This is a genomic window from Streptomyces sp. NPDC048718 (assembly GCF_043198875.1).
Lineage (GTDB): Bacteria > Actinomycetota > Actinomycetes > Streptomycetales > Streptomycetaceae > Streptomyces.
In genome coordinates, this window is the sequence record NZ_JBICVG010000020.1 from 56,477 (window position 1) to 114,147 (window position 57,671).

Consider the following 57,671-nt stretch of genomic DNA (forward strand, 5'->3'; position numbering starts at 1 on the left):
GGCGGCGGTCCGGGGCCTGTCCTACCCGCTCATCGTCAAGCCCGCCGACTCCTCCGCGGGACGCGGTGTGGTGCGGGCCGCGGACGCGACGGAACTCGACGCCGCCTGGGACGGCGCGGCGCCGTTCACCAAGACCGGCTGCCTCCTCGCCGAGGAGGAGCTCATCGGCGAGGAGATCAGCGTCGAGACGGTCACGGTCGCCGGCCGTACCGCCGTCGTGGCCTGCACGGAGAAGTCGAGCACCCGCGGCGACGTGTTCGTCGAGCTGGGTCAGGCCGTACCGGCCCGCCTCGGCGGAGCCCTGGGCGGCCAGGTGCGCGAGATCGCCGCGGCCGCGCTGAAGGCCGTCGGCTACGACCACGGTGTCGCGCACACGGAGATGATCCTCACCGCCGACGGTCCCCGGATCATCGAGGTCAACCCCCGCCCCGCGGGCGACTGCATCCTGGACCTCGTCCGGCTCGCCGGCGGAGCGGACGTCTACGGCATCGCCGCCGATCTCGCCCTCGGCCGGCCCGTCGACCTGGACGCACTGGACCAGACCGTCTTCACCGGTGGCGCGGCGATCCGTTTCCTCACCGCGGAGCCCGGCGTGGTCCGGCGCGTCGACGGCGTCGCCGAGGTGTCCGCGCAGCTCGACCACGCCCGCGAGCGGGTCGTCCTGCTGACGCGCCCCGGCGACGTGGTCGAACCGGTCACCAGCAATCTGCACCGGCTCGGCTATGTCGTCGCGGTCGGCGACGACACGGCGCGGGCCGTCGAGCGGGCCGACCGGCTCGCCGCCCTGATCTCCTTCTCGACTTCCCCGGCCGGCCCCGACGAGTCGCCCGCCCGCCGTCTGCCCAGTTCGGAGTGCTGGACGTGACCACCAACGACACCAACGACACCAACACCGCCGACACCGGCAACACCGCCGGAGCCGGCACCACCACCGGCCCCGCCTCCCAGTCCCCCGATTCCTACTGGCTCGCGTCCGGCCCCGGCTGGACCGGCGGCGGCACCGAACTGCCCCGGCGCACCGGCGTCTGCGTGCTCGGCGCCGGCGTGATGGGCACCACCCTCGCCTACTGGCTCGCCCGGGCGGGCCTGCGTCCCCTGGTCCTCGAGCGCAACTCCGGCCCGGCCATGGGGTCGTCCGGCCGTAACGCCGGCCGCATGATCCAGGGCGGCAACGCGCAGCACGCCCTCGCCATCGAGAAGTACGGGCACGCCGAGGCGTTGGCCATCTACCGGGCCACCCTCGTCAACCAGGAACTGACGCACGAGGTCGTGGCCCGTGAGGGACTGCGGAGCACCCGGTTCCCCACCGCCAAGCTCGACCTCGCCGTCGCCGAGGACGAGGCCCGCGAACTCCGGCGGACCGCCGAGGCCCTGACCTCGGACGGCATCGCCGCCGAGTGGCTGGACCGCCGCGCCGCCCGCGAGGTGTTCGGGACCGACCTCTCGGACACCGTCCTCGGCGGTCTGTACCGGCCAAACCAGGACGCGGTCCACTCGGTCGCCTACGTACGCGGCATGGCGGACGCGGCGTCGCGCCACGGCGCGGAATTCGTCTGCGGCATCACGGTGGAGTCCGTGGAGCGGGCCGCGGACGGCTGGATCGTCACCACGGACGCGGGCCGCGTGCACGCGGATCAAGTCGTCGTCGCGCTGAACGCCTGGACGCCCCGGCTGCTGCCGGAACTCGCCCCGGTCATCACCCCGGTGCGCGGCCAGCTCGTCCAGACCGCACCGGTCTCCTTCCGCATCCCGCAGTGGGGTCTCGACCGAGGTCTCGTGTACGGCGGCCAGGCCCCGGACGGCTCGCTGCTCCTGGGCGGACTGCGCAACACGGTCCCCGGCCGCGACGAGGGCGTCGACGTACCGGAAGGCGGCAACACGCCCGCGTTCTCCCCCGAACTGGCCGAGCGGCTGGCCGGGGCCCTGCCCTCGCTGCTGCCAAAGACGGCGGGCGTGCCCATCGTCCGCGCGTGGAGCGGCGTCATGGCCTTCACCCCGGACCGCTGCCCCCTGGTCGGCGCCTGGCCGGGGGCCGAGGGCCTCTGGGTGATCGCGGCGTTCAACGGCCATGGCATGCCCTACTCGCAGGTCATGCCGGAACAACTGGCGGAGCGGATCCGCGGCGGCCGGGGCGACGGTATCCCGGCCGCGTTCGATCCCGCCCGCTTCCTCTGAGCGGGAGCCCTTCATGCCACAGTCATCCACGCTTTCCGCGCCCCACGAGTCCGAGACGAGGGACGGCGCGAGGAACACCGCCGACCTCGGCGGCGCACCCCTCCTGGTCCTCGGCGCCGGCCCCAAGGCCATCGCCCTGGCCGCGAAGTCGAGCGTGCTGCGCGCCGCGGGCTTCGACGTCCCCGAGGTCGTCGCCGTCGAGCGCGACCGCACCGCCGCCAACTGGCGCGAGGGACGCGGCTGGACCAACGGCCGGCAGCGGCTCGGCACCCTTCCCGAGAAGGACCTCGGGTTTCCGTACGACTGCGCGACCTGGGGCGACCTCGACGACCCCGTCATCGGCGAGATAGCCCACCGGATGTCCGGCTACAGCTGGAGCGGCTTCCTGCTGTCGAGGGGCGTCTACGCACGCTGGATCGACCGCGGCCGGCCCCAGCCGACCCACCGGGAGTGGGCCGACTACCTGGAGTGGGCCGCCGACCGGGCCGGGATGCGGACCGTCAACGGAGAGGTCCGGCGCGCCGAACTCGTCGACGGGGGCTGGCAGCTCACCGTCCACGAGGGTCCGGCGCGCAACCTGGTGCACGGCCGCGGCCTGCTGATCTCCGGCCCCGGGCCCACCTCGGGCACCGTGCCGGCCGACGGCGTCCGGGTGCTCGACACCGGGGGTTTCTGGCGGCTGGCCGTCACGGGTCTGCCCGACTGGGCCGAGCGCGTGGTCGTCGTCGGCGCGGGCGAGACCGCGGGCACGATCGTGCGGGAACTCGCCCTCGTCATGGACCGCGAAGTGACCGTCGTCGCTCCTCGCGCCACGCTGTACAGCCGTGGCGAGAGCCCCTTCGAGAACCGCTACTACAGCGACCCCACCGGCTGGGACGGCCTCTCCCAGGCGGACCGCCAGGAGTTCATCCGGCGCACCGACCGCGCGGTGTTCTCGCAGGAGGTGCAGCGCGATCTCGCGCTGACGTCCAAGATCTCCTGGATGCCGGGCCGGGTCGTCGGTACCCGCGGCGGCGACGACGGCGTGGCGGTGGAGGTCGCGTACGGGGGTCGCCAGCACATCCGGCACGCCGACCTGGTCGTCGACGCCACCGGGGGCAGCCCGCTGTGGTTCACCCGGATTCTCGGGCCCCGGGCGGAGCACGCGCTGCGCGCCGCGCTCGGCGGCGCCGCGACCCGTGACCGGGTGGAGCAGTCCATCGGGACCTCGCTCGCGGTCGACGGTCTGCCCGCGCCCCTGCATCTGCCGAATCTGGCGGGGCTCGCGCAGGGCCCGGGATTCCCCAACCTGAGCTCGCTGGGCCTGCTCTCCGACCGCGTGCTGGCCGGCTATCTGCCCCGGCACCACGTCGCGCCGGCGGCCGCCGCCCGGACCGGCGGCGACGTCACCCACCGAGCCGGCCGCCCCACCGACCCCACCGGCCCCGCCGCGTCCGCCGTGATCCGAGGAACCGCACACCGATGACCATGACCTCCACCACGCCGACGGCCCACGGCACGCCGCCGACCGACCCCGCGCGGGACGTCGATTTCATCCAACTGCTCTTCAGCGACGTCTCCGGACGTCTCAAGACCCTCGAAGTGCCCTCCGCCCGCTGGGCCGAGGTACGCGACACCGGCTGGACCCTCGACGGAGCGGTCCTGCTCGGCTACGGCGATCCCGACCACAGCGATCTGCGGCTGGTCCCCGACCCCTCGACCTTCGTCCGGCGCCCCTGGGCCACTCCCGCCGGGCGCACCGTCGGCATGGTCTTCTGCGATGTGGTGGACGGCGACGGACAGCCGTTCGCCGCCGACCCGCGCGCGGTGCTGCGGCGCGCCGTCGCCGCCTCCGAAGCCCGGGGGCAGCGGCCGGTCTTCGGCGTCGAGGCCGAGTTCTATCTGCTGCGCCCCACCGGGTCCAAGGCCGCGGGCGAGCCCGCCGACCGCGCCGGCTACTGGGACCTCGGCGCCGGCGAAGAGGCCGACGAGGTCTGCCGGGACATCAGCGAGGCGCTGAGCGAGATGGGCTTCACCGTCGACGGCCACCACCACGAGGTGTGTGCCGGGCAGCGTGAACTCGTCTTCCGCCACGGCGACGCGCTGACCACGGCGGACCGGCTCCTGCTGCTCAAGCACACGGCCCGGGTCATGGCCCGCCGCCGCGGGCTGTCCGCGGTCTTCATGCCGAAGCCGCTCGCCCATCTGTACGGCAACGCCCTGCACGTCCATGTGTCCTTGACGGACACCGGGACGGGCACGGAGACGGGCACCGGGACGGGCACGGGGACGGGGGCCGACGCCGGAACAAAGACCAAAACCGCCGCCGCCGAACTCGCCGCCCGGACCGACGGCGACCCGCTGTTCCACGACGCCGCGGACCCGCAGGGCATGTCCGCTCTCTTCCGCGCCTCGCTCGCCGGTGTCCTCGACCACGCGCCGGCGCTGACGGGCCTGGGCAACCCGACGGTGAACTCGTACAAGCGGCTCGTCCCCGCCTCCGGTACCCCCGTGCACATCAGCTGGGCCCGGCACAACCGCTCCACGGCGTTCAAGGTCGTGGGCGACAACCGCGCTCCGCGCTCCCTGCGCCTGGAGATGCGCAGCCCCGACCCGGCCGCCAACCCCTATCTGCTGTTCGCCGGTGTGCTCGCCGCGTTCGCCGACGGCCAGGACCGCGGGCTCGAACTGCCGGACGCCTGCGAGGAACCGGCCGACACGCTGCGCCCCGGCGATCTCGCGGCACGCGGCATCTCCCCGCTGCCCACGGATCTGCCCTCCTCGATGCGGGCCCTGGAGGAGGACGCCACCGTGCGCGACGCCCTGAGCGCGCTCACCACGCGCGCGTTCACCCACCAGGCCCGCGCCGACTGGTCCGCCTGGCACGGCGTCGTCACCTCGTGGGAGACGGAGCGGTACGCCGACTCCGTATGACCGTATGACCGTATGGCCGTATGACCGCACCCCGGCGTACGGCCGCGCACAGCCCCGCATCCGCACACCCCACACCGCACACCCCACACCGCAGAGGTACCCCATGCATGTCACCGTCGGGACGACAGAAGGCCCCGTCGCCGTTCCCTCCGCCGAGCACCGGTGGACCGTGCTGTTCTTCATCACCGAGCCGGGCATCGGCGAGGTCATCCCCGAGCTGGGGGGCTGCACGACCGGCCTGTGCTCGGCACGCGACGCGGCCGCCGCGTTCGCCCGTGCCGGTGTGCGGGTGCTGGGCGTCAGCGCCCACGCCCCCGGCCACCTCGCCGAGTTCGCCGAGACCCGCGCGCTGGGGTACCCGCTCGTCGGCGACGACACGCTGGCCCTCGGCCGGGCACTCGGCGTCCCCGAGGTACGGGCGGACGACCGCACCCTCTTCGCCCGGGCCGGGGTCGTCCTCGACCGCGCGGGCGAGGTGCGGGCGCTGATCCACCCGATCGCGGCGCCCGAGGACCACGCGGCGCTGGTGCTGGAGGCGGTGGCGCGGCTCGAAGCCGAGGCGGCGACGCCATTCGAGAACGACGAGGCGGGCCGTGGCTGACCGGGCCACCTCCCCGGGCGCCCCGGGCGGGCGGCTGCGCGCCCTGCTGCCCGCTCCCGGCGCGCCCCGGGCCCTCGCCCTGTCCACCTTCGTCGGACAGACCGGCAGCGGGCTCTTCCTGCCGGTGAGCGCGTTGTTCTTCACCCGCTCCGTGGGGCTCGCCCCGGCCCAGGTCGGTCTCGGACTCGCCATCGCCGGGATGATCGGACTGGCCGCGGCCGTGCCGATCGGCCGGGTCGCCGACCGGTTCGGCGCGCGCGGCACCTATACGGTCACCCTGCTCGGCCAGGCCGCCGCCACCGCCTCCTTCGCGCTCGTGCACTCCCTGTGGGCGTTCATCGTGGTCTCCACGGTCGCCTCCCTCGCGGAACGCGGGGGCAGCGCGGCACGGGGCGCCGTGATCGGGGGGGTCGGGGTCGGCGAGGCGCGGGTCCGGCTGCGGGCCATGCTCAAGTCGGTGACCAACGCCGGTCTGAGCATCGGCACGGCGCTCGCGGCCCTGGCCCTCGCCGCCGACACCCGCGCCGCCTATCTCGGGGTAGTCCTGCTCAACGCCGCGATGTACGTGGGCGCCGCGCTGCCCCTGCTGCGCGTCCCCGCCGTCCCCGCCGTCGCGGCCGCGAGCGCGGGGCCCGCGGCTCCGGCCGGCGGGCCGGCCTCTCCGCCGCGCCGCGCGGTGCTGCGTAACCGGCCCTACACCCTGGTCACGGCCCTGTGCGGGATCACGAGCATCCACTACGAGGTGCTGTCCATCGCCCTTCCCCTGTGGATCGCCGGGCACAGCGAAGCCCCCGCGTGGAGCATCTCCGCCGTCATCCTGGCCAACACCGTCCTGGTGGTGCTGCTCCAGGTCCCCTTCTCCCGGGGCACCGGCGAGGCGTCCACCGCCGCGCGCGCGGTCCGCCGGGCCGGCGGTGTACTGCTGATCGGCTGGGCCGTGATCGCGTCCGCCGTCTTCGCGGGATCCCCCGCACTGGCCTTCGCCCTGCTCGTCGTCGGCATGGTGCTGCACACCGCCGGTGAGCTGTGGCACTCGGCGGGCACCTACGGGCTCAGCTACGAACTCGCCCCCGCCGGATCGCACGGCGAGTACCAGGGCTTCTTCTCCCTCGGCCGCGGGGCCACCGCCGCCGTCGCGCCCCTGGTCGTCACCACCGTGTGTCTGGCCGACGGACCGAACTGGCGGCCCGTCAGCGGCTGGCTGCTGCTCGGCGTCCTCGTCGCCGCGCTGTCCTGGGCCGTCCCCGCCGCGACCCGCTGGGCCCAGGCGGCCGGCACCGCCGAGTCCGCCGTCACTCCGGAACCCGCCCCGGAACCCGCCCCGGCCACCGCCGCGGGCCCCGGCCCGGCCACCACCCCGGAACCCGCCTCCGTCCGTCTTTCCGTCCAGGAGTCAGCATGACCGCGTTCGCAGCGCCTCTCCCCGCCCCCGCCCCTGCCGAAGAGGACCAGCCGCCCCGTCCCGCGGACCCGCGCCCGGCCGTCCTCGTCCTGGGCGGCGGCACCCGGCTCCCCGCGGCCTTGCGCGAGCACGGCGTGTACGTCGTCTACGGCGGTACGACCGAGGAGTTCACCCCCGCCCACCACCGGGCCTGCGACGAGGCGTGGCTCCTCGCCGAGGGGGACGAGGAGAACTGGGTCCGCAGGGCCGTCGCCCTGCACCGGGAGGTCCCCTTCCGGCGCGTGGTCACCGTACGCGAGCGGTTCCTGACCGTCGCCGCGCGGATCGGGGACGCCCTGGGACTGGAGGGGAACCCGCTCGACACCGTTCTGGCGCTCAAGGACAAGTGCGCGATGCGGCAGCGGATCGACCGCCAGGGAGCCGCGGACGCGGTACGGGCCCGGGTGATGCACACGCCCGGAGAAGTCGACGCGTTCGTCACGCGTGTCGGTCTGCCCGTCGTGCTCAAGCCCCGTGACGGGGCCGGCAGCGAGGGCATCACGATCCTGCGGGACGCCGGTGACCTCGACTCGGCGCGCCACGCCGTCGCCGCCCAGCCGGGCGCGCTGCTGGCCGAAGAGTTCCTGGACGGACCGGAGTTCAGCGTCGAGACGTTCAGCCACGACGGGCACCACCGCCTCCTCGCCGTCACCGAGAAGTTCACCGGGGACGGCGCCGTCGAGGTCGGTCATGTCGTCCCCGCCCGCGTCGGCCCGGCCGCGTACACCCAGCTCGAAGACGCGACGCGCCGCTTCCTCGACGCGATGGGCCTCGTCGAGGGTCCCGCCCACACCGAGATCATCCTCACCTCGAACGGTCCGCGGATCGTCGAGTCCCACAACCGGCCGGGCGGCGACGGCATCGTCGACCTCGTCCGGCATGTCACCGGCCTCGACATCCGGGACCTCCTCGCGGCCCGGACCGCCGGCCTCCCGCTGCCGGGGCCGGCCGCCGACCGGGCGGGCGCCGCGGCGACCTGGTTCCTCACCGCGGACCCCGGCGTCGCCACCGAGGTCTCCGGCTGGGACTCCGCGTCAAGGCAGCCCGGCGTCGTGACCGTCGCACCCGGCGTCGAGCCCGGGCAGACCGTGACCCCGCTGCGCAGTTCCGACGACCGGTGCGGATCGGTCACCGCGGTGGCCGACACGGCCGACGAGGCCCTCGAACGGGCCCGCGCCGCCCTGTCGTTCGTCACCGTCCGCACCGAAGCGGCCCCCGCCCACCCGGAGAACCTCGACGGCGGAGAGCCCCGATGACCGCGCCCGCCCTCCCGTCTCCCGTCCGCGGCGCCCTCACCGGCCGCTACCTCGGCTCGGCCGCCGGCAGGTCGGCGCTCTGGCCCGAGAATCCCGATCAGCACCGGCTCCACGCGGTGCGCGAGGGTCTCGAAGACCGCTTCCTGACCCGGCCGTTCTTCCTGCAAAAGGAAGAAGTGGACCTTCTGGAAAGGGACTTGAACGGCGTCGTCGATCTGCTGTTCTCCCTGCCGGAGCGGCTCTTCGACGGCGACCCGCACGCCTTCGCCTCGGCTGTGGGGCTCCGGCCCGAGCAGGCCCGGATCGCGCTGCGTCCACCGGTGCGGGAGCCCGGCCGGATCGGCCGCGCGGACCTCTACCACGACGGCACCGGATTCCGGCTGCTCGAATTCAATCTCAGCAGCGCCCTCGGCGGCCTGGAGACCGCCGAACTCAACCGGCTGCTGCTCGAAGACCCGAAGCTGGCCGACTTCGCGACGGAGGAAGGCCTGGCCTTCCCCGACTCGCTCGGCGCCGTCGCACGGCTCATCCGGGAGACGGCCGACAACGCCGGGCACGACGGCGGCACCCTGCGCGTCGCCCTCATGGACTGGCACACCGGGTACCCCAAGACGGAACCGGAGATCCGCGTTCTGGCCCGGCTGCTGGGCGAGCACGGCATCGAGGCCGTCCCCTGCCACACCGGCCAGGTACGGGAGGCGGACGGGCGGATCCTCGCCGACGGCCGCCCCGTCGACCTCGTCTACCGCTTCTTCACCCTGGGCGAGCTGACCGCCGACAGCGCGTCGAGCGCCCGGGCCGACGAGCTCCTCGACGCGTTCACCCGCTGCGACGTGCCCGTGCTGTCCCCGCTGTCCACCTCCCTGTACAGCAACAAGCGGGCGCTGGCCATGCTGTGGGACGACCGCTGCCTGAGTACGTACGACGCCACCGAGCGGGCCCTGGTGGAGCGGCTCCTGCCCTGGACCCGCGAACTGCGCCCCGGCCCCGCGCTCGTCCGGGGGGAGCGGACGGACCTGATCGCGTACTGCGAGCGAAACCGGTCCCGCCTCGTCCTGAAGCCCTCGCACGGCCTCGGCGGAGTCGGCACCGTCCTCGGCCGCGGCGTGTCCGACGGCGAGTGGTCCGACGCCCTGAACCGGGCGAGCGAGGGACGGTACATCGTCCAGGAACTCGTCACCCCTCAGCCCGAGTACTGCCCGGACCCGGAGACGAACGGACTCTCGCCCTGGATCGTCAACTGGGGCGCGTTCCTCGTCGGACGCCGGTACGCCGGCGCCTTCCTGCGGGGACTGCCCGCCGACCGCGCCGACGTGATCTCCTACGACAACAAGGCCCACGCCGGCTGCGCCTTCCAGGCCACCGGCGCCTGAGCCACCGGCCCGCGCGGGGGACAGCGAAACCGGCCTGGAAGACCCGGCCGCCCCGGCCCGCACCCCGTGCGAGGGGGGCGGGCCGGGGCAGGCAAGGCTCGGCGTCGGCGGCTCGGCATCGGCCGCTCGGCGTCGACTGCTTCGTATCGGCTACTTGAGGTAGACCAGGCCGTCGGTGGTCACGGCCGGACGGCCGGAGGTGCCGACCACGACGATCTTCACGGTGTGCTTGGCGCTGGTGCTCCAGGTCTTGGTCCAGATCGCCTCGCGGTACTTGGCGGTGGACGCCTTCAGGTCGACGGTCGCCACCTTGGCGCCGTCGACGTAGACGTACGCCTGGCCGGAGTTGGTGGCGCGGGAGACGACCCAGGCCGCGGACCGGCCCGTGAAGGTCCAGCTCAGGCCGGCCTTGGCGGAGGAGCTGGAGTAGGACTTGCCGCCGAGGTAGCTGGTGGAGGACTTGACCGTCCAGGTGCCGGTCTTGGTGGCGGCGGTCTCCTGGAGGATCACCGGCGTGCCGGCGACGGACGCGGTGGCGGTGTTGCCCGCCTGGTCGTAGGCGGTCATGGACCAGGTGGTCGCCGCACCGGACTTGGCGGTGTGGGCGGCACTGGCGACGGTGGGACCGTAGGTCTTGGCCACCGGGGCGGTGAGCCGGACCTCCTTCAGCGCGGCGCCGTCGGTGGCCTTCCACGCGAGGGTGAGCGGGACCGCGGTGGTGTTCACGGTGCCGGTCCGCAGCGAGAGGGCGGGCTTCGTGGTGAAGGAGGGCGCGCCGGTCTCCGCGATCACGGTCGCGGCCGCCGTGGTGGTGGTCTTGCCGGACTGGTGGACCGCGCGGACGGCGACCTTGTGGGTGCCCAGGGCGAGCGTGGCCTTGGCGGAGGTCGCGGTGCCGGCCGTGGTGGCGGCGACCTTGCCGTCGACGAGCAGTTCGAACCGGGTGATCAGCGCGGCCGGGGTGGTGGCCGCCCAGTTCACGGTGACGGCGGCCTTGGTGTAGTACGTCGAGCCGGAGACGCCGGCCCCGGTGAGCGACTTGATCGCCAGGCCGGAGACGGGACCGGCGGCCAGGGTGCGGACGGTCGCGAGCTGGTTGTAGAAGGCGTCGCCCGGGCACTGGGTGTTGTAGCCGTCCCGGTGGCCGTGGATCACCGGGAAGGACATCTGCGCGCCCTTGGCCCAGGTCTTGCCGAAGTAGTTGATGCCGCTGTCACCGGCGGTGAGGGTGGCGGTGCCGGCCGGGTCCACGCCGTACTGGCCGAGCTTCCACGCGGCGACCCGGGCGACCGAGACCATCGCGGCCTGCGGCGGAGCGGCGTCGGTGTACGTGCCCAGCACGGAGATACCGGCGGTCTCGGCGTTGAAGCCGTAGGCGTGCGCGCCCTGCACCGGGCGGTCGACCCCGCCCTTGCGGCCCTCGTAGACCGTGCCGCACTTGTCGACGAGGAAGTTGTAGCCGATGTCCTTCCAGCCGAGCTGCTTGACGTGGTACGCGTAGATTCCGCGCACGACCTTCGGGGCGTCGGCGCAGGTGTAGTTGTTGGACTCGGCGGTGTGGTGGACGACGATCGCCTTCACCTTGCCGCCGGGCAGGTAGCCGGGCTCCTCGGGGCTGATCGACTCGTCCGCGCCCCAGCCGGCCCGGGAAGTGATCGGCGGGCGCGGCACGGTGGACGGCGGCGCGGGCGGCGTCGTCGTCGATGACGGAGTGGGCGTGGGGGTGGTGCTCGCGGTCGCCGTGGGCGAGACCGAGGCGGACGGCGACACGGACGCGGACGGTGTGCCGCTCGGCGACGCGGGCTCGCTCGGGGTCCCGGTCGGCGACGGCTCCTCGGTCGGCGCGTCGGGAGCGGGGACGGGGACGGGCGGCGCGTCGGGCGTGGTGGCGCCCTGCTCCGGTGCCGCGGGGTCCGGCGCGGCCGACGGCGGATCGGTCTGCTCGATCCGGAACCCGGCGGGCTCCATGGACGTCACGCTGCCCTTGCCCGGGTCGATCATGTCGAGGCGCAGCCCCGCGGGCAGTCCGGCCGCTGCCGAACGACCCGAATCGACCCGTACCTCGACCGCGTCGGACGGGCCGACCCAGGCCGGCTCGGTGCCGCCGCGCGCGGCCCCGCTGTCGCGCTCGCCGCTGTCGCCGTCCAGCCGCAGCCAGGGCGACCACCGTCCGGACTCCACGTTCCGGGTCCGGACCTCGACCGTGCCGCGCACCCGGGCGCCCGGATCGGTCCAGGTCACCCCCACCATGCTGAACGGCTTCGCCTCGTCCCGCTTCAGCGTCGCGCTGCGACGGTCGCCGCTCTCGCGCAGCGCGGCCGTCCGCGTATCGGCCTTCACCGGCCTGGGCTTGGCGTCGGTGACGCCGAGCCCGATTCCGTCGGTGCCGGCCGCTCCGCCGGTGGTGCCCGTCGTCCCCTGGAGGACCAGCACGCCGGATATCCCTGCCGCCACGGCGGCAGCCGCGCACCCCACCATGCGTCGCCGCTTCACGCAGCCCCACCCCTTCGACCTGTTCGTTCATGACCGCACGCGACAGCGAACCGAGGTCCCCACCCACGTCACAGCGCGTGCAGAGGGAAAAATACAGTCCCCTCGCGGCTCTCTTGGAAGGGGTGGGAGAGGGCCGTTGGAGAGGGCCGGGGGAGACAAGCGCGGCGGGTACGGACGGCCCTGGCCCGGGCGCACGAACCGGCAGTGGCCGGGGAGTCCCTGACGGAGCGACAGAACGGCGACCGCGTCGCCCCTGCCCCTTCCCGGATGCCATGCGGGCCGGACAAACAGAAGCGGGGGGGGGGGGGGGGGGGGGGGGGGGGGGGGGGGGCGGGGGGGGGGGGGGGGGGGGGGGGGGGGGCGGGCCCGGGGGGGGCGGGGGGGGCCGGGGGGCGCCGGCCCCCCCCGCCCCCCCCCCGGCGGCCCCCCCCCCCCCCCCCCCCCCCCCCCCCCCCCCCCCCCCCCCCCCCCCCCCCCCCCTTCTCGGGTGCGCTGTCAGGCGCGGGTGCGGATCAGTGCCCGTGGCAGCGGGCGCCCGATCCGGCCGTCATCAGCTGCAGCCGCTGGTCGAGCCGCAGCCCTCGCAGATGTAGCAGGAGCCGGCGCGCTGCATCTTCGTACCGCAGGAGAAGCAGAGCGGGGCATCTGCCTGGATGCCCAGCTGCATCTCCACCAGCTCGGCGCTGGTGTGCGCCTGCTTCGGGGCGGGCGCGACCGGGGCGGCCGGGGCGGCGGCCTTCGGGACGGCGACGATCGCCGGCTCCTGGGCGCGCGGGGCGGACTGGGCCAGGCCCTCGACGTCGAGCTCGTCCTCGGACTGCTCGTACGAACCGGTCTCGAGGTGGCGCTGACGCTCCTCGGCGGAGTGGATGCCGAGGGCGGAGCGGGTCTCGAACGGCAGGAAGTCGAGCGCCAGGCGGCGGAAGATGTAGTCGACGATCGACTGCGCCATCCGCACGTCCGGGTCGTCCGTCATGCCGGCCGGCTCGAAGCGCATGTTGGTGAACTTCGAGACGTACGTCTCCAGCGGCACGCCGTACTGCAGACCGACGGAGACCGCGATGGAGAAGGCGTCCATCATGCCGGCGAGGGTCGAACCCTGCTTGGACATCTTCAGGAAGACCTCGCCGAGACCGTCGTCCGGGTAGGAGTTGGCGGTCATGTAGCCCTCGGCGCCACCGACGGTGAAGGAGGTGGTGATCCCCGGGCGGCCCTTCGGCAGACGCTTGCGGACCGGACGGTACTCGACGACCTTCTCGACCGCCGTGCGGATGGTCTCCTCGGCCTTCGCCGTGACCTCGGCCTTCTCGTCCTCCTTCTTCTTGGCGGAGAGCGGCTGGCCGACCTTGCAGTTGTCGCGGTAGATCGCGAGCGCCTTGACGCCCAGCTTCCACGCCTCGTAGTAGATCTCCTCGACCTCCTCGACGGTCGCCGTCTCCGGCATGTTGACCGTCTTGGAGATGGCGCCGGAGATCCAGGGCTGGATGGCGGCCATCATGCGGACGTGGCCCATCGGGGAGATGGCGCGCTCGCCCATGGCGCAGTCGAAGACCTCGTAGTGCTCGGTCTTCAGGCCGGGGGCGTCGATCACGTTGCCGTGCTCGGCGATGTGGGCGACGATCGCCTCGACCTGCTCCTCGTGGTAACCGAGGCGGCGCAGAGCCTGCGGAACGGTGCCGTTGACGATCTGCATCGAGCCGCCGCCGACGAGCTTCTTGAACTTGACCAGTGCCAGGTCGGGCTCGACGCCGGTGGTGTCGCAGGACATCGCGAGACCGATGGTGCCGGTCGGGGCGAGCACGGAGGCCTGGGAGTTGCGGAAGCCGTTCTTCTCGCCGAGGCGCAGAACGTCCTGCCAGGCCTCGGTGGCGGCGGCCCACACCGCGGTGTCCATCGCGTCCATGCGGACGGCGGTGGCGTTGGCGTCGGCGTGCTGCTTCATGACGCGCTGGTGCGCCTCGGCGTTGCGGGCGTAGCCGTCGTAGGTACCGACGACGGCGGCCAGCTCGGCGGAGCGGCGGTAGGCGGTGCCGGTCATCAGGGAGGTGATGGACCCGGCGAGGACACGGCCGCCGTCGGAGTCGTACGCGTGGCCGGTGGCCATCAGCAGGGCGCCGAGGTTGGCGTAGCCGATGCCGAGCTGGCGGAAGGCGCGGGTGTTCTCGCCGATCTTCTGGGTCGGGAAGTCGGCGAAGCAGATGGAGATGTCCATGGCCGTGATGACCAGCTCGACGACCTTGGCGAAGCGCTCGGCATCGAACTTCTGCTCGCCCTTGCCGTCGTCCTGAAGGAACTTCATCAGGTTCAGCGAGGCGAGGTTGCAGGACGTGTTGTCCAGGTGCATGTACTCGCTGCACGGGTTCGACGCGGTGATCCGGCCGGACTCGGGGCAGGTGTGCCAGTTGTTGATCGTGTCGTCGTACTGGATGCCCGGGTCGGCACAGGCCCACGCGGCCTCGGCGATCTTGCGGAAGAGCGACTTGGCGTCGACCTCCTCGATGACCTCGCCGGTCATACGGGCACGCAGGCCGAACTTGCCACCCTTCTCGACCGCGGTCATGAACTCGTCGTTCACGCGGACCGAGTTGTTGGCGTTCTGGTACTGGACGGACGTGATGTCGTCGCCGCCCAGGTCCATGTCGAAGCCCGCGTCGCGCAGGACGCGGATCTTCTCCTCCTCGCTGACCTTCGTCTGGATGAAGTCCTCGATGTCGGGGTGATCGACGTCGAGCACGACCATCTTGGCGGCGCGGCGGGTGGCGCCACCGGACTTGATGGTGCCGGCGGAGGCGTCGGCGCCGCGCATGAAGGAGACCGGACCGGAGGCGTTGCCGCCGGAGGACAGCAGCTCCTTGGAGGAGCGGATACGGGAGAGGTTCAGGCCGGCGCCGGAGCCGCCCTTGAAGATCATGCCCTCTTCCTTGTACCAGTCGAGGATCGACTCCATGGAGTCGTCGACGGCCAGGATGAAGCAGGCGGAGACCTGCTGGGGCTGCGGGGTACCGACGTTGAACCAGACGGGGCTGTTGAAGCTGAAGATCTGGTGCAGGAGGGCGTAGGCCAGCTCGTGCTCGAAGATCTCGGCGTCGGCGGGAGAGGCGAAGTACGCGTACTCCTCGCCGGCCTTGCGGTACGTCTTGACGATCCGGTCGATGAGCTGCTTGAGACCGGTCTCGCGCTGCGGGGTGCCGACGGCCCCGCGGAAGTACTTGCTGGTGACGATGTTGACCGCGTTCACCGACCAGAAGTCGGGGAACTCGACGCCACGCTGCTCGAAGTTGATCGAGCCGTCGCGCCAGTTGGTCATGACGACGTCACGGGGCTCCCAGCTCACCTCGTCGTACGGATGCACGCCGGGGGTGGTGTGGATGCGCTCGATACGCAGGCCCTTGCTGGCCTTGGTTCCCTTGGCGCGGGAACCACGTGCCGGACCGCTCGCCGTCTCTGTCATGCCGCCTCCCATATACGGGCAAAACACCCTGAAGCGCCCGGAAAATTCCAGGGCTCTGGTTCTGTACTGCTGTCTGTACTGCTAAGCCACGAGCAGCTCACAGCCGCTCGGGGCATGTCTTTCACCGGCCGCTCGGCGGCCGGTCTCCGGACCATGACGGTCCGGTCCCACCACCGGTCAGTCGGTGGCGGGAGCGGGGGTGGGAACCGGGGCCCCAGGGGTCGTTCCGGTCCCGCCGCCGGCGGGCGGCCGCTCGCGGAGTTCCACGACGGCGGCCTCGAAGTCTTCGAGGCTCTCGAACGCCTTGTAGACGGACGCGAACCGCAGGTACGCGACGAGGTCGAGCTCCTGCAGCGGGCCGAGAATGGCCAGACCCACGTCGTGGGTGGTCAGTTCGGCACTGCCGGTGGCGCGCACCGCCTCCTCGACCCGCTGGCCGAGCTTGGCGAGGGCGTCCTCGGTGACGGGACGTCCCTGGCACGCCTTGCGCACGCCCGAGATGACCTTGGTGCGGCTGAAGGGTTCGGTGACCCCGGACCGCTTCACCACCATGAGCGAGCACGTCTCCACCGTCGTGAAACGACGGGAGCAGTCGGGGCACTGGCGGCGGCGTCGGATCGACGTTCCGTCGTCGGTGGTGCGACTGTCGACGACACGGCTGTCGGGGTGCCTGCAGAAGGGGCAGTGCATTGGTTCCGACCCTCCCTCATGGCACGACTGAACAACTTCGCCGGGCCCGTCAAGAGCCCCTCGAAGCGACCACCAGCATAGGCGATGCGACGACCCTCGGCCGACCAAGGACCACTACTGGTGGGTGGCGGATGCAATCCAACCACTAGATCTTGGGTCGGTCCGCGATTTCGGCCCTCTGCGCGTGTCTCCGGCGCGGCCGCCTGTCAAAGGTACGGGAACGGCCCTGCGGCGCGGACGCCGGGGTCGCCGGCGCGGGAGCCGGGACGGCGCGGGAACAGCGCGGGGGAGGCGCCAGGACGACGACGCCGCGAGGCCGCGACGGCACCAGGCAGCCGTGAAAACGGCTTCGGCGCGGCCCGTGAACCGACCCTGAACCGACCCGGAATCACCCCGGAACCGACCCTGAACCGGCCCCTGGACAGCGCCACGCCGTGCGCCACGCCCCACCTTCTCGACCCGCCGCCGAAGGCTACCGTAATGACCGTTTTGAGGTGGCAGCGACGGATCCGCGCATACACCCACCCGCAGGCACGCGTAAGACGAAAGGCGAATTTTCACTCGAACGTGTGTTTGGCGCAACCTTTCGAAAGCTACTACCGTTGTGCCAGCCAGGGAGACCATTCGAGAGGGGCCGCCGACGTGACCACCACCGCTGACAGTGCCACCATCACTGCCCAGGACCGCTCCCAGGGCCGATTCGAACCGGTACACGCGATGAACGACTCAGTCATGAACGGAGAGGGGGAGCCAGGCCGACCCGCCCGCTCGCTCCCCGGACGACCTCCCGGGATCAGGGCCGACAGTTCGGGTCTCACCGATCGCCAGCGCCGGGTGATCGAGGTCATCCGCGACTCGGTGCAGCGTCGCGGCTATCCGCCGTCGATGCGCGAGATCGGCCAGGCCGTGGGCCTCTCCAGCACCTCCTCCGTGGCCCACCAGCTGATGGCCCTGGAGCGCAAGGGCTTCCTCCGCCGCGACCCGCACCGTCCCCGGGCGTACGAGGTCCGCGGCTCCGACCAGCCGAGCACACAGCCGACGGACACCACGGGCAAGCCCGCCGCGTCCTACGTGCCCCTGGTCGGCCGGATCGCGGCCGGCGGGCCCATCCTGGCCGAGGAGTCCGTCGAAGACGTCTTCCCGCTCCCCCGGCAGCTGGTCGGCGACGGCGAGCTGTTCGTCCTCAAGGTCGTCGGCGACTCCATGATCGAGGCCGCCATCTGCGACGGCGACTGGGTCACGGTCCGCCGCCAGCCCGTCGCGGAGAACGGCGACATCGTGGCCGCCATGCTCGACGGCGAGGCCACGGTCAAGCGCTTCAAGCGCGAGGACGGCCATGTCTGGCTGCTGCCGCACAACGCCGCGTACCAGCCGATCCCCGGCGACGAGGCCACCATCCTCGGCAAGGTCGTCGCCGTACTGCGACGGGTGTGACCCCACCTCGTCCGCCCTGGACCAGGGCCCCGGGACCCACTGCGCCGGTTCCGGGGTCCTGTTGCGTGCTCCGGGGCCCACCGGTCCCCGGAGCGCCCTGGAGCCGACCGCCGATGCCCGTCAGGCCCCGCACCGGAGAACCGGTGCGGGGCCTGACGGGCATCGCGCGTCTCTACGCGTCCGCCCCCGCCTCGGCGGCCCGTGTGGCCGCCGCGTCGATGGCGGCCAGCGACTTCCGCACCTGATTGCGGTCCGTCGTGTACCAGAAGTCCGGCATCGAGGCCTTCAGGAAGCTGCCGTAGCGCTTGGTCGCGAGCCGCTGATCGAGGATGGCGACCACACCTCGGTCCCCCGTCGCCCGGACCAGCCGGCCGGCGCCCTGCGCCATCAGAAGCGCCGCGTGCGTGGCGGCCACCGCCATGAAGCCGTTGCCCCCGGCGTCCTCGACCGCCTTCTGCCGGGCGCTCATCAGCGGATCGTCCGGACGCGGGAAGGGGATCTTGTCCATGACGACCAGCTGGCAGCTCGCACCGGGCACGTCCACGCCCTGCCAGAGCGAGAGCGTGCCGAAGAGACAGGTCTTCGGGTCGGCCGCGAACGTCTTGATCAGCTCGCCCAAGGTGTCCTCGCCCTGGAGCAGGATCGGCAGCTCCGGAATCCGGGTGCGCAGCTCCTCGGCGGCCTGCTGGGCGGCCCGCATCGAGGAGAACAGGCCGAGGGTCCGGCCGCCGGCCGCCTGCATCAGCTCGGTCAGCTCATCGAGCATGTCGCCCCGGTCGTCGCCGCGGGTGGGCGGGTTCAGGTGCTTGGCGACGTAGAGGATGCCCTGCCGGGGGTAGTCGAACGGCGAGCCGACATCGAGGCCCTTCCACACGGGCAGGTCGTCGCCCCGCGTGCCCTCCGGGGCGAGGCCGAGCGAGGCCCCCACGCCGTTGAAGTCGCCGCCCAGCTTGAGGGTGGCCGAGGTCAGGACCACCGAGCGGTCCGCGAACAGCTTGTCCCGCAGCAGCCCCGAGACGTTCAGCGGCGCGACCCGCAGCGAGGCGCCGAAGCGGTCGTGGCGCTCGTACCAGACCACGTCGTACTCCGAGCCCTGGGTGATCCGCTCGGCCACCCCGTGCACGGTCTCCACGGAGGCCATGGCCTGCTTGCGCACCGCGTCCTCGTCCGTGACCGAGCGGTCACGGGTGGCGCCGAGGGCGGTGATCACGGCCCGCGCGGCGTCGCGCAGTGCCATGAGCGCGAAGCCGAGGTCCTCGGGGATCTCCTCCAGGCGGCCCGGCAGGGCCAGCTCCATCAGCTTCTCGAAGCCCTCGGCGGCAGTCTGGAGCTGGTCGGCGGTCTTCTCGTCGACCAGCTTCGCGGCGCGCCGCACGGCCCGGTTGACCTGCCCCGGGGTCAGCTCGCCGGTGGCGACGCCGGTCACCCGGGAGACCAGTTCGTGGGCCTCGTCGACGATCAGCACCTCGTGCTGCGGCAGCACCGGGGCGCCCTCGATCGCGTCGATCGCGAGCAGCGCGTGGTTGGTGACGACGACCTCGGCGAGCTTGGCCCGCTCCCGGGCCGCCTCCGCGAAGCACTCCGGGCCGTACGCGCACTTGCTCGCGCCCAGGCACTCGCGCGAGGCGACCGACACCTGGGCCCAGGCCCGGTCGGAGACGCCGGGGGTGAGATCGTCCCGGTCCCCGGTCTCGGTCTCGTCGGACCAGTCGCGCAGCCGCAGCAGGTCCTGGCCGAGCTTGCTGGTGGGGGCGGCCGCCTCGAACGGGTCGAAGAGGCCGTCCTCCTCGTCCTGCGGCACGCCCTCGTGGAGCCGGTGCAGGCAGAGATAGTTCGACCGGCCCTTGAGCATGGCGAACTCGGGGCGGCGGCGCAGCTGCGGGTGCAGCGCCTCGACCGTGCGCGGCAGGTCGCGCTCGACGAGCTGGCGCTGGAGCGCCAGCGTCGCCGTGGCGACCACCACCCGGTCCCCGTGCGCCAGCGCCGGAACGAGATAGCCGAGGGACTTGCCGGTACCGGTGCCGGCCTGGACGAGCAGGTGCGAACCGTCGTCGATGGCCTCGGCCACGGACTCGGCCATGGTGACCTGGCCGGGGCGCTCCACACCGCCGACGGCGGACACGGCGGCATGGAGGAGATCGGGGAGGGATGGCTTCGTCATAGCCCTTCCAGCCTACGGTGCGGCACCGACAGCCGGGCCCCCCTTCCCCAGGTCACGCGAGCGGATTCGGCACGGTCCCGTGGACGGCCGCGTGAGGCCGCTCGGGGCGGTCGCGGTAGCCGTCGAGATGGAGCCGGTTGCGGTTGAGACAGAGCCGGTCGATCCGCGGGGTGAGCAGATCGAACAGCTCGAACCGTTCCTTCAGCTCCGGGAAGCGGCCCTGGTGGCGCAGGATCTCGGCGCGCAGCAGGTCCCAGAAATCGCGCTCGGGGACGTGGAGTTGTTCCTCGAACAGCGGGGCCAGATAGCGGAACACGCCGACGAACAGACCCGAATGGATGAACTGGGTGAGGAAGTCCGGCTCTTCGGTGAGCAGCACGGCGCGGACGTCGTCCGGCATCGTGTCGTGTTCGGGCAGTGGCACGGCGCTGACGTTCACGTCGTCCACGAAGTCCTTGATCGCCAGCCGGACCGGCACGTCCTGCTCGTCGTAGACGACGATGGCGTTCTCGCCGTGCGGGGAGAAGACCGCGCCGTACCGGTAGAGACAGTGCAGCAGCGGTGGCAGCAGAGCGGCGAAGAGCCGCCGGAGCCAGGCCCGGGGCGCGAGGCCCGAGCGCGCGACGAGTTCGGCGACGAAGGCCCGGCCCGCCGGATCGGTGTGCAGCAGCGCGGCGAGGGTGCGGGCGCGTTCGCCCGGCGGCAGCCGCAGCGGTTCGCGCCAGATCGCGCCGAGGAGTTCCTTGTACTGGTACGGGACTTCGGGCAGCCGGTCGTACAGCGGATGCCGGACGGTGACGGACGCGACCTCGCCGAGGAGGATCAGCCGGCACTCGTCGCGCAGGAACGGGTCGGTTTCGCACAGGCTCTGGACCCAGGCGGTGAGGGCGGGCGCGGCGAGGGTCCGCTCGGTCGGAAGGCCGCGCCAGACCAGCGTGTTGAGGACGGAGAGCGGCAGCTTGACGGTGAACCGGTCGGGGCGGCTGAGGTTGAGGAAGGTACGGACGGACTGCTGCGGCAGCCGCACGTCGCCGTCGGTGGGGAGCGGGACGATGGCGCCGGAGGCGATCGCGGGCGCGTACAGCGGCAGCAGGGTCTCGTCCCACTGCCAGGGGTGGACCGGCAGCAGGAGGTAGGCGTCCGGGTCGAGGCCGCGGGCGCGCAGTGCGGCGCGGTAGCGCTCGCGGACCTCGCGGCCGAGTTCGCGGGCGTAGAGCCGGCCGGGGGTGGCGAGGGCGGGCACGCCCCGGTAGGCGGCGAGACGGGTGCTGACGGCGATCCACGGCAGCGGTGTGGGGCGGCGGGCCTCGGGGGCCCAGCGGGCGGCGTCGGTGCCGGCGAAGCCGACGCGGCCCTTGTTGAGGACGATCCAGGGGTGGCCCGTCTGATGGCCTTCGAGCTCGGCGTACCCGAGCTCGGCGAGGCGGGCGGCGGGCAGGGCGGTGTGGTCGAGCCGGGCGTCGGCGGCGAGGGTGGTGGTGAGCTCGCGGATGAGATGGCCGAGGGTGGCGCCGTCGAGGCCGAGGAGCCGGCGGGCCCGGACGAGGAAGTCGAGGGGGTCGGTGGCGGGCCGCCCGTCGAGGGTGAGCGAGTCGGGGTCGACGCGCCAGCCTCGGTACGCGCCGCGGCGGGCGGTGAAGGCGAGGGTGGCGCCGTCGTCGAGCGTGAGGGTGTACGGGGCGGGGGCGGCGCCGCTCGGCGCGCCGCCGGGTTCCGTGCCGCCGGAACCTGCACCGCCGGGGGCCGCGGGGACGGGGGCCGCGGGGCCGGTGTCCGGGGCGGGTCTCGGGACGACGATCTCCTCGTAGGCGAACTCCGCGAGGGCCTTCGCGAACAGTCGGGAGGCCACGCGGTTCCACCGCTCGGGGGTCAGCTCGGGGGGACAGAACAGGCCCGGTGGGGTGGGCGGGGTAGGCGGGGTAGGCGGTGCGGAGTCGTGGGGTGCAGGGGACGTCGACACGAGGACTCCTCAGGGTGGGGCCGCCGTGGGTGGGCGGTCGGATGAGCGGTCGGTGACGGGTGGGACGGTGAGCGGGGCGCGGCCGGGGTGGGACGAACCGGTGGCTGAAGCCGGAACGGCCCCGGCCGGGGGCCGGGGCGAGTCGGGGCGGGCCGGATCGGACCGCATGCTGATCGGGTCGGGTCGGGTCGGGTCGGGTCGGAGGGGAGTCTGGGCGGAAACGGCGTCGGGGGCGGGCCGGAGGCGGCAGCGCTCGGAGAAGGTGTCGGTCAGAGCAGGTGGCTCAGGGCGCGCTCGCGGATCATCAGCGCGGCCCTCTTGTCGGGCAGGTCGACCTCCGCGTCGAACCGGAATCCGGCGCCGAGGAACGCGGCGACGGACGGTGTGTTGCGCAGGTCGGGTTCGGCGAGGACCCGGGTGCAGCGGGGCCGGTGGTCGAGCACCAGGTCGGCGACGGCCCGCAGCAGCGTGGTGCCGAGGCCCCGGCCCCGGTCGGCGCCCCCTCCGATGAGCAGGTGGACGCCGGTGTCGTGGGGCCACGCGGGGTAGTGGCGGGCGAGCGGGTCGAGATCGGCGCGGTAGATCTCGAAGTAGCTCATCGGGGTGCCGCCGAGGACGCCGAGGCAGGGCACGCTGCGTCCGTCGCCGTCGAGCTGGGCGCGCAGATGGGCGGCGGTGACGCTCGGCGGCCCGGCGAGTTCCCAGAAGGCGGCCACGGCGGGCTCGTTCATCCAGCGGGTGAGGAGTGACAGGTCGTGGTCGAGGCGTACGGGCACGAGCCGGAAGCGGCCGGCCGGGGTGGTGGCCGGCGCCCAGCCCGCGATGCCGTCGAGCGGGTCGCCGGGCGGGGCGCCCGGCGCGGCATCGGAGGCAGCCCCGGGCGGTTCGCCGGACCCGGTCCGTCGCTGCCCGGGGGGGTACGGCTCCGCGGCGGGGTCGGTGCGCGGGCCGGCGCCGGGTGGGGTCGCGGTGCCGGGGTGCGCTGCGCGGGGAGGCACGGGGCCCTCCTCTCGGGGGTCGGTGGATCGGGTACGAGGGCGGGTACGCGGCCCGGCGGGCCGGCTGGGCGGGGCCTGACCGCGTACCTCCGGGTGCACGGCCGGTACGCGGCCCGGCGGGCCGGCTGGGCGGGGCCTGACCGCGTACCTCCGGGTGTACGGCCGGGCCCCTGGGTCGTCCGGCGAAGGCGACGTACGGCAGGCCGACACCGGACAAGCCGGACAGGCGGACAAGCCCCGGCTCCGGGACCGGTTCCGACGCCGGCCCCGGGGCCCGACCGGTTCAGCCGCGCAGCGGGTTGGCGATCGTGACGTAGACGGACTGGGTGTCGACAGGGCCGACCAGCTCGTCGAGGCCGTGCAGCCGGGTGAGCAGATTGGCCTTGCAGCGCAGCGCCCGCGCTTCGAGAAGCCGGTGCGGCAGCGGGGAGCCGAGGCCGGTGGCCCCGGCGAGAAAGCGGCGCAGGGCGGCGAGGAGCACGCGCTCGTCGGCGAGGCCCTGGGAGCCGAACGCGCCGATCAGCCCCAGGACGTTGTTGATGCCGACGTAGTAGGCGAACCGTTCGTCGGTGACCTCGTCGGAGACGAAGGTGTCGCTGACGGCGCCGATGCCGGGCAGCCGGCGGGTCAGCTCCTCGCGGTGGGACTCCCGGAAGTAGTAGCCCTGGTTGTCGCGGTAGCGGCCGCCGGTCGGCCAGCCCTCCGGATCGAGGAGGACCAGGGTGTTCTGCTGGTGGGCCTCCAGCGCGATGCCGGCCCGCCCGTCGAGCCAGAGCAGTGGGCGGATGACGAGGTCGAGGTAGCGCAGGAACCACTCGGCGGCGACGGCCGGGACGCCGCGGCCGGTCCGGGCGGCGAGCCCGTGCACCACGTTCTCCAGCCGCGACCGCATCCGCGGGTCGCCGGGCCAGGGCCTCGGGGCGGTGAGGGCGGCGACGCAGACGGCGTCGTCGCCGAGGGCGAAGGGGTTGTGCCGGATCATGACGTCGAGCCCGGGGACCGGTTCGCCGTCGGGGGTGTCGACCGCGAGCCAGGCCGGGTCGCGGACGATGTCGAAGCGGGGATGGGCGGCCTGCCACTCGTCGGCGAGGCCGGTACGCAGCAGCCGGTGCACCTCGACGCCGCGGTGGAGTTCCTTGCGCAGGTTCTCGCGGCGGGAGTTGGTGATCCGCACGCCGAGGGAGAGCTTGAGCATGGCGGGGGCGCCGGGGCGGTGCACGGTGCGGACCGAGGAGGTGGGGTGCCAGTGCTCCCCGTACGGGCCGAGGTCGTGGAGCAGTCCGGCGTCGAGCAGGGCGGCCACGGCGGGGCGCTGCCTCAGCTCGCGGGCCTGCCAGGGGTGCAGGGGCAGGGCGGCGGTACCGGCGGGCAGAGCGAGTCCCTCGGCGAGGCCGGCGGTGAGCCGGGGCGCCGGTACGGGCCGGCCCTGCTCCGTCCAGGCGGAGTCGGCGGCGAGGACGCGGGGGTCGACGGCCATCCAGTGCAGCGGGAAGGAGCCGTGTGTCTCGGGCGAGTAGCGGCGGGCCTCGGAGTCGGACAGGCCCTCGCGGCTCTTCGGGGTGGGGTGCAGCGGGTGGCCGAGCAGCAGGGACTGTTCGGCGGTGAGGAAGAGGTCGGCCTCGGGGCGGGGGCCCGGGTCGCGGCGGCGGGTGGTGAGGAATTCGGCTGTGCGGCGGGCGGAGTCGGCGACCCGGCCGACGAGTTCGGTGCCCTCGGGGCGGCCGGTCTCCCGGCTGAGCAGGGCGGCGAGGGTGACGGCGTCGACGGCCGGCGCGCCGGCCGGGAGTCCGTCGAGGACGGGGGTGCCGAAGCGGTGCCAGCCGGTGGGCGACCAGTGGTGGACCGGGACGAGCAGGGTGGCGCCGCTGGCGGTGAGAGGGACGCGCAGGGTGGTGCCGTCGGGTGCGGGCAGGCCGTTCTCCCGTACCCAGCAGCGCAGCAGGTTCTCGGTGGCGGCACTGTCGGCGGCCCGCGCGGGGTCCGGGTCGTCCAGCGGGTCGGCACCCGGGCCGTACGCCATGAGTGCCTCGGGGGTGAGCGTGGTGGTGGTCCGCTCGTACGGGGCCAGGTGGCCGGCCTGGAACTGGCGTGGCACCGTCGGATCGGCGGTCGCCGTCCCGCCGCGGCCGTCGGCCGTCTCGAACGGTGTGGGGGTGACGGCGCCTGTGGGGGTCGGGTTCACGGGGTCTTCCTTGAGAGGGGAAAGGGCCGGGTGGGGGAACGTCGGTCCTGGGGTGCGGCAGGGGGTGTCAGCGGGGTGACCGCGCGGCGGCGGGCCGGTTCCGGTGGGCCTGTTCGGCCGCTGCCAGCGCGTCGGCGAAGCGGTCGAGGACGGCGGCGGCCTGCTCGTCGGTGAGGGTGAGCGGAGGCAGCAGCCGGACGACGGCGTTGTGCCGGCCGCCGAGTTCGACGATGAGGCCCCGGTCGAGGCAGGTACGCCGTACGGCGTCGGCGAGGCCGGGGTCGGGCGGCGGCACGAGGTCGCCGGGGCCCATGCCCTCGGGGTCGACGAGTTCGATTCCGATCATCAGACCGCGGCCTCGGACGTCACCGACGCAAGGGTGAGCGGCGGCGAGCCCCTGGAGCTGAGCGAGCATCCGGGCGCCGAGGAGACCGGCCCGCTCGGCGAGCCCGTTGTGACGTACGTACGCGAGGGTGGCCGCACCCGCGGCCATGGCGAGCTGGTTGCCGCGGAAGGTGCCGGCGTGGGCGCCGGGCTCCCAGGCGTCGAGCGCGGAGCGGTAGACGACGACGGCGAGCGGCAGGGAGCCGCCGATGGCCTTGGACAGGACCATCACATCGGGCACGATCCCGCTGTGCTCGACGCCCCAGAAGGCGCCGGTGCGGCCGACGCCGGTCTGGACCTCGTCGGCGATCAGCGGGATCAAGCGGGCTTCGGTGAGCGCGCGCATCCGCCGCAGCCAGCCGTCGGGGGCGGGGATGACGCCGCCCTCGCCCTGGACCGGTTCCAGGATCATCCCGGCGGGGTCGGGGACACCGCTCTTGGGGTCGTCGAGGAGGTTCTCGGTCCAGCGGGCGGCGATCTCGGCGCCGCGCTCGCCCCCGATGCCGAAGGGGCAGCGGTAGTCGTGCGGATAGGGCAGCCGGGCGGTGGCGCGGACGCCGGTGGCGCCGCCGGAGACGTCGAGGGCGCCCGCGGTCATCCCGTGGTACGCGCCGGTGAAGGACAGCACGTCGTGCCGGCCGGTCGCGGTACGGACGAGCTTGAGGGCGGCTTCGACGGCGTCGGTGCCGGCCGGGCCGCAGAACTGGATCCGGGCGTCGGCGGCGAGTTCGCCGGGGAGCGTGGCGAACAGCTCCGTCGTGAAGGCGTCCTTGACCGGGGTCGCGAGGTCCAGGACGTGCAGGGGCGCGCCCGAGTCGAGAACCTTGCGGATGGCTTCGAGGACGACGGGGTGGTTGTGGCCGAGCGCCAGGGTGCCCGCGCCCGACAGGCAGTCGAGGTAGCGGCGGCCGTCGGCGCCCTCGATGGTCAGGCCCCGGGCCCGGACGGGGACGATCGGCAGCGAACGGGCGTAGGTGCGGGCGGCGGACTCACGCTGGGTCTGGCGGCGCAGGATCCCCTCATGGGCACCCGGGCCGGTGGCGCCGCCGGTCACACCAGTCGTACCGGTCGTACCGGCCGCGCCGCCGGTCATGCCGCCGGTCGCGCCGGAATCCGGGTGCCCGTCCCCCCTCCTCGTGTCGGTGCGGTCCCCGGGGCGGTCTTCGCCCCGGGTCTCGCGGCACTCCTCGCGGGTCCGCGCGACCGGCGGTACGGCCGGAGCTGGTTCGGTGACGGCCACGGCTCGGTGTCCTCCAGCGGTGACGGATACGGACGCCTCCGGACGGCCGCGCGGCGGGCTGGCGGCACCGGCCGTACCGCCTCCGTGTCCTCGAAGGCGGCGCGCCCGGCGCCCTTCCCCCGGCGTGCCCATCGGCTCACTCGGTGTACGGGGCAGGCCTGATGACGGCCCGAAGGCCGCCGTCGTGTCCCCCGTCCGTACCAACGACGAGGAGTGCCCCGAATCACGGTCGGCGGCGGAGTTCCTCCACGGGTTCCTCCGGCAGTGCCTCCGCGGGTTCCCCGGACGGCCCCTCCGCTCGCCCTGATCACAACCCCGCAACAGCCTGTACGGAGCGGAACCACGGCCCTGGCTCGTGCCGTCCCCACCCGCACCGGCATAGTGGGGACTTCGCGCGGTGCGACTTTCGCGCCGCCGCTCTTCACACCGCACTAGTTGACGTAGTTCCCAGGGGGATCACGAGATGCGATCGATTCGTCCGCTGCTGCTCGCGGCATCCGCCGTCGCGGCGCTGACGCTGACGGCGACGGCCTGCGGCCCGACCGAGGACAACGCGGGGGGTGACAAGCCCAGCGCCGCCGTGGATCCGACCGCGAACGGCAAGATCACGATTCCGGACGACCTGAAGCAGCGGCTGAAGGAACACGGGATCGACATGGACAAGTGGCGCGGGGGCGAATGGAAGAACTGGGACCGGGACAAGTGGCTGCGTGAGGCCAAGGACTACGTCAACCCGATCATCGAGGGCCTGTGGGACCCGGACCGGATGCGCGACGCCGAGCGCCCGGACAAGCCGGTCGACCCCGAGGACATCTCCGGTGACAAGGGCGTGACGGACCCGACCCCGGCCGTGGTGCCGGCGAAGGCCGTGCCCGCGCCGTACCACGGCTCGGCGCCCGCCTCCGGAAAGGTCTTCTTCGACGGCCCCGAGGGCTCGATGGTCTGCTCGGCGACCGTGGTGAAGGACCCGGCGCACCCGGGCAAGTCGAACATGGTCTGGACGGCCGGCCACTGCGTGCACGCGGGCAAGAAGGGCGGCTGGTACCGCAACATCGCCTTCGTCCCGTCGTACAACGACGCGGGCAAGCCGACCTCGGCGCTGGAGCAGGCGACCCGCGAGGAGATCGCTCCGTACGGCGTGTGGTGGAGCGACTGGGCGCAGACCTCCGACCAGTGGATCGCCGGGGGCGGCCAGACCGGCGGCCAGGGCGCTCCGTACGACTTCGCGGTGCTGCATGTGACGCCGGAGAAGGGCTCCACGGGCAAGTCCCTGGAGGAGACGGTCGGCGCCGCGCTTCCCGTGGAGTTCAACGCCCCGGCCGTGCCGAAGATCGCGAGCATGACGGCGACCGGCTACCCGGCGGGCAAGCCCTTCGACGGGCAGAAGATGTTCCAGTGCGCGGACAAGCCGGGCCGGCTGTCCGTCGAGATGGACCAGCCGACGATGTACCGGATCGGCTGCTCGATGACCGGTGGTTCGTCCGGTGGCGGCTGGGTCGCCACGGGCCAGGACGGCAAGCCGGCGCTGGTGTCGAACACCTCCATCGGTCCGGTGACGGCGGGCTGGCTGGCCGGTCCCCGGCTCGGCCCGGAGGCCAAGACGCTGTACGACAAGATGAGCGCGAAGTACGCCAACCGCTGACCCGGTCGGCCTGACGGCCCGGTGGGGACTCTCCGGAGTCCCGGCCGGGCCGTTGCACGTGTACGGGGCGCGTCTCCAGGCCGGGGGTTCCGCCGGCTTCCGGCCCGGTCCGACCCGGTCCGTCCACCAGCACGCCGAAGGCGCCGGCCGTCCCCCTGAGCGGGGGCGACCGGCGCCTTCGGCGGAACCGGGCCGGCGGACCAGGTCCGCCGGCCGTGCGGGTCAGTGCGCGGCGGGTACGTACGGTGCGAACAGGGCCGCCAGTTCCTCGTGGACCCGCGCCTTGAGCAGGGTGCCGTCCGGGGTGTGCTCCTCGGAGATCACCTCACCCTCGACGTGCGCCCGCGAGACGAGACCGCCCCGCGTGTACGGCACGAGGACCTCGATCTCGACCTGCGGCCGGGGCAGATCGGCGTCGATCCGGGCGAGCAGCTCCTCGATGCCCTCGCCCGAGCGGGCGGAGACGGCGAGGGAGTGCTTCTCGGTCCGCAGCAGCCGCTGGAGCACCAGCGGGTCGGCCGCGTCCGCCTTGTTGACGATGACGATCTCCGGCACGTTCACCGCGCCGACCTCGCGGAACACCTCGCGTACGGCCGCGAGCTGCTCCTCCGGGGCCGGGTGCGAACCGTCCACCACGTGCAGGATCAGGTCGGCGTCGGCGACCTCCTCCATCGTGGAGCGGAACGCCTCGACCAGGTGGTGGGGCAGATGCCGGACGAAGCCGACGGTGTCCGCCAGGGTGTAGGCGCGGCCGGTGGGCGTCTCGGCTCGCCGGACGGTCGGGTCGAGGGTGGCGAACAGCGCGTTCTCCACCAGCACGCCCGCGCCCGTGAGGCGGTTGAGCAGGGACGACTTGCCGGCGTTGGTGTATCCGGCGATGGCAACCGACGGCACCTTGTTACGGCGCCGCTCCTGCCGCTTGACGTCACGGCCGGTCTTCATCTCCGCGATCTCACGGCGCATCTTCGCCATCTTCTCGCGGATCCGTCGCCGGTCCGTCTCGATCTTGGTCTCACCGGGACCACGGGTGGCCATGCCGCCACCGCCGCCGCCACCCATCTGCCGGGAGAGCGACTGACCCCAGCCGCGCAGCCGCGGCAGCATGTACTGCATCTGCGCGAGCGCGACCTGCGCCTTGCCCTCACGGGACTTGGCGTGCTGGGCGAAGATGTCGAGGATCAGGGCGGTCCGGTCGACCACCTTGACCTTGACGACGTCTTCGAGGGCGATCAGCTGACCGGGGCTCAGCTCACCGTCGCACACGACGGTGTCGGCGCCGGTCTCGAGAACGATGTCCCGCAGTTCCTTCGCCTTGCCCGAGCCGATGAACGTGGCCGGGTCCGGCTTGTCACGGCGCTGGATGACACCGTCGAGCACGAGGGCGCCCGCCGTCTCGGCGAGGGCCGCGAGCTCCGCGAGGGAGTTGTCCGCGTCCTGGACGGTTCCCGAGGTCCAGACGCCGACCAGCACCACGCGCTCCAGGCGCAGCTGCCGGTACTCGACCTCGGTGACGTCCTCGAGTTCGGTGGACAGGCCCGCGACACGGCGCAGGGCCGCCCGCTCGGAGCGGTCGAACTGCTCGCCGTCCCGCTCTCCGTCGATCTCGTGGCTCCAGGCGACGTCCTCTTCCATCAGGGCATCGGCCCGAAGGCTCTCGGTACGGTTCGTCTCCGCGAAGCTCTGCTTGTCCTGGGAAGGGGATGAAGAGGAGGTCATTGGATCCTTTACGTCGAAGGTCGATGCGAAGTCTTCTACGGCAGTCACAACGCGTGACACGGGGAAAGAATTCCCTGGGCCCGGCAGCGCCGCCGACGACACGATGGTGACACGGCCGGGCACGGCCCGTCATCCGGGTTTCCCCGGATGTTCGGGGCGCACCGCGCCCGCGAGCGCCCGCTTTCCCGGGTCCGCCCCCACGCGCGCCCCCGCGCCCCCGCCCGCCTCCGGGCTCACGGAGCGTGCCGCGCGCTCGGCCCCGCCGGCCGCCGCCCGCTCCTCCGCCCGATCCGCCGGGGCCTGTTCCGGGGCCGGGGCGGGAGTCCGCTCCGGGGTCCGGGTACCGGCCCGGAGCGGGGCCTCGGACCGCCAGTCGGGGTGCCCCGGCATGGGCGGGGTCTTCGTCCCGTACAGCCAGGCGTCGAGGAAGTCGCCCAGATCGCGCCCCGCCACCTCGCTCGCCAGTGCCACGAAGTCGGCGGTCGAGGCGTTGCCGTCCCGGTGTTCGGCGACCCAGCGGCGTTCCAGCCGGTCGAAGGCGTCGGCGCCGATCTCGGTGCGCAGGGCGTACAACGCGAGGGCGGCACCGTTGTAGACGACGGGCCGGAAGATGCTGATCTTCTTGCCGGGCTCCGGCGGCTTCGGCTCGGCGGGCGGGCCGTCGTCCGCGCGCCACTGATCGGACTTGGCGTACGAGGCCTTCATCCGCGCCTCCAGGGTCGGCCCGCCGTTCTCCTGCGCGTACAGCGCCTCGTACCAGGTGGCGTGGCCCTCGTTGAGCCACAGATCGGACCAGACGTGAGGCGAGACGCTGTCGCCGAACCACTGGTGCGACAGCTCGTGGACCATGACGGACTCGACGTACCAGGCGGGGAAGCCGGGGTCGGTGAACAGCCGGCGCTCGAAGAGCGACAGGGTCTGGGTCTCCAGCTCGAAGCCGGTCTCGGCGTCGGCGACGACGAGACCGTAGTCCTCGAAGGGGTACCGGCCGACCTTGCGCTCCATCCACTCCAGATGGCCGGGGGTGTCGCTCAGCCAGGGTTCCAGGACCTCCTGATCGACGGTGCGCACGACGTCCCGCACCGGCAGCCCGTGCGGGCCCTCGCGGCGCAGCACGGTGGAGTCGCCGATGGACACCTGCGCCAGCTCGGTGGCCATCGGGTGGGCGGTGCGGTACGTCCACGTCGTCCGGTCGCCGTGCTGCTCACGGACCTGGGCCAGGCCGTTCGCCACGACGGTGAGGTCGTCGGGCGCGGTGATCCGGAAAGTGAAGAAGGCCTTGTCGGAGGGGTGGTCGTTGCACGGGAAGACCCGGTGGGCCGCGTCGGCCTGGTTGGCCATGGCGAGTCCGTCGGAGGTTCGGACCCAGCCACCGGAATCGGCCGGGCCGCGGGGGTCGCTGGTGTGGGTGACGGCGATGTCGACGACCTGGCCGTGCCGGAGGGGTTCGGCCGGGGTGACGACCAGGTCCTCGTCGACGCTCGCGAAGTCGGCCCGCCGGCCGTCGACGGTCACGGAGGAGACGGTGCCGTGGGTGAAGTCCAGGTTGAGGTGTTCCAGCTCCTCGGTGGTCACGGCCTGGATGCGGGTGACGCCGGCCAGCGGCCGGTCGTTGCGGCCGGGGTAGGTGAGGGAGATGTCGTACGTCAGGACGTCGTAGCCGGGGTTGCCCAGGTACGGGAAGAGCCGGTCGCCGATGCCCAGCGGCACGGGCGGGGGCGCCGCGGCGGCGACGAGTCCCGCCGCGAGGGCGACGAGGACGGCGGAACGCGCCACGCGCCCGCGTGCGGGGCGAACGCGGCTGCGGGACGTCCGGGTGGGGGGCGTCGGGGAGCGGTGCGGCATGCGTTACGGCTACCAGGGCCCGGCCCGCTCCCCCGGGCGGCGCGCACACCGGCCACCCGAAGGGCGCACGCGCGCGGGGCGCCCGGTGTGCCGGGCGGGGCGGGCTGTCACCCCCCGGTCTCCCCTCACGCGGCCCCCACCGCACGGTCCGTACCGGCACGGTCCTCGCCACGGGGGCCGCGTCCACGGGGACCGCGTCACACGATCCCCGCCACGGGGGTCGCCGCCGCGCCTGTGCCACGTCCGTGGCGGCGCCGCAGCCCGCGCGGCCCCGTGGCCACGGTCACGGCCCCACGCGTGGACGGGCCCCGGCGCGCTGCCGGGGCCCGTCCACGCGGTCAGAGTCCGGGGGCGGCCGGGCGCCGCGCCCGGCTCACGTCGTACACCCCCGGAACGTCCCGCATGGCCTTCATCAGCGCGGGCAGCCCGGCGGCGTCCGGCAGACGCAGCGTGTACGTGTGCCGGACCCGCTGCTCGTCCGGCGGGTCGACGGTGGCGGCGGCCACGGTGGCGCCCTCGGCGGCGATGGCCTCGGTGAGGTCGGCGAGCAGACCGGGCCTGCCGAAGGACTCCACGGACAGGGTGACCCGGGACGCGGTGGTGTCACTCCCGGGACCGGTGGCGTCCGGCCCGCCGTGTCGTTTCGCCGCGTCGGCCGGCGGCCGACGCGCGGCCGCCGGGGGCGTCGCCGCCTCGGGGTGGGCGCGCAGCCAGCCGGTGATGGCGATCCGGGCGGCGGGGGTGCGCGCGTGGTCGAGCCACTGCGGGGACGGCCCGGAGGCGGCGTCCTGGGCGAGCAGGAGCTGGACGGTGTCGCCGTCGCGGAGCACGGTACTCAGGGGCGCGAGCCGGCCGTTGACGCGCGCCCCGACACAGGAGTGGGCCGCCTCGCCGTGCCAGGCGTAGGCGGCGTCGATACAGGTGGCGCCGGCGGGCAAGCCGAGGGTGCCGCCGTCGGTGCGGAAGACGGTGACCTCCTGATCCTGGGCGAGGTCGGCGCGCAGCGCGGTCCAGAAGGTGTCGGTGTCGTGGGCGGACTGCTGCCAGGCGAGGAGCCGGGACAGCCAGCCGGGCCGGGTCGGGTCGGCACGCTCCCCGTCCTCGGCATATGCCCCGATTCCGGCTCCCTGGCCGGCACCGGCCCCGGCGCCGGTCCGGGCGCTCGTCAGCGGGTCGCCCGGCGCCTCGGGGGCCGGCGCGTACGGGTTGCCGAGGGCGACCACGCCCGCCTCGGCGACCTTGTGCATCCGGTGGGTCCGGATGAGGACTTCGGCGACGGCTCCGTCGGGCGCGGCGATGGCGGTGTGCAGCGACTGGTAGAGGTTGAACTTGGGGGCGGCGATGAAGTCCTTGAACTCGGAGATCACCGGGGTGAAGCAGGTGTGCATCTCGCCGAGGACGGCGTAGCAGTCCGCGTCCTCGGCGACCAGCACGAGCAGCCGGCCGAAGTCGCTGCCGCGCAGTTCGCCGCGTTTGAGATGGATGCGGTGGACGGAGACGAAGTGGCGCGGCCGGACGAGGACTTCGGCGGCGATTCCGGCCTCGCGCAGGACACCGGCGACCTGGTCGGCGACGGCCCCGAGGGTGTCCCCGGCGAGGGCGTCGGCGGCGATGAGCGCGCGCGTGGCCGCGTACTGCTCGGGGTGGAGGATCGCGAAGACCAGGTCTTCCAGTTCGGTCTTGAGCGCCTGGACGCCGAGGCGTTCGGCGAGCGGGATGAGGACGTCCCGGGTGACCCGGGCGGTGCGGGCCTGTTTCTCGGGGCGCATCACCCCGAGGGTGCGCATGTTGTGCAGCCGGTCGGCGAGTTTGATCGACATGACACGGACGTCGTCGCCGGTGGCGACGAGCATCTTGCGGAAGGTCTCGGGCTCGGCCGCCGCGCCGTAGTCGACCTTCTCCAGCTTGGTGACGCCGTCGACGAGATACGTGACCTCGTCGCCGAACGCCTCTCTCACCTGATCGAGCGTCACCTCGGTGTCCTCGACGGTGTCGTGGAGCAGCGAGGCGGTCAGCGTCGTGGTCTCGGCGCCGAGTTCGGCGAGGATCAGGGTGACCGCGAGCGGGTGGGTGATGTACGGCTCGCCGCTCTTGCGGAACTGGCCGCGGTGCGAGGACTCCGCGAGCACGTACGCGCGGCGCAGCACGGACAGATCGGCGTCGGGGTGGTGGGCCCGGTGCGCCTCGGCGACATGCCGGATGGCGTCGGGCAGCCGGTCGCGCGGGGCGGGGCCGGCGGTGGCCCCGAGCAGGGCCGCGCGGCCGATGCGGCGCAGATCGATTCTCGCGCGGCTGCGGCGGCGGCCGGGAGCGGCGGAACCGGTCGGCCCGGTCCCGCTCAGGGGTTGAGCGGCCTCTGCACTCATGGGGGCACCTCCGGCGGCGTCGACCGGCAAGGTGGCCCGGGCAGCGTGCCCGGCGGGGCCGGTGCTTGATGCTATCGAGCCCACCACGTGGCGCAGTCCCGCTCTCGCCGAGCGTGAACCGGATCACCCATTCGAGGGATGAAACCGGGGCATCCGGTTTCACCAGGAGACCGGGTGGACACACTGGGGGCCGCTCACCGAACGGCTTCCCTCAAAGCGTAGGGCCTACCCGGCCAAGAACCGCCGGGCAGCCCCTAGAGGTGATCCGCGAGCCAGGCCGGGTCGACGGTGCCCTCGCCGACGATCACGGCGGGTCCCGTCATCTCGATCTCGCCGTCCGGGTGCTCGGTGATGACGAGCGTCCCGCCGAGGACGTCGACGGTGTACGTGACGGGGGCACCGGACACGGCCGGGTCGACGCCGTCACGGCGGGCGGCGGCCACGGCGACGGCGCAGGCGCCCGTACCGCAGGAGCGGGTCTCGGCGGCGCCGCGCTCGTGCACGCGCATGGCGACATGGCGGGGGCCTCGGTCGGCGACGAACTCGATGTTGACGCCGTCGGGGTAGACGCCGGCCGGCTCGTAGGGCGGCTCGTCGTACAGAGTCCCGGCGTGGTCGAGGGAGTCGACGAAGGCGACCGCGTGCGGGTTGCCCATGTTCACGTTGCGGGCGGGCCAGCTGCGGCCGTCGACGGTGACGGTGACCCCGGCCTCGGGGAGCGCGGCCCGGCCCATCCTGACGGTGACGGAGCCGTCCTTGTCGAGATGGACGCGCTTGACGCCGCCCCGGGTGGCGACGGCGACCTCACCGGCCGTGACGTGCCCGGCGTGTTCCAGATAGCGGGCGAAGACCCGGACGCCGTTGCCGCACATCTCGGCGACGGAGCCGTCCGCGTTGCGGTAGTCCATGAACCACTCGGCCTCGCCGGCCATGTGCCGCGCCTCGGCGTGCGCGGCGCTGCGCACGACGTGCAGCACGCCGTCGCCGCCGATCCCGGCCCGCCGGTCGCACAGCCGGGCGACGAGGGCGGGGGGCAGGTCGATGGTGTTGGCGGCGTCGGGGACGATCACGAAGTCGTTCTCGGTTCCGTGTCCCTTGAGGAAGCCGAGGGGCGAGGTCTGCGCGCTGGTCACGGGATCAACTGTACGGGTACGAGGCCGGGCCGGCGGAGCGCGGCGGCCCGGTCGACGTGCCCCGGAAGCCCCCGCGCGGAGCCTCCCGGGCCTGGGGATGCCCTCGGCCGTCAGCGCAGCCGGGCGACGCGCCAGACCGCGAGGACGACCAGGACGGTGCTCAGCAGGACGTACAGGGCGAGGACGCGCCAGTCAGGGCGTTCGCCGGAGCCCCGGGCGGGCAGGCCCGGCCAGGTGTGGCCGACGCGGCGGGCGGCCATCATGCCCCAGCCGGCCGCGCAGGAGCTGATCAGCAGCCCGAGCATGGCGACGACGGCGCCACCGTCCCCCGACCCGAAGGCGAGCGGGAAGGCGAACATCAGGGAACCGACGGCGGCGAGCGCGACGATCGGGGCGAGCTGCCAGATCCGTAGGCGGCGCTGCGGGCGCAGTTCCACCTCGACCTCCGCGGCGTCGACCTCGACGGCGCTGCCCACGGCCTCGTCGGGGCCGTCCGGCGTCAGTCCGGGCGCCTCACCGGGTACTTGTCCCCGGACGGCGGCCTGCTGCTCCGTGTCACGAGGGCCGGCCTCCATCGCCACGCGCCCTCCCACTCGGACTCCACTTGGTCGATCGATGCTCGATGATGGCACGCTCCGACCCTCTGGAATGACGGGCATGGCGTCCCGATGCCATCACGTGATCAGGCTGTAACCGCTCGTTCGACCAACGCCAGCGCCTGTCCCGGGAGTTCCCCGCGATCGACTGCCGCCCCACTGAGCCAATGGACGCGCGGGTCGCGCCGGAACCACGAATCCTGACGGCGCGCGAAGCGTTTGGTGGCGCGTACGGTCTCCGCGCGCGCTTCGTCCTGCGTGCACTCCCCCGCGAGCGCCGCGAGCACCTGCTGGTAGCCGAGCGCGCGCGAAGCCGTGCGCCCCTCGCGCAGCCCGTGCGCCTCCAGAGTGCGGACCTCGTCGACGAGTCCGGCCTCCCACATGCGGTCCACGCGCGTGGCGATGCGCTCGTCGAGCTCGGGGCGGGCGACGTCGACGCCGATCTGGACGGTGTCGTAGACGGACTCGTGGCCCGGGAGGTTGGCCGTGAACGGCTTGCCGGTGATCTCGATGACCTCCAGGGCTCGGACGATACGGCGACCGTTGCCGGGCAGGATCGCGGCCGCGGCCTCCGGGTCGGCGGCGGCCAGCCGCGCGTGCAGCGCGCCGGAGCCGCGCTCCTCCAGCTCGGCCTCCAGCCGGGCCCGGATCCCGGGGTCGGTGCCGGGGAACTCCAGGGCGTCGATGGCTCCCCGTACGTACAGCCCGGAGCCGCCGACCAGGACCGGGGTGCGGCCCTCGGCGAGCAGCCGGTCGATCTCGGCACGGGCCAGCCGCTGGTACTCCGCGACGCTGGCGGCCTCGGTCACGTCCCAGATGTCGAGGAGGTGATGCGGCACGCCGCCGCGCTCCTCCACCGTCAGTTTGGCGGTGCCGATGTCCATCCCCCGGTAGAGCTGCATGGAGTCGGCGTTGACGACCTCACCGCCCAGCTGCTGGGCGAGAAAAACGCCCAGATCGGACTTTCCGGCCGCAGTGGGACCGACGATGGCGATGACCCGCGGGGCGGGAGCTGCACTTCTCACCACCCCAGTCTCGCAAACCCGGGGCCGCGTCCCCGAACGAGCTACGTGACGACCCTCATCCGGCTTCGTTTCCTGTTGCGGAATTCCACACCTGAGTACGCTAGGAGCAGATATGGGCGTTTTCTCACTGTTTCGTCGGAGGAGCAGGAAGAACTCGAACCCGATGGAGGTCGCCGGAACGGCGCCTGTGACGGAGGAGGCGAAGGAGACGGCCGCGACGGCTGAGACAGCCGGAACGGCCGATGCGGCCGGGACCACCGATGCGGCCGGGACCACCGATGCGAAGGCTGTTACCGAATCCGCCGCTCAGCAGGCCGAGCCGACCGGATCGGCCGGGACGGCCGACCTCGCCGGGCAGGCTGACGCGGACCATAGGACGGCCGGGGCGGAAGTGAAGGCGGAAGCCGACGCGGAAGCGGCAGCCGAAGCCGAAGCCGTGGATGCCGACAAGGTTCTCCAGGCCACCGAGGCCGCGGAAACCTCGGAAGCCCTGCAGGCGGAACCTGCCGAGGCCGCCGAAGCGGCCGAGGACGCCGGACCGGCCGGACCGGAGGCGAAGGCCGAGCCGGAGGCGTCGGCGCCCGCGGCGCGCGCCGACGGCGCGGCCGAGCAGGAGGCCGTCGAGATCCCCCGGCAGCAGTCGGTGGAGCAGGCCGTGGACAGCGAGGCCGGCGAGGGCGCCCGCAAGTAGCCCCGGACCGGCACCGCACACAGCGGCACGGAACGTGACGGACCCTCGTGGGTCCGGCGGAGGGAGGGTGACCCCATGGGTCTCCTGGATTCACTGAAGGCCAAGCTCGGCCCCGCCAAGGACAAGGTCTCCGACCTGGCCAGGGAACACGGCGACAAGGTCGAGCAGGGTCTCGAGAAGGCCGCCAAGGTGGTCGACGAGAAGACCAAGGGCAAGTACAGCGACAAGATCGAGACCGGCACCGGCAAGGCCAAGGAGGCCATCGAGAAACTCGCCCACAAGGGCGAGGGCCCGTCCGGTGACGGCCCGGCCTCGCCGCCTTCCTCCCCGCCACCGGCGGCCTGACCTTCCCCCGCGACGGCGGACGGCCGTGGAGCAGCTGCTCCACGGCCGTCCGCCGTTGTCACGCGCGCGTTCCCCCGGGGGCACGCGCGCGTGACGCGCGCCGCCGTGCGGGGCGACACCCGCGGGTCGGTTCCCGTGGGTGAGCTCGCGCAAGTCGGCTCGTACGGATGCCCCGTACGGCTCGGCTCGTACGGCTCGGCTCGTACGGGTCGGCTCGTACGGGTCGGCTCGTACGGGGCAGCTCCAGGTGGCGACGACGTACCCGACCCCGTAGGGGGCGTCCTCGTACAGCAGCCGCCCCGCGAGGTCCGCGCCCTCGGCGGCGCCCGCGAGCACCTGCCAGGGAGCCCGCCCGGCCGCCTTCAGCTCACTCGCCAGACCGGCGTCCAGCGCCAGCAGAGCGGCCGTGTCGGCCGTACCCAGAGCCCGCGCGGCGGCCGTGTCGAAGGCCTCGGCGCGTTCGTCCAGGTAGCCGGGCGCCTTGACCGTGCGGCAGGCGCTGCCATCGCCCATGACGAGCAGGGCGACCCGCTCCGCCGACCCGGCGATCTCCCGTCCGGTCTCCGCGCACGGGGCGGCCTGTGCCGACTCCGCGACGCCGAGCCCCTCCACCGGGGCGCCGGACCAGTTGGTGTGGCCGAGCAACCAGGCGGCGACGGAGAGCGAGGCGGGCAGCGGGCGCTCGCCCCCGGACCCACTGCCGAGCCGTACGGCCAGATCGACTCCGAACGCGGCGAACGAGCCCGCCGAACCGCCCGGGAAGCCGCCCCGCGCCCCCTCGGCGGCGGGGCCGACGACCACGAGCCGGTCGGGGCGGGCGGCGGCGAGCACCCCGAGCGCGTCGGAACAGGCCGTACGCGCGTCGGCGAGCTCCGACGCGGCACCGGCCGCGACGGCGGGCACGAGGAGCGGGGGGCAGGGACAGACGGCGGCGGCGACAAGCATGATCCGCAGCCTACTGCGCCAGGGCGCTACCAGGCCGGGTGCCGGTCCTTTGGCGTTCCGTCCGGCTCGGCCGAGTCGTACACCAGCTCGGCCAGGCTGAGGACGGTCTCTGTAGCGGACACCCTCCCCTTCACCCGGACGAGATAGCTGTCGCTCTCGCCCATCCGATACACCTGACGCCGCTTCTCCCGCATCGGCGCACGGTAGGCGAGAGCGGCCCGGCGCAGTGCCTCCTCGGCCTGCTCCCGGTCGCCGGTCACTTCCGCGACGAGATCGGTCCTGTAGGAGTCGGCGCCATTGTCGTACCTCGCCACGATGAGCCAGTGCCCCATGCGGTCCCCCCGCTGATGAGTGAGTGGTGTACGCCGTGTGTACGCGTGCGTCAGTGACTCCCGCAAGCCGGCGCGTCCGCCACCGGCAGCGGCTCAGGGACGCCGATCTTCGGCAGTCCCAGCAGCACCCCGGCCGGCTTCGGCTCGGGCGCGGCGGTGCGCTTCTCCCAGGCGTCGCCCGCGCGGGTACGGCGCACGGCGGCGACCGGGCCCTCGGCGAGGAGGTGGTGCGGGGCGGCGTAGGTGATCTCGACGGTCACGACGTCGCCGGGGCGCACGTCCTCGTCGGGCTTGGTGAAGTGGACGAGCCGGTTGTCGGGGGCGCGGCCCGAAAGGCGGTGCGTCTCGCCGTCCTTGCGGCCCTCTCCCTCGGCGACCATGACGTCGAGGGTGCGGCCGACCTGCTTCTTGTTCTCGTCCCAGGAGATCTCCTCCTGGAGGGCGACCAGGCGCTCGTAGCGGGCCTGCACGACCTCCTTGGGGATCTGGTCCTCCATGGTGGCGGCCGGGGTGCCGGGGCGCTTGGAGTACTGGAACGTGAACGCGCTCGCGAAGCGGGCCTCGCGCACCACGTGCATGGTCTGCTCGAAGTCCTCCTCGGTCTCGCCGGGGAAGCCCACGATGATGTCGGTGGAGATGGCGGCGTGCGGGATCGCGGCGCGCACCTTCTCGATGATCCCGAGGAAGCGGTCCTGGCGGTACGAGCGGCGCATCGCCTTCAGGACGGTGTCCGAGCCGGACTGGAGCGGCATGTGCAGCTGCGGCATGACGTTCGGCGTCTCGGCCATGGCGGCGATGACGTCGTCGGTGAAGTCGCGCGGGTGCGGGGAGGTGAAGCGGACCCGCTCCAGGCCCTCGATGTCGCCACAGGCGCGCAGCAGCTTGCTGAAGGCCTCGCGGTCGCCCATGTCGGAGCCGTACGCGTTGACGTTCTGGCCGAGCAGGGTGATCTCGGAGACGCCCTCGCCGACCAGGGCCTCGATCTCGGCGAGGATGTCGCCGGGACGGCGGTCCTTCTCCTTGCCGCGCAGCGCCGGGACGATACAGAAGGTGCAGGTGTTGTTGCAGCCGACGGAGATCGACACCCAGGCGGCGTACGCGGACTCGCGGCGGGTCGGCAGCGTCGACGGGAACGCCTCCAGCGACTCCGCGATCTCGACCTGCGCCTCCTCCTGGACGCGGGCGCGCTCCAGCAGGACCGGCAGCTTGCCGATGTTGTGGGTGCCGAAGACCACGTCGACCCAGGGGGCCCGCTTGACGATGGTGTCGCGGTCCTTCTGGGCGAGGCAGCCGCCGACGGCGATCTGCATGCCGGGGCGGGCGGCCTTCTTCGGCGCGAGGTGGCCGAGGTTGCCGTAGAGCTTGTTGTCGGCGTTCTCGCGGACCGCGCAGGTGTTGAAGACCACGACGTCGGCGTCGCCGTCGGCGGTCTCGGAAGCCCGTACGTAGCCGGCGTCCTCAAGGAGGCCGGAGAGCCGCTCGGAGTCGTGGACGTTCATCTGGCACCCGTAGGTGCGTACTTCATAGGTTCGCTGGACGTCCACTGTCTGGCTCCGGTCGCTGCTGGTCATGCGACAAGGGTATGCGGTGCCGAACGCTGCCCCGTCCGGAGCGGCCGGGCGGGGGCGGGGCCCGGTACGCGGGACCGGCGTACACCGCGCGGCGCGGCCCCGGTACGGCCCCGGCGCGACCCCGGTACGGCCCCACCCGGGCAGCTCCTCCGCCGAGCCGGGGTTCGTCAGGTCGGCCCCGGCACCTCGGCCGTAGGCGGGGCCGGACCCCCGCGTTCCGCCGTCCTCCCACAAGCCCGTCCATGCGGACGGGCGGTATCACGGGCTGATGAAATCCGGCCATGTCGCCACCCTCACATCGGGGCCGTACGGCCCTTCTCATCAGGGCATATGCCACTTCGATCGCCCACCTCGCCCCTCACCTCCCTCCGCCCCACCCTGGTCAGAAACGGGGCCCGGCTGGCAGGATCGCCAGGTGTTCGCCTCCCTGCCCCGTTCTGTCCGCCGCCGCGTCCTCCCCCTCGCGGTGGCGCTTCTGGCGCTGGCCGGACTGCTGGTGGGATGGCTGGTTCCTTTCGGTTCGAAGTCGCCGAGCGGGCACATCACCTTCAGTACGGGCGTCCCCACCGGCGTCTACCAGCGGTACGGGGAGCTGCTCCAGCAGGCCCTCGACCGCGATCTGCCGCATGTCTCGATATCCCTGACGAACAGCGAGGGGTCCCAGCAGAACCTGGCCCGGCTCGCGTCCGGCGAAGCCGACTTCACCGTGGCGACGGCGGACGCCGTGGCCCAGTACCAGCGGGACCGCAAACCCGGATTCGAACGACTGCGCGGCTGCGCCAGGCTGTACGACGACTACATCCAGCTGGTCGTCCCCAAGGGCTCACCCGTCCAGTCGGTGGCGGATCTGCGCGGGCTGCGCGTCGGCGTCGGCCAGTCGGGATCGGGGGTGCGGCTGATCGCCGACCGGGTCCTCGCGGCGGCCGGGCTCACCCCGGATGTGAGCATCACACCCGTGCCGGCCGGCATCGACACGATGCCGAGCCTGCTGGAGCGCCGCGAGATCGACGCGTTCTTCTGGTCGGGCGGGCTGCCCACCCAGGCCGTCCAGGCACTGTCCGAGCGGCTTCCGGTACGGCTGGTGCCGCTGGACGCGGCCCTGGCACGGAGCCTGCACGACGTGGGCGAGTCCACCCGCTTCTACCGCACGGCGGTAATCCCCGGCGACGCCTACGCGCTCGCCCAGAACGGCAACCCGGTGGAGACCCTGGCCGTGGCGAACATCCTCGTGACCACCGACGCGGCCGACCCCGACCTGGTGGAGGGCTTCACCCGCACGGTGATCGGCAGCCGGGACGGGATCGGCAGCCAGGTCCACCCGGCCCAGCTGGTGGACCTGCGGACCGCGATCTACACCGAGCCGCTGCCACTGCACGAGGGCGCGCGGCGCTACTACCGCTCCGTGAAGCCCTGAATCCCTGAAGGCTTCAGGGCTTGAAGCCCTCAGAGCCCGGAAGCCCGCGAGCCCGGAAGCTCCACAGTCCGGCGCCCCTGAGCCCGGCACCCACGAAAGTCCCTGAGCCCCCGGCCCCGGACTACTCCCGCTCCCCGTCCACTCCCCCGGGAAGCTCGCCGCGCGGATCCTCCCTCGGGACGCGGACGGTGACCTTCAGACCGTGCGGCGTGTGCGGAGCGTACGCGATCGTGCCCTCGCCCGCCGCGAGCAGCACCCGCGCGATGGACAGACCGAGCCCGGAACCGCTGATGTTCTGGTGCCGGCCGGAGCGCCAGAAGCGGTCGCCGACCCGCTCCAGCTCCTCCTCCGTGAGACCGGGCCCGTGGTCGGCGATCTCGATCTCGACGGTCCGGCCGTCCTGCGCGAGCCGGGTGACGACGGTGACGTCCTCGCCCTCCGGGGTGAACTTCAGCGCGTTGTCGATCACCGCGTCGAGCGCGCTGGAGAGCGCCACCGGGTCCGCCCAGGCGGCCAGGGCCGCGAGATCGGCCTCGATCCGTACGCCCTTGTCCTCGGCGACCGGACGCCAGGAAGCGACCCGTTCGGCGGTGAGCGCGCCGATGTCGGTGAGCCGCAGATCGGCGGCGGTGTGCTCGGCGAGGGCCAGGTCGAGCAGGTCGTCGAGCACCCGGGCGAGCCGCTTTCCCTCGGTGCGGACGGAAGCGATCTCCTCGTTGTCCTCGGGAAGTTCGAGCGCGAGCAGCTCGATGCGCAGCAGCAGCGCGGAGAGCGGGTTGCGCAGCTGGTGCGAGGCGTCGGCGACGAATGCCCGCTGCTGTTCGAGGACTTCCTCGACGTTGTCGGCCATCTCGTTGAAGGAGCGGGCGAGCCGCCGCAGTTCGGGCGGGCCGCCGGCGGCGGCGACCCGGGACTTCATCCGGCCGGTCGCGATGTCGTGGGTGGCGGCGTCGAGGATCCGCACCGGGCGCAGCACCCATCCGGTGAGCCGGAAGGCGGCGCCGACCGCGAGCAGCATGGCCGCGACCTCGCCGACGAAGATCAGCAGCCAGCCGTGCAGGACACGCGAACGCAGTTCGCCGGTGGGCGAGTCGGTGACGACGACGGCGACGACGTCGCCGTCCCGGACCACCGGGGAGGCGATGATCAGCCGCGCGTCGCTCTGCCAGGGCCAGACCTGCGGCGGGTCGTGGCTGCGGCGGCCGAGCAGGGCCTCGTTGAAGGCGCGCCGGCCTTCCCCGTCATAGGGGACGACCCAGTCCTCGGGCGCGGCGGCCATGGAGCGGTTGTCGCGGTAGAAGATGCCGGCCCGGATGCCGTACACGTCGTGGTAGCTGGCGAGTTCGCCGCTCAGGGTGGTGCGCCGCTCGTCGGGGCCGAAGCGGCGCTCGCTGACGAACTGGGCGAGCGCGGCGAAGCGGGCGGCGTCGTCGAGCCGGTCGACGACCACCCGCTGCTGCTCGGCGGCGGCGTTCCCGGCGGCCAGCGGGAAGCCGAGGGCGAGCAGCACACCGGCCATCAGGACGATCAGCAGGGGCAGGAGTCGGGTGCGCACGGGCGGTCCGGGTCAGGGTGGTTACGCGGCGGGCGCGACCAGGCGGTAGCCGACGCCCCGCACGGTCTCGATCAGGGCGGGCAGGCGCAGCTTCGAGCGCAGGGAGGCGACATGGACCTCCAGCGTGCGGCCGGTGCCCTCCCAGTTGGTGCGCCAGACCTCGCTGATGATCTGCTCGCGGCGGAAGACCACGCCGGGCCGCTGGGCGAGCAGCGCCAGCAGGTCGAACTCCTTGCGGGTGAGCGGGACGGTGTCGCCGCCGACGCTGACCCGGCGGGTGGGCAGCTCGACGGTGACGTTGCCAAGGCGCAGCACGCCCTCGTCGGCGCCCGTCCCGGCCTCCTCGCCGGTGGTGCTGCGCCGGCTGACGGCGTGGATCCGGGCCAGCAGTTCGCCGGTGTCGTACGGCTTGACCACGTAGTCGTCGGCGCCCAGGTTCAGGCCGTGGATCCGGGACCGTACGTCCGAGCGCGCGGTCACCATGATCACGGGGGTGCTGGTGAGCTTCCGGATCCGTCCGCAGACCTGGTAACCGTCCTGGTCGGGCAGGCCGAGGTCGAGCAGGATCACCCCGTATGAGGGGCGCTCGCCGTGCGCGGCGGGCAGCACGGCCTGGAGCGCCTCCTCGCCGTTGCGGGCGTGGGTGACGGAGAAGCCGTGCCGGGCGAGGATCGCGGAGAGCGCGGCGGCGACATGGTCGTCGTCCTCGACGAGCAGCAGTCTCATGGGCCCTCCTTCGTGCCTCGGGGTCGCTCGGGTGCACGCTCCTGGGGTGGCGTGCGGTACTGGGCGGTGACGTCGGGCATATGCCCGGCCGAATCCATGGGCAGCCCGGCATATGCCCGGCCGCCCCGCGGATGCCACGCGGCGTCCGGCGGGTGAATACTCGCGGCGCGCGATGGACATCTGTCTACCAAGGCATGAACGCCGATGGTGGCGGTCTCCGTCAAGCCTTCCCCTGTTTTTCCGTTGTTTCCGTTATGCAGCCGGTACGCCACAGCACATCCTCTTCACACAGAGTGCCCGTTTGCGACCGGATCGTTATCCTCAAACTTCGCTCAGATGTGATGACTCCGCTCCCATCTGCTCTCTAATGTCCTCCCCAACCGAGCAGGACGGAGCGATAAGCCGATGAGCAATGTGTCAGTGACCAAGGGTGCGAGGGACGCCGTGCCGACCGCGGACGAGCTGGTCGTGCTCTCCGACGTGAACAAGCACTTCGGCGCGCTGCACGTGCTCCAGGACATCGACCTGACGATTCACCGCGGCGAGGTCGTGGTGGTCATCGGTCCGTCCGGGTCCGGCAAGTCCACGCTGTGCCGCACGATCAACCGCCTGGAGACCATCGACTCCGGCAGTATCACCATCGACGGGAAGCCCCTGCCCCAGGAGGGCCGGGAGCTGGCGCGACTGCGGTCGGACGTCGGCATGGTCTTCCAGTCGTTCAACCTCTTCGCGCACAAGACCGTGCTCGAGAACGTGATGCTGGGGCAGATAAAGGTCCGCAAGACCGACAAGAAGGAAGCCGAGACCAAGGCGCGCGCGCTGCTCGACCGGGTCGGGCTCGCCGCCCACGCGGACAAGTACCCGGCGCAGCTCTCCGGTGGTCAGCAGCAGCGCGTGGCCATCGCCCGCGCGCTGGCCATGGGCCCGAAGGTCATCCTGTTCGACGAGCCGACCTCGGCCCTCGACCCGGAGATGATCAACGAGGTACTGGAGGTCATGCAGCAGCTGGCGCGCGAGGGCATGACGATGGTCGTCGTCACGCACGAGATGGGCTTCGCCCGCTCCGCCGCCAACCGCGTGGTGTTCATGGCCGACGGCCGGATCATCGAGCAGGCCTCCCCCGAGGAATTCTTCAGCAACCCGCGCAGCGACCGCGCCAAGGACTTCCTGTCGAAGATCCTGCACCACTGAGTCCCCGGCCCCGTGCCGTGCCGCCGCACCGGCGGTACGGCGACGAGCCGAACCGGCGCCGCGACGCGCCCGCGCGGCCGACGCCCCGGAGTACCGACATACCGGTGCAACGACGCACCCGGGGCATCGAAGCCCCGGCTCGCCGGCGTCACCGACACGCTCGGCGCAACCGGCGTACCGGCACTTCGGCGCCGCCTCCGGCAGCGGAAAACTCTCCGCCGCCGTACGCGACTTGCCGCACACTGACGATCGACTATCCACGACTTGAGGGATGTTCACGATGAAGCTCCGCAAGACCGCGGCCGTGGCCGTTGCCGTTCTCGCCCTCACCGCGACCGCCTGTGGCGGCAAGGAGGGCTCGGCCGGCGACAAGCCCGCCGCGAAGCCGGGCGACTCTGCCGCCCCGAAGCTCCCCACCTACACCGTCGCGAGCGGTGTCAGCCTCGACTCCGCGACCTTCAAGAAGGCCAAGGAGCGCGGCAAGCTGATCATCGGCTCCAAGGCCGACCAGCCGTACCTCGGCTTCGAGGACCAGGCGACGAAGAAGCGCTCCGGCTTCGACGTCGAGATCGCCAAGATGATCGCCGCCGAGCTCGGCTTCTCCGAGGACAAGATCGAGTGGAAGACGGTCGACTCCAAGCTCCGTGAGACCGCGATCGCCACGGGTCAGGTCGACTACTACGTCGGCACCTACACGATCAACGACAAGCGCAAGGAGCAGGTCGGCTTCGCGGGCCCGTACTACAAGGCCGGCGCCGACCTCCTGATCCGCAAGGACGAGACCGGGATCACCGGCCCGGAGAGCGTCAAGGGCAAGAAGGTCTGCTCGATCACGGGCTCGACCCCGCTCCAGGAGATCAAGAAGCCGGAGTACGGCGCGCAGACGATCGAGCTGGGCAAGTACTCCGACTGCGTCCAGCAGCTGCTCACCAAGCAGGTCGACGCCGTCACCACCGACGACTCGATCCTCAAGGGCTACGCCGCCGCCAACTCGGGCAAGCTCAAGGTCGCGGGCAAGCCGTTCACCGAGGAGCCCTACGGCATCGGCATGGCCAAGGACGACAAGGTCCTGCGCGGCAAGGTGAACGACATCCTCGAGAAGTTCGAGAAGGACGGCACCTACAAGAAGATCTACGAGGCCACCCTCGGCCTCTCCGGCTCGGCCTACACCGCGCCGCCGGCGATCAACCGCTACTGATCCGCCACCGCGTGAGCGCCCCGTAGGCCCTTGTCCGCCTCGGGGCGCCCCGCGCCCCCTCCGGCCCGCGCGCCCTCGCCCGCGGGCCCGCTGTCCGTAAGCCCGCCGCCGACCGCCGACGCGGAGTCCTCATGAATGTACTGCTCGACCATTTCGCGGAATTCCGCGACGGGTTCATAGGAACCGTCGAGATCACCGCCATCAGCTCGGTCATCGCGCTGGTCCTCGGCATCGTCGTCGCCGGCTTCCGGGTCTCCCCCGTCCCCCCGCTGCGGTTCTTCGGCACCGCCTGGGTGACGCTGCTGCGCAACACCCCGCTGACGCTGCTCTTCCTGATCTTCTTCTTCGTCGTACCGGAGATCCTCTTCCCGGGCATGAGCCCCTTCCTGCTCGGCTCGCTCGCGCTCGGCTTCTACACCTCGTCCTTCGTGTGCGAGGCCGTCCGCTCCGGTATCGGCACCGTGCCGCTCGGCCAGGCCGAGGCCGCCCGTTCGCTGGGCATGTCCTTCTCGCAGACGCTGCGGCTGATCGTGCTGCCGCAGGCCACCCGGACCGTGCTGCCCCCGCTCAGCTCGATCTTCATCGCGCTGACCAAGAACTCGGCCATCGCCGGCGCCTTCAGCGTCACCGAGCTCTTCGGCTGGCAGACGCTGATGAGCGAGCAGGGTTACGCGATCGCCCCGATCTTCGCCTGGGTCGCCGTCGCCTACCTCGTCGTCACCTTCGCCATCAGCGGACTCTTCCGGGTCTTCGAGCGCAACATGGAGGTCGCCCGATGAGCGCCAGCGTTCTCTTCGACGCGCCCGGCCCGAAGGCGAAGGTCCGCAACCGGATCTACGCCGTCGTCGGCACCCTCGTCATCCTCGCCCTGCTCGGCATCAGCATCTCCCGGCTGAGCGCCAAGGGGCACCTCGCCCCCGAGATGTGGGACATCTTCAACTACTCGGGCATCCGGCAGAACATCGCCGACGCCCTCGTAGCCACGCTGAAGGCCTTCGGCCTCGCGGCGGTCGGCTCCCTCGTCCTCGGTGTGCTGCTCGCCGTCGCCCGGCTCTCGGACCACAAGCCGGTCCGCTGGGCGGCCACCGCCTTCGTCGAGATCTTCCGCTCGCTGCCGCTGCTCATCACCATCTACGCGGTGTGGGTCGGCTTCCTCACCGACTACTCGATGTGGGCGCTCGCGCTCGGCCTGTCGATCTACAACGGCTGTGTCCAGGCCGAAGTGCTGCGGGCCGGTGTGAACTCGGTGCCGCGCGGCCAGCGCGAGGCGGCGTACGCCCTCGGCATGACGAAGACGCAGGTGATGGTCACCGTCCTGCTGCCGCAGGCGATCCGGGCCATGCTCCCGACGATCATCAGCCAGCTCGTGGTGACCCTCAAGGACACCTCGCTCGGCTTCGTCATCCTCTACCCGGAGCTGCTCCAGACCGCCCGTCTGATCGCCTCCAACACGCTGGTCAACGGCCAGTACCCGTATGTGTCGACGATCGTCGTCGTCGGCACCATCTACATCGCGCTGTGCCTCGCCCTGTCCGGCCTCGCGACCTGGATCGAGAAGCGCGGCCGCCGGGCCAAGACCGGTATCAGCGTGGCCCACGCCGGTGCCCCGGGCACCGAGGCGGAGCCCGCCGGGGCCGACACCCCGACGAGCGGCGGACCGGCCGACGGCGGCGGCATCGCGAAGATCTGACGGCATGTGACATCATCCGGGGGCAGTGGCGAGCGCCGCTGCCCCCATTCACTTGACGCGCGCATCCCCAGTGGGTTGCATACGTTCTGTGATCAAGTTCCGGGCCCGCGCCACCCTTCGCCGTGCTTCCCGCACGGCCGTACGGTCTCGGATCGTACGCCGCCCCCGCACCTCGTCGGGAGAAGCCCCGTGGAGCCGGTGATCATCGTGGGCGCGGGGCCGGTCGGCCTCGCGCTCTGTCTCGCGCTGGCCGCACAGGACGTGCCGAGCGTCGTCCTCGACGAAGGCTCCGGCACCGAGGAACCCCGTCCCGCCCGCACCGTCGTCCTGCGCGCCGACATGGCCGCGCTGGTGGAGCGGCTCGGTTGCGCCACCGTGCGTGACGAAGGGGTCCGCTGGATCGGCTGGCGCGCCATGCGGCGCGGCCGGCAGACCCGGAACGTACCGCTCGACCTCGGCCTCGGTGGCGTCATCGCCGGCGAGGAGAGCCTGCCGGGCGACGCGGCGGGCCCGGCCGCACCGCTGCACATCCCTCAGCACGCCCTCGCGCGCGGTCTGCGCGACGCCGCCGCCCGCCACGACCTCGTCACCCTCGTCCCCGGTTCCCGGGTCGACATCATCGAGCAGGACGAGCACGGGGTCAGCGCCCACACCAGGGGTCCCGACGGGACCTGGTGGCGCGGCACCCATCTGGTCGGCTGCGACGGCGCCCGCTCCATCGTGCGCAAGCTGCTCGGTGTCCGCTTCCCCGGGCGTACGGCGGTGGAACGGCACGCGGTCGCCGCGCTGCGCACCGAACTCCCATGGGCGGGCGAGGCCCTGCTGCACCGCCGGCCGCCGTGGCGGAACGCGGGCGAGGAGATCGCGGCCCGGCCGCTGCCCGACGGGCTGTGGCGGATCGACTGGCTGCTGCCGTCGCGCGGCGATCTGGTCACGCCCGACGCGCTCGTCGGCAAGATCCGCGACACCCTCGCGGGCTGGTGCGAGGGGGAGACCCCGCCGTACGAACTGATCGACACCGGCGTCTACACCGTGCACCACCGGCTGGCCCGGCGCTGGCGGGCGGACCGGATCCTGCTCGCGGGGGACGCCGCGCATCTGCTGGGCGCGGTCGGTACGCAGGGGGTCGACGAGGGGATGCGGGACGTCGACAACCTGGCCTGGAAACTCGCCCACGTCTGGCACCACCCGGACACCTCGGAGACCCTGCTCGACAGCTACCAGAGCGAGCGGCGGGCGGCCGTGGCCGGTCTGCTGCGCGCGGCCGACCAGGCGCTGCCGGTGCTGCGCGGCGGCGGAGGTCTGCGCGGCCATCTGCCGGGCGGCGGGCACCGGCACGACATCCTGCTCACCGACGGGCATCTGGGGCGTGGCCCACTGGGCGCGCTGCCCGCCTATCCGCATTCCCCGCTGGCGCCGGAACCGTCCGCGGGCCGGATCCCGGTGGACACGCCGGACGGAGCGCCGGTCGACGACGTACGGGTCTCGGCACCGGACGGAACGACCGTACGGCTGCGCGACCGGCTCGGCCGGGGGCAGCTGCTGGTGCTCCTGGTCGCACCGGGCACCGGGGTGTGGGACCGGCGGCACTGGGTGAGCGCGGGAGTGATGCCGCAGCTGGCCAAGGCCGTGAACGCGCTGCCCATGCCGGCCGAACTGCTGGTCACGGACGGCTATCCGGGCGCTCCCGCGCACGCGGTGCTCCTCGTCCGGCCCGACGGGCATCTGGCGGCCGCGTTCGCCGGGGTGCTCCCGGAGGAGCTGCACGCGGCGGCCGAAGCGGTACGGGGCGGCGACCCCGAGGCCGAGAACGCCGAGCACACCGAGCACACCGAGCACACCGACGGGGACTCCGACACGGACCCGGACGCGGCGGACGACGCGGGTGCCGGCGATGTGGCGGGTGCCAGCGAGGGCCACGGGGAGGAAGCGGAGACGGGGCGCGGAGGCAGGCGCGGAAAAATACGCCGCAAGGATCGCGCGAAGGACCGCGAGGACGTGGCGGCGGACGCCGGCTGACGTCCCGGGAGCGTGCTGCCCCGGAGCGTGCCGTTCGGGGAGCGCGCCGTCTCCCGAGCGGCCGGGCCCACGGGATCGGCTGGACCGCCCGGCCCGTGGAGGAGTCACCGAGGGCTCGTCCCGGCGGACGGGGCAGACGACAGACGGCGGGCAGGCCCTAGAAAGGCTCTTCGAGCCCCTCGGTGTCCTCGCCCTCCTCCTCCAGGGCCTGGCGTACCACCCGCAGCGCCATGCCCTCCGGGTATCCCTTGCGCGCGAGCATGCCGGCGAGTCTGCGCAGCCGCTTGTCGCGGTCGAGACCGCGGGTGGCGCGCAGCTTGCGGTCGACGAGTTCGCGGGCGCGGACCTCCTCCTGGTCGGAGTCGAGCCGCTCGACCGCCTCCTGGATCACGGTCGGATCCACGCCCTTGGTGCGCAGCTCACGGGCGAGTGCCCGGCGGGCGAGGCCCCGGCCGTGGTGCCGGGAGTCGACCCACGCGCCGGCGAACGCGGCGTCGTCGATCAGCCCCACGCCCTCGAAGCGGGACAGCACCTCCTCGGCGATCTCGTCCGGGATCTCGCGCTTGCGCAGGGCGTCGGCGAGCTGCTTGCGGGTGCGCGGGGTCCCGGTGAGCAGGCGCAGGCAGATCGCCCGCGCCCGCTCGGCCGGGTCCTGGGACGACGGCGCCTTCTCGGCCCTCGACGAGTCGGGGCTGTCGTCCGGCCATTCGGTGCGACCGGTCACCGGGTCAGCTCTTGGCCGCGGTGGCCTTGGTCGCCTTGGCGGTCTTGGCGGAGGCCGGGGCCGCCTTGCCCGCCTCGTCCGCGCCGCCGGCCGCGTCCGCGCCCGGCTCGGCCGAGGGCTCCTCGGTCCGGACGCCGACGCCCAGCTTGTCCTTGATCTTCTTCTCGATCTCGTTGGCGAGGTCGGGGTTGTCCTTGAGGAAGTTGCGGGCGTTCTCCTTGCCCTGGCCGAGCTGGTCGCCCTCGTACGTGTACCAGGCACCGGCCTTGCGGACGAAGCCGTGCTCCACGCCCATGTCGATCAGACCGCCCTCACGGCTGATGCCCTGGCCGTAGAGGATGTCGAACTCGGCCTGCTTGAACGGGGGCGCGACCTTGTTCTTGACGACCTTGCAGCGGGTGCGGTTGCCGACCGCCTCGGTGCCGTCCTTCAGGGTCTCGATGCGGCGGATGTCGATGCGCACGGAGGCGTAGAACTTCAGCGCGCGGCCACCGGTCGTGGTCTCCGGCGAGCCGAACATGACGCCGATCTTCTCGCGGAGCTGGTTGATGAAGATCGCGGTGGTCTTGGACTGGTTGAGCGCGCTGGTGATCTTCCGCAGGGCCTGGCTCATCAGACGGGCCTGGAGACCGACGTGCGAGTCGCCCATCTCGCCCTCGATCTCCGCGCGCGGGACGAGCGCGGCGACGGAGTCGATGACGATCAGGTCGAGGGCGCCGGAGCGGACCAGCATGTCGACGATCTCGAGGGCCTGCTCGCCGTTGTCGGGCTGGGACAGGATGAGGTTGTCGATGTCGACGCCCAGCTTGCGGGCGTACTCGGGGTCGAGGGCGTGCTCGGCGTCCACGAAGGCGACCTGGCCGCCGGCCTTCTGCGCGTTGGCGACGGCGTGCAGGGTCAGGGTCGTCTTACCTGAGGACTCCGGGCCGTAGACCTCGACGACACGGCCACGCGGCAGGCCGCCGACGCCGAGGGCGACGTCGAGGGCGGTCGATCCGGTCGGAATGACCTCGATCGGCTCCCTCGGGCGCTCTCCCATGCGCATGACGGCACCCTTGCCGAATTGCCGTTCAATCTGTGCGAGCGCGGCGTCGAGCGCCTTCTCGCGGTCGGTTCCTGCCATGGGTTCCACCCGGTTTGCTTGAGTCGATCGCTTCATGTGAAAGACGCTAACCCCTGCCACTGACAATGGGCCCCGACGTCTCTCCAGCCTGTGGATAACTCGGCGACAACCCCGTGATTCCAAGGCTCCGGCACCCATGAGAATAGATGTTCGATTTTTGTGTCAAGCGCACCGCGCCGGGCGCGCCGCCGCCTGGGGACGGGGTTCCCCGGGGCGGCCGGGGACTCTCGGGGGCTGCCCGGCGAAATCGGAGCCGGGCAGGCCGGAAGCGGCCTCTAGCCCTCGGATCCGGCCTCCCCGTCCGCTTCCTTCCTGGCGTGCAGCGCCTTCTGGAGGCGGGCGAGGACCGCCTCCCCCTGACCCCGGTGCCCGTGGACGCGCGGATCCTCGGTGACGTCGTACCGCTTCACGTAGGCACCGAGGAACGCCTGGAGGGTGGCGACGGCCGGGATGGCGATCAGCGCGCCGACCGCGCCGAGCAGCGCGGTGCCCGCGATGACCGAGCCGAAGGCCACGGCGGGATGGATGTCGACGGTCCTGGACGTGAGCTTCGGCTGGAGCACATAGTTCTCCACCTGCTGGTACACCACCACGAAGACCAGCACCCACACCGCGTACCAGGGGTCCACGGTGAAGGCGATCAGCATCGGCAGCGCGCCCGCCAGATAGGTGCCGATCGTCGGGATGAACTGCGACACCAGACCGACCCAGACGCCGAGCGCCGGCGCGTACGGCACGCCCAGGATCTCGAAGAGCACGAAGTGCGCGACGCCGGAGACCAGCGCCATCAGACCGCGCGAGTAGAGGTAGCCACCGGTCTTGTCGACGGCGATCTCCCAGGCCCGCAGGACCTCCTGCTGCCGGGCCGGCGGCAGGACCGAGCACAGCCCGCGGCGCAGCCGGGGCCCGTCGGCGGCGAAGTAGAAGGCGAACAGGAAGATCGTCAGGAGCTTGAACATCCCGCCGAGCAGGGTCGTGGAGACGTCCAGCACGCCCGACGCGCTGTTCTGCACGTACTTCTGCAGCCAGTCGGACCGCAGCAGGCTGTCCTGGACCTCCAGCCGGGACAGCTCGGTGTGGAAGTGCTGGTTGGTCCAGTTGATCAGCGAGTCGAGGTACTGGGGGAAGTTCTCGACCATGTCGACGATCTGGCCCGCCAGCATCGAGCCGAGCATCGCGACGAAGCCGGCGCCCGCGAGCAGGACGCCGGAGAAGACCAGGAAGGTCGCGACGCCCCGGCGCATGCCGCGGGCCGCCATCCGTCCGACGGCCGGCTCGATGGCCAGGGCCAGGAAGAAGGCGAGCAGGATGTTGAGCAGGAGGCCGATCAACTGGTGGAAGGCCCAGCTGCCGAGCTGGAAGCAGGCGTAGAGCGCGAGGGCGAGCACCAGGGCCCGGGGCAGCCAGCGGGGCATCCGGGCGCCGGCGGGCGCGTCGGCCTGGTCCGTGCCGCCGAAGCCGCCCGCACCCTCGGCAGGGGCGGGTGCGCGCTCCTGCGGAGCCGGTGCGGGCTCGGCCGGGGAGGGTGCCGGGACGGTCGCCACCGAGGTGGCGGTGGCGCCACCGCCACCTCTGCCCGTGGCTGTGCCTGCGCTCGCGGTGCCGTCGGCGCTCAGGGTCTCGGCGGGCGCCGCACTCCGCTCCGTACCGCCGTCCCGGGCGTGCTCGGCACGGCTGCCGCGACCGGCACGGCCGGCGCCGCCGCCCGCCCGGTCCGTGTCACGGTTCTCGTCATGGGTCTCGTCGTTCGCGTCAATCGGGGCCACCCGGCCAGTCTCGCGCACCTCGCGGACATTCCCCGCTGGACCCCCTCACATCACCGCTTCTCGGCGGGCACGCCGACGACCGAGCAGACCGCCCGCCACACGTCCTTGGCCTCCCAGCCCGCGTCCAGCGCCTGATGCACCGTGCGCCCGCCGAGTTCCGACATCACATGGTCCCGGGCGAAGGTCTCGGCAGAGGACGGACCGAAGTGGTCGGTCATGTGTTCCCAGAAAATCGTCAACCGCATGACCCCAGTATCCCGCCCTCAGGAGTGCAGCCGGGGCCGAAGCCCTTGTCAGACGCGCTTTCCCCCCTACGGTCTGAGCATGGCCGGAATTCCTCCAGAAACCACCGCTCCGTCCGCGTCGCCGCTCGCGCGGGCCGAGCACTTCGTCTGGCTGACCGCCCGCGTGCTGGAACAGCGCCGGTTCGCCTATCACTTCCTGCGTGGCGGCGCCGATCCCGTCGAGGCGGCCCTCACCGCGTATCTCGGCGAGGACGGCGGCTACGGGCACGCGCTCGAACCCGACCTGCGCGGGCCGGTCAGCCAGCCCCTGCACACCGCGCACGCGCTGCGGGTCCTCGACTCCATCGGCCGCTGCGGCGGGCTGCGGATCGAGCGGATCTGCCGCTATCTGACCGAGGTGTCCACCTACGACGGGGCGCTGCCCGCCGTCCGCCCCGCCCAGCGCGGATACCCGCTGGCCCCGTTCGTGCCCGTCGTCGACGACCCGCCCAGCGCGCTGCTCGCCACCGGCCCGGTAGTCGGTCTGCTGCACCGCAACCAGGTCTGGCACGCCTGGCTGTTCCGGGCCACCGAGTTCTGCTGGGCCGCCGTGGACGCGCTGGAGAAATCCCATCCGTACGAGGTCCAGGCGGCGATCGCCTTCCTTGACGGCGTCCCGGACCGGGCCCGCGCGCAGGCGGCCAGCGACCGGCTCGGGCGCATGGTCCGCGAGCAGCGGCTCGCGGTGCTCGATCCCGACCGGCCGCAGGACTACCCGCTCGCCGACGGGTACGCGCCCGGGGAGTACCACTATCCGCACGACTACGCGCGCGTACCGGACTCGACGGCCCGCCTCTGGTTCACGGACGAGGAGATGACGCGCTCCCTCGACCATCTCGCGGCGGCGCAGCAGGAGGACGGCGGCTGGCCCGTCACCTGGCGGCAGTGGGCACCGGGAACGGCCCTGGAGTCACGGCCGATCGTGACCGTGGAGGCATTGCGGACCTTGCGCGCCCACGGCCGCCGGATCGGCTGACCCCAGGGCCGGGGGCCGGAGGCTGAGGGCCGGGGGCCTGGACGGCGCGTCAGCCGCCCAGGGCCCGTACCCCCGCCGTGACCAGCACCGCCACGGCGACCACGACCAGGAACGGGGCCCGCAGCAGCAGCGCGACCGCGGCGGCCCCGAGCCCGGCGGCGCGGGCGTCGAGAACGAGGGCGCCCTGGGCGCTGAAGGTCTGCTGCGCGGTGAGGGCGGCGAGCAGGGCGACCGGGAGGAGCGAAGACAGACGCCGGACGAGGGGGCGTTCCAGGGTGTCGGCCGGGACGAGCAGGCCGAGCAGTTTGACCAGGTAGCAGCCGGCGGTGGTCAGCGCGATGGCGATCCAGACGTTCATCGGGCGCTCCCCTCGCCCCGGCGCGTCCCCCGCAGCCAGAGCACGAGCGGCGCGGCGAGCGCCGCGACGAGGACGGGCACCCCGGCCGGCAGGACCGGCAGCAGACCGAGCCCGAGGAGTACGGCGAGGGCCGCGGTGGCCCGCTCGGTGGCGGTCCTCAGCATCGGTGCGAGCAGGGCGAGGAAGACGGCGGGGCCGGCCGCGTCCAGGCCCCACGCGCCGGTGTCGCCGATGGCCTCGGCGCCGAGCGCGCCGAGCAGCGTGGTGACGTTCCACAGCACGTACAGCGTCACACCGGTGACGGTGAAGCCGAGGCGGGCGGCCTTGCGGGTGGGCTGGGCGAGGGCGACGGCCGTGGTCTCGTCGATCACCCACTGCGCGGCGAAGGGACGGACGATCCGCCGCAGCGCCAGCACCTGCGACAGACGCAGTCCGTAGAAGGCGTTACGGGTGCCGAGGAAAAACGCGCCGGCCGCGGCGGTGAACGGGTTGCCGCCCGCCGCGAGCGCGCCCACCAGCGCGAACTGCGAGGCGCCGGTGAAGACCAGCAGGCTGAGCGCGCAGGTCTGGAGCAGGCTGAGGCCGGAGCCCGCCGAGGTGACGCCGAAGGCGAAGCCCGAGAGCCCGACGGCCACCCCGACCCCGAGGGCGTCGCGGACCACGGCGGCGTCGCTCTTGGGGTCCGCGGGCGCGGGGGTGGGGGTGGGGAGGGAAGCGGTGATCGGAGCCGGATCCGGGGCGGGCCCGGTGCCGGGTATGTCCAGGGGAGCTGTCTGTTCTGCCACGTCGGCGACGGTACGGGTGAGGTCGTACGGGAGTCTTGTACGTTCTTGCGCGTCCGCGCCCCGTGACCCGCACCCGTACCCCTGCTCGCGCCCGGGCTCGTATCCCGCACCCCGCCCCGCACCCCGGTCCGGGCGCCGCGCCGGTCAGCGGCCTCTCCCCCGCTGGTACGCGCCGGGCGGCACGCCCACGCTCCGGGTGAAATGACGGTTGAGGTGCGGCTGGTCGGTGAAGCCGACGGCGAGGGCGGCCTCGGCCGGCGGCACGCCCGCGTCGAGGAGCCGCCGGGCCCGCCGGACCCGCGCGTCGGTCAGCCAGGTGTGCGGCGGCATCCCGTACGCGGCCCGAAAGGCCCGCAGCAGCGCGAAGGGGCTGGTGCCGAGGTCGGTGGCGAGCCGCTCCAGGGTCGGCGGATCGGCCATCCGTTCCTCCAGCACCGCACGCGCGCGTGCCGCGTCCCGCGCCCCCGCCGCGCGCGAGGGCAGCGGCGTGACCCGGCCCCCGTGACTGCGCAGCACCCGCGCGGTGACCAGGCGCAGCAGGCTGTCGGCGGCCAGCGCGTTGCCCTCCTCGGCGGCCCGGTGCACGGCGACGACGAGCCGCGCAGCGTACGGGTCGTCCACGACGGGCTGGATGAACCCGGCGTCGCCGCGCAGCGCGAGCGTGTCGTCCGCGATGGAACGGATCAGTCCGGGGTCGGGATAGATCGTGCGATAGGTCCAGCCCTCGGGCACGCCCGCGTGCCCGGTGTGCGGGGTGTCCGGGTTGACCAGGGCGATCTGGCCGGGTCCCGCGTGGACGAGGTCGCTGCCGTAGTGGAACGACTCGACGCCCTCGGTGATGGCGGCGAGGACGAAACTCTCGTGGGTGTGGCGGGAGAACGACTTCCGTACGTAGTGGGCGTG

At 72.8% G+C, this 57,671-nt stretch carries 43 protein-coding genes and 2 pseudogenes (2 of these 45 running past the window's edge); 19 read left to right on the top strand and 26 right to left on the bottom strand.

The features are described 5' to 3' along the window. From ACGFRB_RS29815 to ACGFRB_RS29850, 8 genes are all read left to right on the top strand, one after another. Positions 1 to 865, top strand: the 3' portion of a protein-coding gene (locus ACGFRB_RS29815; protein WP_393247461.1) for an ATP-grasp domain-containing protein. It extends 422 nt beyond the left edge of the window; the window shows 865 of its 1,287 coding nt (coding positions 423–1,287); its start codon lies beyond the left edge, outside the window; it ends in the stop codon at positions 863 to 865. Continuing rightward, positions 862 to 2,175 (top strand): NAD(P)/FAD-dependent oxidoreductase, encoded by a 1,314-nt coding sequence (locus tag ACGFRB_RS29820; RefSeq protein ID WP_393247463.1) that lies wholly within the window; start codon positions 862 to 864, stop codon positions 2,173 to 2,175. Before ACGFRB_RS29815 ends, ACGFRB_RS29820 begins: the two co-directional genes overlap by 4 nt. 13 nt (positions 2,176 to 2,188) lie before the next feature. Then, positions 2,189 to 3,640, top strand: a complete 1,452-nt coding sequence (locus ACGFRB_RS29825) for a SidA/IucD/PvdA family monooxygenase (RefSeq protein WP_393247465.1) — start codon at positions 2,189 to 2,191, stop codon at positions 3,638 to 3,640. Next, entirely contained in the window at positions 3,637 to 5,088 is a 1,452-nt protein-coding gene (locus ACGFRB_RS29830; protein WP_393247467.1) for a glutamine synthetase family protein, read from the top strand. Before ACGFRB_RS29825 ends, ACGFRB_RS29830 begins: the two co-directional genes overlap by 4 nt. Before the next feature lie 103 nt (positions 5,089 to 5,191). Beyond that, complete coding sequence (locus ACGFRB_RS29835; RefSeq protein WP_393247469.1) at positions 5,192 to 5,689, top strand: redoxin domain-containing protein; 498 nt, start codon at positions 5,192 to 5,194, stop codon at positions 5,687 to 5,689. Further along, entirely contained in the window at positions 5,682 to 7,091 is a 1,410-nt protein-coding gene (locus tag ACGFRB_RS29840) for an MFS transporter (protein ID WP_393247471.1), read from the top strand. The genes ACGFRB_RS29835 and ACGFRB_RS29840 overlap by 8 nt, the downstream gene beginning before the upstream one ends. Further along, positions 7,088 to 8,386 carry an ATP-grasp domain-containing protein gene (locus ACGFRB_RS29845; protein WP_393247473.1) on the top strand — a complete coding sequence of 433 codons (1,299 nt, stop codon included), beginning with the start codon at positions 7,088 to 7,090 and terminating at the stop codon, positions 8,384 to 8,386. Before ACGFRB_RS29840 ends, ACGFRB_RS29845 begins: the two co-directional genes overlap by 4 nt. Then, positions 8,383 to 9,759 (top strand): glutathionylspermidine synthase family protein, encoded by a 1,377-nt coding sequence (locus ACGFRB_RS29850; protein WP_393247475.1) that lies wholly within the window; start codon positions 8,383 to 8,385, stop codon positions 9,757 to 9,759. Before ACGFRB_RS29845 ends, ACGFRB_RS29850 begins: the two co-directional genes overlap by 4 nt. Positions 9,760 to 9,909: 150 nt before the next feature. Here ACGFRB_RS29850 and ACGFRB_RS29855 read toward each other — a convergent pair whose 3' ends face one another. The 3 genes from ACGFRB_RS29855 to nrdR all read right to left on the bottom strand — a co-directional run bounded on the left by ACGFRB_RS29855 (position 9,910) and on the right by nrdR (position 16,393). Next, on the bottom strand, positions 9,910 to 12,237 hold the full coding sequence (locus ACGFRB_RS29855) for a peptidoglycan recognition protein (protein WP_393247537.1): 2,328 nt from the start codon (positions 12,235 to 12,237) through the stop codon (positions 9,910 to 9,912). A gap of 565 nt (positions 12,238 to 12,802) precedes the next feature. Continuing rightward, entirely contained in the window at positions 12,803 to 15,703 is a 2,901-nt protein-coding gene (locus ACGFRB_RS29860; RefSeq protein ID WP_393247477.1) for a vitamin B12-dependent ribonucleotide reductase, read from the bottom strand. Between the two features lie 177 nt (positions 15,704 to 15,880). Next, positions 15,881 to 16,393 carry a transcriptional regulator NrdR gene (gene nrdR / locus ACGFRB_RS29865; RefSeq protein ID WP_363009667.1) on the bottom strand — a complete coding sequence of 171 codons (513 nt, stop codon included), beginning with the start codon at positions 16,391 to 16,393 and terminating at the stop codon, positions 15,881 to 15,883. Between the two features lie 642 nt (positions 16,394 to 17,035). Between nrdR and lexA the strand changes: the two genes are divergently transcribed. Further along, positions 17,036 to 17,827, top strand: a complete 792-nt coding sequence (gene lexA, locus ACGFRB_RS29870; protein WP_393247479.1) for a transcriptional repressor LexA — start codon at positions 17,036 to 17,038, stop codon at positions 17,825 to 17,827. A gap of 172 nt (positions 17,828 to 17,999) precedes the next feature. On the opposite strand, the gene ACGFRB_RS29875 is transcribed toward lexA, so the two are convergent. The 5 genes from ACGFRB_RS29875 to ACGFRB_RS29895 all read right to left on the bottom strand — a co-directional run bounded on the left by ACGFRB_RS29875 (position 18,000) and on the right by ACGFRB_RS29895 (position 26,605). Continuing rightward, positions 18,000 to 19,988 (bottom strand): ATP-dependent DNA helicase, encoded by a 1,989-nt coding sequence (locus ACGFRB_RS29875; protein WP_393247481.1) that lies wholly within the window; start codon positions 19,986 to 19,988, stop codon positions 18,000 to 18,002. 52 nt (positions 19,989 to 20,040) lie between these two features. Next, positions 20,041 to 21,948 carry an IucA/IucC family protein gene (locus ACGFRB_RS29880; RefSeq protein WP_393247483.1) on the bottom strand — a complete coding sequence of 636 codons (1,908 nt, stop codon included), beginning with the start codon at positions 21,946 to 21,948 and terminating at the stop codon, positions 20,041 to 20,043. 269 nt (positions 21,949 to 22,217) lie between these two features. Beyond that, the gene (locus tag ACGFRB_RS29885; RefSeq protein ID WP_393247485.1) at positions 22,218 to 22,946 is read right to left on the bottom strand and encodes a GNAT family N-acetyltransferase; all 729 of its coding nucleotides are present in this window, start codon (positions 22,944 to 22,946) and stop codon (positions 22,218 to 22,220) included. Between the two features lie 283 nt (positions 22,947 to 23,229). Continuing rightward, complete coding sequence (locus ACGFRB_RS29890) at positions 23,230 to 25,128, bottom strand: IucA/IucC family protein (RefSeq protein WP_393247487.1); 1,899 nt, start codon at positions 25,126 to 25,128, stop codon at positions 23,230 to 23,232. A gap of 67 nt (positions 25,129 to 25,195) precedes the next feature. Further along, positions 25,196 to 26,605 (bottom strand): diaminobutyrate--2-oxoglutarate transaminase family protein, encoded by a 1,410-nt coding sequence (locus ACGFRB_RS29895; RefSeq protein ID WP_393247539.1) that lies wholly within the window; start codon positions 26,603 to 26,605, stop codon positions 25,196 to 25,198. Between the two features lie 610 nt (positions 26,606 to 27,215). Between ACGFRB_RS29895 and ACGFRB_RS29900 the strand changes: the two genes are divergently transcribed. Next, entirely contained in the window at positions 27,216 to 28,394 is a 1,179-nt protein-coding gene (locus ACGFRB_RS29900) for a hypothetical protein (protein WP_363009675.1), read from the top strand. Between the two features lie 222 nt (positions 28,395 to 28,616). Here the strand turns inward: ACGFRB_RS29900 and hflX are convergent, their stop codons facing one another. From hflX to miaA, 6 genes are all read right to left on the bottom strand, one after another. Beyond that, a complete protein-coding gene (hflX, locus tag ACGFRB_RS29905; protein ID WP_363009677.1) occupies positions 28,617 to 30,110 on the bottom strand; it encodes a GTPase HflX in 1,494 nt (497 codons plus the stop codon). 129 nt (positions 30,111 to 30,239) lie between these two features. After that, on the bottom strand, positions 30,240 to 31,955 hold the full coding sequence (locus ACGFRB_RS29910; RefSeq protein WP_393247489.1) for a M1 family metallopeptidase: 1,716 nt from the start codon (positions 31,953 to 31,955) through the stop codon (positions 30,240 to 30,242). A gap of 338 nt (positions 31,956 to 32,293) precedes the next feature. Further along, positions 32,294 to 34,321 (bottom strand): HD domain-containing protein, encoded by a 2,028-nt coding sequence (locus ACGFRB_RS29915; RefSeq protein ID WP_393247491.1) that lies wholly within the window; start codon positions 34,319 to 34,321, stop codon positions 32,294 to 32,296. 254 nt (positions 34,322 to 34,575) lie between these two features. Beyond that, entirely contained in the window at positions 34,576 to 35,454 is an 879-nt protein-coding gene (gene dapF / locus ACGFRB_RS29920) for a diaminopimelate epimerase (RefSeq protein ID WP_393247493.1), read from the bottom strand. Between the two features lie 110 nt (positions 35,455 to 35,564). Continuing rightward, positions 35,565 to 36,029 carry a hypothetical protein gene (locus tag ACGFRB_RS29925; RefSeq protein ID WP_361237856.1) on the bottom strand — a complete coding sequence of 155 codons (465 nt, stop codon included), beginning with the start codon at positions 36,027 to 36,029 and terminating at the stop codon, positions 35,565 to 35,567. 107 nt (positions 36,030 to 36,136) lie between these two features. Next, positions 36,137 to 37,075 (bottom strand): tRNA (adenosine(37)-N6)-dimethylallyltransferase MiaA, encoded by a 939-nt coding sequence (gene miaA / locus ACGFRB_RS29930; RefSeq protein WP_363009685.1) that lies wholly within the window; start codon positions 37,073 to 37,075, stop codon positions 36,137 to 36,139. Positions 37,076 to 37,238: 163 nt separating this feature from the next. On the opposite strand from miaA, the gene ACGFRB_RS29935 reads away from it, so the two are divergent. Further along, on the top strand, positions 37,239 to 37,766 hold the full coding sequence (locus ACGFRB_RS29935; RefSeq protein WP_393247495.1) for a hypothetical protein: 528 nt from the start codon (positions 37,239 to 37,241) through the stop codon (positions 37,764 to 37,766). Positions 37,767 to 37,841: 75 nt separating this feature from the next. After that, a complete protein-coding gene (locus tag ACGFRB_RS29940) occupies positions 37,842 to 38,111 on the top strand; it encodes an antitoxin (protein ID WP_363009689.1) in 270 nt (89 codons plus the stop codon). Between the two features lie 240 nt (positions 38,112 to 38,351). Here the strand turns inward: ACGFRB_RS29940 and ACGFRB_RS29945 are convergent. The 3 genes and pseudogenes from ACGFRB_RS29945 to miaB all read right to left on the bottom strand — a co-directional run. Further along, a pseudogene (locus ACGFRB_RS29945) lies at positions 38,352 to 39,056 on the bottom strand (class III extradiol dioxygenase subunit B-like domain-containing protein); the annotation flags it as partial. Positions 39,057 to 39,082: 26 nt separating this feature from the next. Further along, a complete protein-coding gene (locus ACGFRB_RS29950; RefSeq protein ID WP_393247497.1) occupies positions 39,083 to 39,388 on the bottom strand; it encodes a hypothetical protein in 306 nt (101 codons plus the stop codon). A 50-nt stretch (positions 39,389 to 39,438) separates the two neighbouring features. Continuing rightward, the gene (gene miaB / locus ACGFRB_RS29955) at positions 39,439 to 40,959 is read right to left on the bottom strand and encodes a tRNA (N6-isopentenyl adenosine(37)-C2)-methylthiotransferase MiaB (RefSeq protein WP_361236703.1); all 1,521 of its coding nucleotides are present in this window, start codon (positions 40,957 to 40,959) and stop codon (positions 39,439 to 39,441) included. Between the two features lie 415 nt (positions 40,960 to 41,374). Between miaB and ACGFRB_RS29960 the strand changes: the two genes are divergently transcribed. Then, the gene (locus ACGFRB_RS29960; RefSeq protein ID WP_393247499.1) at positions 41,375 to 42,373 is read left to right on the top strand and encodes a TAXI family TRAP transporter solute-binding subunit; all 999 of its coding nucleotides are present in this window, start codon (positions 41,375 to 41,377) and stop codon (positions 42,371 to 42,373) included. 121 nt (positions 42,374 to 42,494) lie between these two features. On the opposite strand, the gene ACGFRB_RS29965 is transcribed toward ACGFRB_RS29960, so the two are convergent. Then, positions 42,495 to 43,928 (bottom strand): HAMP domain-containing sensor histidine kinase, encoded by a 1,434-nt coding sequence (locus ACGFRB_RS29965; RefSeq protein WP_363012211.1) that lies wholly within the window; start codon positions 43,926 to 43,928, stop codon positions 42,495 to 42,497. A 21-nt stretch (positions 43,929 to 43,949) separates the two neighbouring features. Further along, the gene (locus ACGFRB_RS29970; protein WP_363012212.1) at positions 43,950 to 44,654 is read right to left on the bottom strand and encodes a response regulator transcription factor; all 705 of its coding nucleotides are present in this window, start codon (positions 44,652 to 44,654) and stop codon (positions 43,950 to 43,952) included. A gap of 405 nt (positions 44,655 to 45,059) precedes the next feature. Here ACGFRB_RS29970 and ACGFRB_RS29975 point away from each other — a divergent pair, with 405 nt between their 5' ends. The 5 genes from ACGFRB_RS29975 (at position 45,060) to ACGFRB_RS29995 (ending at position 50,752) form a co-directional block, all read left to right on the top strand. Next, the gene (locus tag ACGFRB_RS29975) at positions 45,060 to 45,845 is read left to right on the top strand and encodes an amino acid ABC transporter ATP-binding protein (RefSeq protein WP_363012213.1); all 786 of its coding nucleotides are present in this window, start codon (positions 45,060 to 45,062) and stop codon (positions 45,843 to 45,845) included. Positions 45,846 to 46,125: 280 nt separating this feature from the next. After that, positions 46,126 to 47,043 (top strand): glutamate ABC transporter substrate-binding protein, encoded by a 918-nt coding sequence (locus ACGFRB_RS29980; RefSeq protein ID WP_363012214.1) that lies wholly within the window; start codon positions 46,126 to 46,128, stop codon positions 47,041 to 47,043. A 131-nt stretch (positions 47,044 to 47,174) separates the two neighbouring features. Beyond that, complete coding sequence (locus ACGFRB_RS29985; protein WP_393247502.1) at positions 47,175 to 47,822, top strand: amino acid ABC transporter permease; 648 nt, start codon at positions 47,175 to 47,177, stop codon at positions 47,820 to 47,822. Further along, positions 47,819 to 48,733 carry an amino acid ABC transporter permease gene (locus tag ACGFRB_RS29990; protein ID WP_393247504.1) on the top strand — a complete coding sequence of 305 codons (915 nt, stop codon included), beginning with the start codon at positions 47,819 to 47,821 and terminating at the stop codon, positions 48,731 to 48,733. The genes ACGFRB_RS29985 and ACGFRB_RS29990 overlap by 4 nt, the downstream gene beginning before the upstream one ends. Positions 48,734 to 48,922: 189 nt before the next feature. Beyond that, positions 48,923 to 50,752 carry an FAD-dependent monooxygenase gene (locus ACGFRB_RS29995; RefSeq protein ID WP_393247506.1) on the top strand — a complete coding sequence of 610 codons (1,830 nt, stop codon included), beginning with the start codon at positions 48,923 to 48,925 and terminating at the stop codon, positions 50,750 to 50,752. A gap of 157 nt (positions 50,753 to 50,909) precedes the next feature. Here ACGFRB_RS29995 and recX read toward each other — a convergent pair whose 3' ends face one another. The 4 genes and pseudogenes from recX to ACGFRB_RS30015 all read right to left on the bottom strand — a co-directional run bounded on the left by recX (position 50,910) and on the right by ACGFRB_RS30015 (position 54,610). Then, a complete protein-coding gene (gene recX / locus ACGFRB_RS30000; protein ID WP_393247508.1) occupies positions 50,910 to 51,737 on the bottom strand; it encodes a recombination regulator RecX in 828 nt (275 codons plus the stop codon). Further along, positions 51,676 to 52,737, bottom strand: a pseudogene (gene recA / locus ACGFRB_RS30005) (recombinase RecA); the annotation flags it as partial. The gene recX and the pseudogene recA, both read right to left, overlap by 62 nt. A gap of 137 nt (positions 52,738 to 52,874) precedes the next feature. Next, entirely contained in the window at positions 52,875 to 54,365 is a 1,491-nt protein-coding gene (locus ACGFRB_RS30010) for an AI-2E family transporter (protein WP_393247510.1), read from the bottom strand. Between the two features lie 50 nt (positions 54,366 to 54,415). After that, the gene (locus ACGFRB_RS30015) at positions 54,416 to 54,610 is read right to left on the bottom strand and encodes a DUF3046 domain-containing protein (RefSeq protein WP_363012219.1); all 195 of its coding nucleotides are present in this window, start codon (positions 54,608 to 54,610) and stop codon (positions 54,416 to 54,418) included. A gap of 79 nt (positions 54,611 to 54,689) precedes the next feature. Between ACGFRB_RS30015 and ACGFRB_RS30020 the strand changes: the two genes are divergently transcribed. After that, a complete protein-coding gene (locus ACGFRB_RS30020; protein ID WP_363012220.1) occupies positions 54,690 to 55,625 on the top strand; it encodes a hypothetical protein in 936 nt (311 codons plus the stop codon). A 49-nt stretch (positions 55,626 to 55,674) separates the two neighbouring features. Here the strand turns inward: ACGFRB_RS30020 and ACGFRB_RS30025 are convergent, their stop codons facing one another. The 3 genes from ACGFRB_RS30025 to ACGFRB_RS30035 form a co-directional block, all read right to left on the bottom strand. After that, the gene (locus ACGFRB_RS30025) at positions 55,675 to 55,983 is read right to left on the bottom strand and encodes an AzlD domain-containing protein (protein ID WP_363012221.1); all 309 of its coding nucleotides are present in this window, start codon (positions 55,981 to 55,983) and stop codon (positions 55,675 to 55,677) included. Next, a complete protein-coding gene (locus ACGFRB_RS30030; protein ID WP_393247512.1) occupies positions 55,980 to 56,768 on the bottom strand; it encodes an AzlC family ABC transporter permease in 789 nt (262 codons plus the stop codon). Before ACGFRB_RS30030 ends, ACGFRB_RS30025 begins: the two co-directional genes overlap by 4 nt. A 144-nt stretch (positions 56,769 to 56,912) precedes the next feature. Beyond that, positions 56,913 to 57,671 carry the 3' portion of an AraC family ligand binding domain-containing protein gene (locus tag ACGFRB_RS30035; RefSeq protein ID WP_393247541.1) on the bottom strand. It continues 21 nt past the right edge of the window, so only the last 759 of its 780 coding nucleotides appear in the window; its start codon lies off the right edge, out of view — the gene reads right to left on this strand; its stop codon occupies positions 56,913 to 56,915.

Excerpts from the sequence above, each read along its gene's own strand:
- ACGFRB_RS29825 (WP_393247465.1), top strand. The coding sequence starts at position 2,189 with ATGCCACAGTCATCCACGCTTTCCGCGCCCCACGAGTCCGAGACGAGG.
- ACGFRB_RS29830 (WP_393247467.1), top strand. The coding sequence starts at position 3,637 with ATGACCATGACCTCCACCACGCCGACGGCCCACGGCACGCCGCCGACC.
- ACGFRB_RS29835 (WP_393247469.1), top strand. The coding sequence starts at position 5,192 with ATGCATGTCACCGTCGGGACGACAGAAGGCCCCGTCGCCGTTCCCTCC.
- ACGFRB_RS29845 (WP_393247473.1), top strand. The coding sequence starts at position 7,088 with ATGACCGCGTTCGCAGCGCCTCTCCCCGCCCCCGCCCCTGCCGAAGAG.
- ACGFRB_RS29850 (WP_393247475.1), top strand. The coding sequence starts at position 8,383 with ATGACCGCGCCCGCCCTCCCGTCTCCCGTCCGCGGCGCCCTCACCGGC.
- ACGFRB_RS29855 (WP_393247537.1), bottom strand. The coding sequence starts at position 12,237 with ATGGTGGGGTGCGCGGCTGCCGCCGTGGCGGCAGGGATATCCGGCGTG.
- ACGFRB_RS29860 (WP_393247477.1), bottom strand. The coding sequence starts at position 15,703 with ATGACAGAGACGGCGAGCGGTCCGGCACGTGGTTCCCGCGCCAAGGGA.
- nrdR (WP_363009667.1), bottom strand. The coding sequence starts at position 16,393 with ATGCACTGCCCCTTCTGCAGGCACCCCGACAGCCGTGTCGTCGACAGT.
- ACGFRB_RS29875 (WP_393247481.1), bottom strand. The coding sequence starts at position 19,988 with ATGACGAAGCCATCCCTCCCCGATCTCCTCCATGCCGCCGTGTCCGCC.
- ACGFRB_RS29895 (WP_393247539.1), bottom strand. The coding sequence starts at position 26,605 with ATGACCGGCGGCGCGGCCGGTACGACCGGTACGACTGGTGTGACCGGC.
- ACGFRB_RS29900 (WP_363009675.1), top strand. The coding sequence starts at position 27,216 with ATGCGATCGATTCGTCCGCTGCTGCTCGCGGCATCCGCCGTCGCGGCG.
- hflX (WP_363009677.1), bottom strand. The coding sequence starts at position 30,110 with ATGACCTCCTCTTCATCCCCTTCCCAGGACAAGCAGAGCTTCGCGGAG.
- ACGFRB_RS29910 (WP_393247489.1), bottom strand. The coding sequence starts at position 31,955 with ATGCCGCACCGCTCCCCGACGCCCCCCACCCGGACGTCCCGCAGCCGC.
- ACGFRB_RS29915 (WP_393247491.1), bottom strand. The coding sequence starts at position 34,321 with ATGAGTGCAGAGGCCGCTCAACCCCTGAGCGGGACCGGGCCGACCGGT.
- ACGFRB_RS29925 (WP_361237856.1), bottom strand. The coding sequence starts at position 36,029 with ATGGAGGCCGGCCCTCGTGACACGGAGCAGCAGGCCGCCGTCCGGGGA.
- ACGFRB_RS29935 (WP_393247495.1), top strand. The coding sequence starts at position 37,239 with ATGGAGGTCGCCGGAACGGCGCCTGTGACGGAGGAGGCGAAGGAGACG.
- ACGFRB_RS29940 (WP_363009689.1), top strand. The coding sequence starts at position 37,842 with ATGGGTCTCCTGGATTCACTGAAGGCCAAGCTCGGCCCCGCCAAGGAC.
- ACGFRB_RS29950 (WP_393247497.1), bottom strand. The coding sequence starts at position 39,388 with ATGGGGCACTGGCTCATCGTGGCGAGGTACGACAATGGCGCCGACTCC.
- miaB (WP_361236703.1), bottom strand. The coding sequence starts at position 40,959 with ATGACCAGCAGCGACCGGAGCCAGACAGTGGACGTCCAGCGAACCTAT.
- ACGFRB_RS29970 (WP_363012212.1), bottom strand. The coding sequence starts at position 44,654 with ATGAGACTGCTGCTCGTCGAGGACGACGACCATGTCGCCGCCGCGCTC.
- ACGFRB_RS29975 (WP_363012213.1), top strand. The coding sequence starts at position 45,060 with ATGAGCAATGTGTCAGTGACCAAGGGTGCGAGGGACGCCGTGCCGACC.
- ACGFRB_RS29980 (WP_363012214.1), top strand. The coding sequence starts at position 46,126 with ATGAAGCTCCGCAAGACCGCGGCCGTGGCCGTTGCCGTTCTCGCCCTC.
- ACGFRB_RS29985 (WP_393247502.1), top strand. The coding sequence starts at position 47,175 with ATGAATGTACTGCTCGACCATTTCGCGGAATTCCGCGACGGGTTCATA.
- ACGFRB_RS29990 (WP_393247504.1), top strand. The coding sequence starts at position 47,819 with ATGAGCGCCAGCGTTCTCTTCGACGCGCCCGGCCCGAAGGCGAAGGTC.
- ACGFRB_RS30015 (WP_363012219.1), bottom strand. The coding sequence starts at position 54,610 with ATGCGGTTGACGATTTTCTGGGAACACATGACCGACCACTTCGGTCCG.
- ACGFRB_RS30020 (WP_363012220.1), top strand. The coding sequence starts at position 54,690 with ATGGCCGGAATTCCTCCAGAAACCACCGCTCCGTCCGCGTCGCCGCTC.
- ACGFRB_RS30025 (WP_363012221.1), bottom strand. The coding sequence starts at position 55,983 with ATGAACGTCTGGATCGCCATCGCGCTGACCACCGCCGGCTGCTACCTG.